We start from the raw sequence: 50,542 nt of genomic DNA on the forward strand, positions 1-50,542 counted from the left end.
GAGAAAAATCCTCGGGCAGTTGACCCAAGATGAACACCTGGGTTAAAAATCCGGACGGGTGATGCGTTAGGACATTAGGTGTTCACGTTCGCCCGGAATAGGTGTTCATCTTCGCCGGAATACGCACGATTACTACAATAATGAGCGCACCCATCAAGGCAAGCTATGTTGCGGTCGTACGCCGATGGAAACGCTCATTGATGGTAAAAAAATCTGGCAGGAAAAATTCGTGAACTGAATGTGACCTGACAGACACCTTCTGAAAAACCGGTAATTGTTAGGTCGGGTCTGAATTACTACACCTGAATCCGTGATTTCGTAACGTTATCGCTAAATTCTGCGTCAAAAAAGTTCTGATCTCAGCCTGCTTCTCGTGAAAAATATTTCCAGCGCAATCGAGCCCGCCCTTTTTTGTACCGTCCGCATTTTTGAGATGATTTTAAGACATTTACCCTTTCAGGCTCACCTATCAGCTTGGTCGATCAACGGATTGCTCGTTGTCACACTAAGCAAATGCTAAGACCTGATATAGCTCATCCAATATGCGCCGAGATCGGCAATCTCTGCCAAAACACAGCCGATAGGCGCGCGCACTTCGAACAAGCTTTGCCGCCACAAACATCAGCTCTTGCATAACTGTCTTTATCCGCCGGCGTTTCGCTTTCTGACGCCTCGGTGAGCGTGGCTTCAATAGCCCGTTTTGTCCTATCCAACGCAAGATATTGTAAACCAACATACTGCATCCTAACACCAACGCGTTGGTCGCGAACTTACCAGAGGGTAACCGCTCAATATCCAGATCCGTTTTAAACTCACTATGAAACTGTTCGGATAAACCGCGATCAGCGTAAAGCCGAATCACCTCTTTTTCTGCCAACGTTAAACTCGTCCACCAGCCATCAATATCGATCTCGGGTGTCAATAGGCGCTGACCTCGGTAATCTATGGTTCGCACTGTCACTTGCATGACTTGACGTATACTGTAATCATAACCTTTCCAGGGTCGCTCACTCTCGACACTAAATCGAGAGATTCGCTTGCCGTCCCGCTCTTCTTCCCAACAGCCATGCTGCTCGGCATAGTCTAACCACCACTCTTTATCTTGTTGGCGAGGATTCCACTTTATAATGAAATCGACCGGCTCAACATCAGGATGCTGCTCGTTAAAGGACAACACAACGTCCATATTTTCCAGCGAATCATTACCACCATCGAGTCTTAGCAACAGGGGGAGAGCAGTGATTTTGCGCGCATTAACTAACGCTCTGGAGAGCAAGGCGGGAGTTCCATTCTGAACATGTTGTTGACCCGCCCTCAACTCCAGTTCAAGACAATAGCCCTCTGCGCCCAAGTACGCCACCATCGGTGCATGACCTTCGAACCCCGCATACGTTCGCGACACCCCTTCTTTGTGACTGCCTGAGTTATCCATCATCGTCGCATCGGCGTCCAGTGGTATATGTCCACTGCTGAGGGGACGCATTTCCGGCTGGATATTCTCTAAAAAGTCCCAGCTGGCTTTCTCAACAACCGACAAAAAAACCTTCGCATGTTGATTCAGTCTTTGCCGAAAAGTCGGTTCAGAAGGCAGCTTTGCTATCCCTAATGCCGTCATATAAAATAGTTCGCTATCAATCGTATGAATAGCTTCGAAATCGTTCTTTCCCAAACACAGTAAACCAAGATAACTCTTGATCAAGTCAGAATGTTTGATCCCATGGCGAAGTGGGATCTGCTGATCGGCCTCCCTAGTAAGGTTGGTGTAACGATGAATCGCTTGGCCAACCAGAGCCAAGCCGGAATGCCCCGTTATTTCTGATCTAGATTGTGAGAATTTTAAACGCTGCATAATTCACCCTCTTAGTGAATTTTACATAACCACAATTTAATCAAAAACACCTGTTAATTATGCTTGTAGCTTTAAATCTAGGCAATCGAAATCACGGATTCAGGTTGTTAAGTTATCAGTGTCCCCTAGCGCCCAGTTGGGTTAAGTTGTTAAGTTATCAGTGTCCCCTAACGCCCAGTCTCGTATCGGCTGACGACCGGGCTATTTAGCGGCCACAACATTACTTAAATAACTTCCGTCTGGAGTAACCGTCCATTTGGTTGAGATGCCGAGAGAAGTAAAAAGGTAATTTCCCCGTCAGCTTATTCTTCTGAGGTATGGCAGTTTTAATAAGTCGAAAGTCTTGATGTCCAACTTGTCCGGATAGTAACGGCGTTGGACACAGGTGATCTTTTAGTGCGTTCAGAAAAAACTGGAGGTTTTTATGAAGCGTTTTATGTTGAGTGTAGTGCTATCGCTGTTCAGTTTTACATCATATTCCAATGTCGAATGTAAAGGCGAAGTAGCAGGTGTCACCTTGTCTCCCAGTGGCCAACTCCATGTGAAAAAATTTAAAAATTGGCGTTGGATAAAAATCTGCAGTGTTCATAACACTATCAACAATACGAGCCCGGAAGCCTGTAGGGCTATTTATTCTTTGCTGTTAGCAGCCCAGGTTTCAAAAAAGGAAGTCTCGTTCTGGTTTAATGAGGGGGATTGTCAAGTGAGCAGTCAAACCCCATGGACACTTCTAAATTCTTGGTATTTCGGGCCAATGCTAGTGGATTGATCCGACGTTAATAGGCGACACTGTCCCCTAGCGCACTAAATAAAAGCGTAAATTATCGATTTAGGCCGAGAATTCCAGATTCAATCGAACAGTGCGCACGGAGCCAGGTGAAAATTAACAACCTGCCAGGGACTTGACCACCACTGATATATCAGCCCCCTTAAATTCCGCATTCGCAGCCGAATCGGAGAGTGTTGTTGTAGCCAAATATAAATCGTTGATAACCAGACCAAATAGTAGCTCCACTAGCCTTGCACAGCGTCGTCCAAACTGGACGACACCAATCAATACAAATAGGTCGCCCCGGACCTGAACTGCTTATCGTTGTCCTGGGCGCCATTGACACCCGCGGAATTCCCAGCCTCTGTCAAGGCCGAGGCCGCCAGGATACGCCCGTCTGAGTCGAAGCTCACCGAACTGCCGAACGAATCACTCGCACCGGTATTACTGGCTTTGAGGTAGGCCCGCTGGCGCCAGGCGCCACCGCTGCGGTCGAATACATACACGGCGCCGGAATTTTCTGACTGTGCTGTATCATCGCTGTCGACCCCTCGACCACCGCCGTCTTCGCCAGTGGCACCGACGGCCAGCTTATTACCATCGGCAGTCAGGCTCAGACTAAAGCCAAACTGATCCTCTCTACCGGTGTTACCGGCTTTGAGATAAGCTTCTTGGCGCCAGTCAGTCTCGCCCCGGGTAAAGATATAAACGGCCCCGGCATCCAAAGCGCTATTGTCACTCTGATCGCCATCCAGCCCGGTTGCACTACTGTCCTCACCTGTAGCGGAAACCGCCAGGGTGCCGCCATCGGCGGATAAGGCCACGGCTGCTCCAAAACGATCCTCTCTCGCAGGGCTGCTGGCTTTTATATAGGCCTCCTGGCTCCACTCAGTCCCGTTGCGCATGAACATATACACAGCGCCGGACCGATAGGCCGCAACATCGGTTTGGTCGCCGTTGACACCGCTGGCACTGCTGTTTTCGAGCCAAGCGCTGGCCGCCAGTGTGTCGCCATCGGCTGACAAGCTGACAGCCCGGCCAAAATTTGTACCGCGCCTGGTATTGCTGGCCTTGATAAACGCTTGGCGACTCCAGACGGCATTTGTTCGAGAAAAGATGTACACTGCGCCTGAATTTGCAGCAGACATATCGCTCTCATCACCATTGATGCCTGTGGCGTTACTGTTATTGCGCTTTGCACCAACGGCGAGGGTGTTACCATCAGCCGACAGGCTGACGGCGCTGCCAAAATCTTCGTATCTTGTGGGATAGGCAGACTTTATATAGGCCTGTTGAACCCAGCCCTCCACACCGCGGAAAAAAATATAGGCAGCGCCCGAATCCGATACAGAATTGTCACTGTCATCGCCATTGACTCCTGTTCCCCCACCGTCTTCCCCAAAGGCGCCGACAGCAAGCGTCGTACCATCGGCAGACATATCCATCGAAGTACCAAACTGATCGTAGTCATCGCTTGTATTTGCTTTGATGTAAGCTTGTTGGCTCCACTGGTTGTCGGCACTGCGCTCAAAGATGTAAACGGCGCCCGCACGGTTGCTGGAGTTGTCACTTTCGTCGCTATCGATGCCTGTTGCCGGGCTGTCCTCACCCGCAGCGGCAATTGCCAATACCGAGCCATCGCCGGAGAGTTTTACTGCGCCACCGAAGTAGTCCTCGTAGCCGGGGTCGCCGGCCTTAATATATCCAATGGCCTCTGTCAGGGCATTATCCATTGTAATCACATCGGCACTGGTGCAACCGTGGCTATTACAGCTTTGTATCAGGTATTGGGCATTAACTCTTTCATACAATGGCACTACTTGAGTGGTACGGCCGACACCCTGGGGTATATCCTCGCCGACTTGGGTGAAACCGCTGTCACCGTCTGTATTTTGTTGTACTCGGTAAAAGTCGGCATTCTCGACGTCTGTCCAAGTGAACTGGATTTCTTTTGTCTGTTGAAAGCCCAATGTTAGTTCTGCCGCTGCGGGAGGTCGACTGGCGGCACCGCCATCATCGCGGTCATCAGGTGTGCGGGAGCCGCCGCTGGAGCCGCCACAGGCCTGCAGCAGCGACAAGATGATGACAGCCGGCAAAGTGCTGGCTGACCTCTTAAAACATGGCTTAAATAAATACATTAGATAACCTTATGACTTCTGTTAACGTTATTGTGAATATACTTTTGTAGACCCGTTCATAAACGACTAAACTTCGACAAGAATGGACGTAACCACGATGTTGATACCGGCTTGAGAGAACTGCACAAAACCACCTCCACGAATCCTTTCAACTAAAACAATCCATCACCGGGCAAGCGTCGGTACTGTACTCATTTGATTCAAATTAATCCCTATTGATTAATATCAGTTTACCGATGGCTCGCTCGCCATATGTTAAAAGATGTAAAATCTGGTATTTTCTATTGTGAGGAAGTTCACAAAACTCAAATTGGGCAATGGCTAGTAGGAACCGGATGCTGAACTAACCGGAGCGGGCTCAGTCTGGCCCCAGTTAACAGCTACGCAGCTCTGGCTACACTTTTTTACAGGTTAAGGTCCTATGTAAGCGATGGATAACTTGCGAGGGAAAACGTAGTGCCCTCAAATTATCCAGTATCTGAAATAGGGATATTTACAGCGCTTTACCAAAAAGTGTGTGTTTTAGCTGATTCGCAGTGTATGGCTTGCTCGGCGAAAAAAGTCTTTTGAGAGGAGTGCCCTGTCGCTTATCCGTATAGTTATTAATCCATATGGTTTAAGTCGATGATGCCGGCCTAACGATAAGCCTGCGCGCCGACGCCCGGCTGCACACAACTGCAACGAGTTCTGTCATATTCCATTTTCACTCTCCCGCCGAAGTGCTACCAAAGATAATAAGCTATTCTTACTGGCGGAGATGGTGACTTACCCCATTCGGTAGACACCTCTATCAATACGGCACTTGCTTTGGAGGGCAGGCTATGCGCACACCGACTATCCCCTTTCCCCTGATCATCGATGAATTGCAGACCGGCGATCTGTTTTTCTGTCGCGGCTTGATGTGGAGCAGCCGTTGGATCGAGTTTATTACCGGCAGTAAGTGGTCACATGTCGCCGTGGTGGTTAGGCCGCGGGATATCGGTATCGAAGGTGTTCCCGATGAGCCTTACCTGTGGGAGGCCACCAGTATCGAGGGTGCCGATATTCTCACCGGCAGGCGCAAAACCGGACCTATGTTAGTGCGGATGTGGATGCGCCTGCAGGAATACCTCGACAGCGGTAACTACCGTCTGTTCGGTGTCCGCTATCTGCAGGCGCCGCGCACCCCGGACCTGTTTGACGGCTTGGCCGGCATTATCAAAGACAACGCCGTGCAGGCGTCGCGCTATCCGCAAGAGCTACAGATGATGAAGGACTATCTACAACAGCGTTACTTTACCACCCGCCAGCAACGGACCTTTTTCTGCAGCGAACTGGTGGCGGAGACCTATACGGCCATGCAACTGATGCCGCAGCAACCTTCGGCGCAAAGCTACGGCCCGCGCGATTTTTCCCAGCGCGGTTACCTGCCGCTGCTGAAACGCGCGGCGCTGAGTCCGGAGGTCTATCTCGGTGCGGATACCCGGGAGGAGCTGCAGCGCCAGCTCAGTGCCGTCAAAGACCGCTTTGCCCCGCAATGACAGGCAAACCCAGCGCCTCGGCAACCTGCCGATAGCCGGGTTGATCACTGAGATGGCGAAACATGGGATCGCACAACCAGTGCAGTAACATCGGCGCGCGCTGCTGCAGGGCGCGCTCGATATAGCCCATGGCGGCGGCGTGGTCGCTGCCGGCCACCAGGCACATGGCGGGAAACAGCGGCGAGATAAACTCCGACTCGGTGCGCCGCTGCAATTCATCGAGCAGCGCCTGTTGCCGCCCGCTTTCACCCATGCGGCCATAAATATAACCGAGCACCGCCAGCAGATGCGGGTGGCGTCGACTCAGTTCAATGGCGCGCTGGATATACTTCTCGGCGATCGAAAACTGCCCCACTTCCGCATGGGTCGCCGCCAGCCAACCCAGGGCGCGGATATTCAGTGGCTCCATTTCGATGCAGCGCTCCAACTCGGCGATGGCCTGATCGTAGAGACCGCGCGAGCGATACACATGGCCGACGTGGATGTACAGTGGCGCCGACAGTGGGTCGAGGTCCTGAGCGCGCAGTACCAGTGCCAGGGCCTCGTCAAAGCGGCACTGCAACATACACAGATAGGAGTGCCAGGCGTAGCCCCAGCTGTAGTTTTCATCCAGGTCGAGAGCGCGGCGAAAGCCCTGCTCGGCGCGCTCGAAATCCCAGTCGAAGACCATATGGCTGTAGGCCAGCGAAGTCTGTGCCTGGGCTGACTGCTGATCCAGTTGCACAGCCGCCTGCGCAGCGTCTCTGGCCTTTTGAAAAATATCCGCCGTCGGCATACCGGTGTACATCCCAAGCTGGTGACAGGCATCGGCGATCCCCACATAGGCGAGAGTGAAATCGGCACTGGCGTTTATCGACTGCTGAAACAGTTCCAGGCTGCTGACAATATCTTCGGGTGTGCGCTTATTCCAGAAAAAACGGCCGCGCCAGAAAGCGTGCGCGGCTTCGGTATGGGCCGTTGAAGGACAGGCGCTGTCCTCTGCCGGCGCGGCTTTCAGACGGGCGGCAATGGCGGCGGCAATGGCCGCCTGGGTGGTAAATACCTGCTGCAGCGTACAGGGGTACTCCGATACCAGCAGTTCACTGTCATCGGCACAATCGTAGACGCTGATGCGAATACGCAGTTGCTCGCCGCTGAAAGTGATCAGTCCCTGGACAATATGGGTGGCCTGCAGTTGGCGGCCGATCGCCGCCCGCCGCAGCCCCATCTCCTGCAGCCGTCGCGGCGATTCCGGCGCCAGCACCTGCAGGCGGTGAGCGTTGGTCAGCACCTGAATAATAGCCTCCCCCAGCCCCTGGGCGACATAGCGCCGGCACGTCTCGGTGCCGGCGCTGCGAAACGGCAGTACTGCGATACGCGGTCCGTGTCGCCGGCTCGTTTGGCCGCCGTTTTTCGATTGCAACTCGGCCTGCAGGAACAGCGTCGAAGCCTCGGTGCGATTGCTGACCTCGAGCCGTTCGATAATGGTGGCGACATGGTTTTTGACCGTACCGCGGGCGATGCCCAACAGCTCGCCGATATCGACGTTGGTAAAGCCCTTGGCCACCAGGCTGAGAATTTCCCGCTGGCGTCCGGTCAGCGCAGCGGTCTGCAAACTCTGCAAAGCTGTATCCATCGCTCGTCCATAGGCCATGCGGCATATAGTGGAAAAGGGGGGCTTCCCACAGTATAGCCGACGACGGCAACCGTTGCGGCGCCGCCAAAAAATCAACCATACAGACACTTATCGAGTGTAAGGAGAATCACCGTGAACAGCAAAGTCTCTACTGCCGGCAATCAAATCGATTTTGAGCGCATCGCCCACGACGTGGTCCAGGAACTGGTCAATGACCCCGACTTCAAAGAACTGGATCACCACCACTGTGGCTGCTACGAGGGCCTGCTTGCCAATATGCTGGTGCAGACCAACCCCGACGACAGTGTCGACAAAACAGTAAGCGACTACCTGGCCGATATCGATCGGCGCTGGAACGACCTGCCGGTGCCGTCTGCCGAGCCCAGCGAGGCCGATATTTTCGCCATGGCCAGTCTGGTTTACCACATCTTTGGCTTTATTGCCGAGGTTGCCGGTTTGACGCTGCCGCCTACCCCCGGGAAGGGCACGCTGGAGAAGTTGGCGCGCCTGGTCCGTTCGAAGTACGAGCTGATTTTCAAGGCCATTGATGAGTTGAAGAAAATGATGGATGTTTCCGACGCCGCCAAGCGGGTGAAGTACTTCATCGGCGGTATGTACATTCTTTACAAAGGCGGGTTCAGTGCGCGTGAGGTCTATAAAATTATTTGGGCCGACCTGTCCTGGACCGAAAAAGCCTGGCGCATTACCGTGGTGTTGGCGCAATTGGTGCTGATGGTGGTGTCCGGCGGCGCCAGCGCCGTTGCCAAAGCGGTGGCGGCGGCGGCCTATCTGCTGTTGATTATCGACGATCTGCGCAAAATCCTGGGCAGTGAAGCAGCACTGGAAGCGGCCACAGCTTAGCCTCAGGCGCTAGGGGCAAAGGAGTGCCCCGGTCCCGGGCTATCGATAACATGAGACTTGTGGAGATATCTGCGGCATAGCAAGCGACGCCCAAAGGTCAAAAAGCAAATATTCACTGCTTGGTTTTATCGGACGTGGAAACCAATTTTCCGGTTTGCCGAAGTGGCCTTTGAACCCAGCGAATAATAAGAAAAATTATATAGGCGCCTATTGTAGCCATATATCCGTTGACTGCTCTGTGTACTTACTTTTACGCTGGACAACGTTGTCATCATGATTGGCAACGACAGTGGCTCTTCCTTAAATGCCTATCAACCCAAAAGTCTCAAACCTATTGATTTAGATATAAGGGGAAATGATGAAGAAAAAATATAAACACACGAAAATTGCCCTGATAGGGTTTGTGTTGGTATCCGGCCAGGTTTCAGCCGACTGTCCGGACTGGCTTGAGCTCAAGCCCGGTGCCGGTTCAGTTGTTGGCAGCTTGATCCACGACGGATGCGATGCCGTCGCAGATTTGGCACAGAATACGGCATTGGGGCTGCTGAACAGCATCGGCATTGCTTTGGGTATTCTTCAACCCAAACCGGATACACCCGCGCTGGTCGATCTCACCGAAGCTTCACTGCAAAAAATTGAAGACATTATAGAGCGCCAGATCAGCAGCCATCTGCGCGAATATGCTTACTCCGATTTCGAGGGCAGAGCCGCCGCAATTGAGCAGGGCACGATACACTATGATGCGATTGTCGATGAAGGGGTGAAGTTGAGCTATTTGATGAACCGTTTTCTGCCTGATGTTTTTGAGATCACCAACGACGGGGTGTTCTTCAATGACCTCAACGACGACACCTATGCCCTGTCCATACCTTACGCCGCCGTCGCAAATGCCTATCTCAATCTGGTAAACAGGGCGGTAAATAATGGTCAATACGACGTATACACTGCATTTACGATTGTCAGGGATATTCGCAACAGACTGTGGGCATTGAATCAATCGCTTTATAGCACATTGAGACGGCAAGTAACCACGGTCCAATCCTATGGCTGTTACAGCCTGCAACCCAATGATCCCCGTTATCACTGTCGTATCAGCGTCCGCTCCCCTGCGGGTAGCGCAGAATTCACTTCCGATGACTTTCCGCCGGGAACGCCCCCCATTGCCATAGAGGCGGCGGCCGGGAGTTTTGCCGTTGAAATGGCCCAGAAAATGTATGATGACGTGGATAAAGTTCATCTGATAAGAAACACGCTGAACTTATACGACCTGTATAAAGAGAAATGGGAGATTAGCAGTAACTGGTAGAGCCGGGGCTGGTCTGCCGTATGGCCGATATTTTATTGTTGAGTATCTGATCGCGTATAGTCGGTGCCATACTTATGCCGGTGTAAAACAACAGTATTGTACGCCCAGCCTATAGTATTATGGAGGTGCTGTATAATGCTCCATCAATTTAAGACGCTTGATGATCTGCGAAATATTATCAAGGAATTCGAGGGGTATTTAGCTCGACCCACTAGGCGTTTTAGTCACCCAACACTATATCGTAAACGCGATGTGCAAGATGGTGACACTCTTGTAAAAGGTGTAAGAAAGAAGGATTGGCTTTTCTCAGAGGATGGACAATGGATTCTGGCCCATGATCAAATGGGGTTGTCTTTCTCATCACGCTGGCAACACTTGAAGGGTGTTTACAAGATGAAGGAAAAGCACAATCAGGGCGCAGTCGTCGATGTCTATTGGATTTTGGAGGAGGCCGATTTACCGCCCAAGATGAAGTTTGTTCCTGATCGTGGTAAGAAAGGGCATTACCTTCTCACAGTCACCGAGAGAATTACCTTGCAGCAACTAGTTGATAAGTTAAAGTGGGTGGCCGATAGAATGTCCGTAATACGTAATGCGGAGAAAGCGCTATGATCGAATTTAGATACCAAGAAGAAAGAGCGGTAGCGTTGTACTTCGCTGAATTATTAGGTGATGCAAAAGCAAGCGATTTGCTGGAAACAGGTGTCGTTTCGACCAGCGAGGATGCAACCCATTTGAGCAAATTTTTTTGGGCAATGGTGAACAAGTCGGCAGCCGAAAAAGCCAAAGGTAAAAACATAAAACTGCCCTGCGAAGGAAGCTCTGAGTATTGGACGGAAAAGCTTTACAACTCTATAGGGGGCTATCTCGAAAGTGTCGGATTTGGAAAAGAATGGGACACTGAAGTTGACAATGCATAAGGGGTAATCAGCCTGGCAATTTGAACGGGATATCGACTTTCATGCTTTCCGAAAATCCCCGGGGAAAGGTCAAATTTTGCTGCTAGCTAAGGCCACTCTGGATAAAAAGCAAGCACTACGACCCCGGGCTTACGTTAATTGACTTATACGCGCCAATAACGCCGGTTTATGTGGCACAGTGCCTGCACGCACATGCCTAAAGTGGCACAGTTCAAGAGGTCGCTCGGTCTGTGTCAGACGACCGATAGCTTTTCTTCACGAATAATGCAGTGGTAGAGAAAGTTCCGCGACAAAAATCTCCAATATGCAGTAACACTTTTTCCTATTTTACAAGGCAGGGCGAATTTTTAGGTATCAGGTGTAACGCCTGGTGTGAAAAACAGCGCTGTGGCCACAGAGGATGGCGCCCAATGTCCTGGTGGTACTCTGGAGGAGGACCGTGTTCAGTGATCGCTTTTTTCAGCCAGGCAAAAACCTTTATAAAATTCAATCACAGACAGTGAGCCAAAATGTCATGAAATCGTTTAACCTGCACTTTACTGATAGTGTTTTTAACAATAAGCCAAGTTTACTTGTTGTCGCTTTGTGTGCGTTGTTGGGAATGGCGCCCAACGTGTTTTCCGCGCCAGACCTTATCTATGAACCTTATGCGGCCTGGAATGGAAAAAAGGTGTATCTGTCGCCAGCTCGCCACAGCGACGCGGGCAGTCGCGGCGAGTGTCAGGGTTCCAGCGGTATGGGTACGTTGAACGAAAATACCGCAGCTTACCGGTTTGCTTTCTATGCGGCATCGGGCAATTATGTCGGCAGTGCAATATCCACCAGTCCCAATAGAAACCTGAGGCGCAGGGGGTACAAGGTTCGCATCGGTCGGGGAACCGTTAGCTCGGCGATTCAAAATTCCAATGCCTGGGGCGCCACTGTCCATATCCCGATTCACAGCAATGCCAGATCAGAAAGCTGCGGTAACACGTTGGCCAATCGCCATGGTACGCACGTTATCTATAAGTCCTTTGGCAGCACCGGGGGTGAGGGTCTTTCAGGGCACATCAAGGAAACTGTCGGTGTTTCAAGTCCCGGTACCAACGATTTGATCTGCCATAACAGCAGTAGTTGCACGCTCTTTAACTGTCTGGGGGAGCTTTGCAATACCGTCGCAAAAGCTGCTTACCTGGAGCGCGAGTTCCACACCTGGAATAGAGGCGCAAAGTGGATGCAAACCGATGAATACAATTCCTGGCGCCTGGGTTGGGCGGTCGATCGTTTTCTGGGATATCCCCGCTAATCCTTTTGGTACGGAAAAGCGCCTCTCGAGTGGCGCTTTTTGAACTTTAATTTAAGAGAGGGTAAACGACGTCATGGGCAAAAAATATGTGCTGCTGGCTCTTTCCCTGGTAGTGACCACGGCAGTTGTTGCCATCGTGTTACAAGATGCGCATCGGGAAAGCTCCTTGGAAAGCCCCACGGCCAATGTGTCCAATGAAGAACCCCTTGCAGGTCAACAAACTGGTGAAAGTGCTCAACTATTGCAGCCACAAGAGGATATCGAGCAACTGATGCAGGCGACAGCCACCCCAGGCGTATCGGAGTTGGCGAAATATCCGGGCTTTAGTAACAGTGAAGAAGACGAAGCGCAGTTCTCCAGGGAGGAAATGGCGCGCGAGGAATTGATTGCCGGCTGCATGAGAGAGAACGGCTATGAATATACGCCGGCACCTTCTGTCGTTGTCGATGAGGCCGCCATGAGCAATCCAGAGGAATTCGAGCGTTTGTTGCAAGAGAGTCTGTCAGACCCCAACGAGGTCTATGTCAATTCACTGTCAGTGGATATGCGCAAAGCCTATTACCAGACACTGACCGGTATGGATAACCCCAATGATCCCGAGGGGCAGGCGCACGATCTCGCAGCGTTCAGCGACAGTTGCGTCAATCGGGCCTATCGGGAAATACCCGGCGTGTATGCAAAGCGCAATCAGCTCAGCGAGGCATTGGAGGCGATGGAATTACGCATTGAAGAAGATGAACGAATAGTGCGCGCAACGGAAGACTGGTCCGAGTGTATGGGGGATCGGGGATATACCTTCTCAACTCCCGCGGATGTGCTGCGGCAAGCGGATGCGAGGCTGACAGATATCGATCAAAGCACAGTCGGCGCCCAAGCGCTGAGGTTAATCGGGGAAGAACTGAATGAGTCCGCCAAGGTTGCGGAAGACTGCCAACAAAAGACAGGGCTTGACGACATCCGGCGGCAGGTGAGGGTCGAATACGAAAACCAGTTTGTACGCAATCATCGGGCGGAACTGGGTGGCCGTAAACCCGAGAATTAACGGTGTCGGTGCTGTGCGGCACTGCTGGCCGCACGATACCGCAACAGTTGGGGTCTTGTGTCAGAGATTGGGCAGGCCGGCGAACAGGTTGCCGTTTCTCTGCTGTGCTCCGCCTTGTTGCTGCGTGACGCCTACCCTGTTCTCGATCATCTGCTTTACGGAGTCTTCGATAGAGAAAGCATCGTACTCCATAGGGTGCGATGCATACATAGCGTAGATGTTATTGGGTCGAGCTGTATTGTTATTGTTCCTCGCGTTCGCCTGAACCATGGCGGTGGTCGGCTGGGCAGCCGTCCCGGTGGTACTATACTGTGCCTGCAGCCAGTCCTCGACTTCCTGGCGGATACTGGGCCGCTTAAACCACCCGGGTCTGGCCAAACGCGTGTAGGTGTCGAAGCTTGCCTGCGCATTATTGCTTGCTGCCTGGGCGATGTTGAGTGGGATATTCATCAGGTTCGCCACGCGTCCTGCTGTCAGGGTTCCCTGCCCGCCCCTTGCGATGGTGTCGAAATTGTCGATGGCATTGCGTACCGTGCCACGGCCCATTGCCTGCAGTGTTTTGTCTGCCGGCTGATCAGGGAACTCCAGGCGACCGCCGGCCAGCCCCTGGGCAATTCGGTAAAACTGCTCAGCGTGACGTATTTCATGATAAATGGTGCTGAATAACTTCAAGAATGCACCATAGGTGAGTGTGCCGTTGTTAAAATAAAACGAATTGAGCGTGCAGTTCCATGTTTGATGATTAAAATACGCGAGGGTGCTTACCGGTAGCGCTTGAAATACCAAGGGGGGAACAGGCATAAATTGTACGGTTACCCGAATCGCGTCGTTGAGAAATCTCCGGCGCAGTTGCGGGTTGACGTTCAACCCGGGAGGCAGCCCCGGAGGGGGCGCCGGTGCAGCCGCCGCAGGTTGGGCCGGTTGGGCTGGCGCATTTGCCACTGGTCCTGTGTAACCGGCAGTCGCGTTGTGCGCGCCAATGGCATTGTAATAATTGCCAATGTTGTTCCAGATGCACCAAAGTCTGTACATCCGATCTGCAAATGTAGCCATAGGCCCCTGGGCTTGTAACGACATTTGGTCTCTCCTTGTAGTTGAGTGATTTCTCCGCCCACGCCCGCTTTGGTACGTTGTATTGACGGCTAATAAGCTTTACGCTGGCGCCGCCTATAAAGTTGCACTTTGGAAATTGCGCTGGGAAAGAGTGCCTCGCGAAAACGGGTCTACCCCCAAACCCATTGCATTCACGCAACGCATTAGCGAGAATCCCGGTACCGGAGTGCGCCGCCCAGTGCCGTAAAACGGCCTTTACAAACGACAAGCTGTCAGAATAGCGACAACCAAGTTCTTACTAAGACCTAACCAAAAAGCAGGGAGTGTGACTTTGCACAGTTTTTGGCGTATCTCGATTGTGGCTGTTCTGTTATTCGTGCTGGCGGGTTGCACCGGATTGACGCCCTCTGAGCCGTTGCCGCTGGCCGTTTCCATCAGCTTTAAGGCGCCCGAACGCAGCCGCTTTAGCGGCAAAGGCGCCGGAGCGGGCATGATGCTGTCCTCCACCATGGGGGCCGCCGGCGTCGCTATCGGCATCGCCATCGATGAGGGCATCGGCAAGGATATCCAGGCGGCGGCAGATGCCGGCGGCATTGCCGTAAAACCGCTGCTGATGGCGACACTGCAAGGCCAGACACCTCTACCCCTTGAGGAAATTGACACCGCAGCTGCCGGGCCAGCGAACTTGTCTATCACGGTCAAGCGCTACGGTTTTGTACTGCAACCGGGTGCCGGCGGTGAAGATCCCACCGCTGCGCAGTTTATTCTCTCGCTGAGCCGCGCCGGTGCAGATACCGGCAATCCCCTGGAGTTAAATTTCCCGGCGGACTTTGAGTGGCCCGGCGCCGGTCACCCTCCCACGGTGCCGCTGGCACAGCTCAAGGTGAGCGCCGCCGATATCGAGCACCTGTGGCGCGATGCGCTGCAGAGGATTTTCACCGACAGCCGGGTTGCGACCCTGTTGCAGCAGTAGTCAATACGTCATCCGGCTGCCGGACAAAAGCGCTGCTATGGGGGGCAATCCACCACACCGCCATCACCGTATTGGTTTTCGCAGTCTACGATGCCGACACAGCTCTGCATATCCTCCCAACCCCAACCCGTATCCTGGTATCGACACAGGGGAAAAATGGTTCCGTACCAATTGCAACGCCTGGTATCGGATTGAGGGGGCGGCGTATCGGAGTAAACGCTGGCCGTGACCGAGGTTGCCCGAATGCCATTCTCGCTGTTAATCAACAGCGCACCCCAGGGGCTTAGATTGTTCGGATCAAAGTTGATAACGATGTCCAGCGCGGTGCAGCATCCGGAGTTACCGGACCACGACCAGCCAATATAGCCAATGCCATAGTGTTCTGACACGGCTAAGATCGATTCTGCATCGACATTTTGGCCTTGATGGTCCGCCCCGAACTCGCCCACGATAAGCGGCAAGCTGTGGGTGTTCAGGAACCTGGATATGTAGGATTCAATTTTACTGCGATTTTGGTACACCTCGTACATATGAACGCTGAACATGGTGTTGTTTAGGGCGTCGGCGCCGGCTACATCTGTTGCATTGTTCAGCATAATCTCTTGCCAGTCCTGCCCCCAGTTCGCCGCGTCGACCATCAGCGTGTGAGTGAGCCCGGCGGCGCGAAGCCTTTGGATGGCATTTTTATGCCCGTTAACCCAGGTGCTGGCTGGCAGGCCGTTGCCATAGGGCTCGTTGGCGATATTGATGATGACGTAGTCTTCTTGCCCGTTAAGTGCGCCCGCAATATCAATCCAATACTGAGTCGCGTTTTCCAGGGTTCCGGCACTGCTTGCTTCGCCGGAGCCGGTAACATCGTGGACTTCGAGGACGCACACCAGCCGGTTGTCTTTACACCTGCGAATCACTCGCGCTACGTCTTCCTGTGAATTTCTCACAAATTGCTGGCCATCGCTCAAGACGACGCGAATGGTGTTCGCGCCTGTGGCGGCAATGTCGGCAAAAGAGGAGGTGCGATAGTTGTACCAGGCGTGGGGGTGATTGATACCTCGCATAATAAAAGGGTTCCCATTCCCGTCGAGCAATTGAGTACCGGAAATGCTAAACCCCGCTACAACGCTTTGGCTGAGAAAAGCCAGGCACAGGGCTGCAACCGCAGCGACAGTTTTTTTAGGTCTTAAGCGCGCGATGGAAAGCCTGGGAATAAAGCGGAGGTTTGGAAGCGTAAAGTCGAGCATGATAGTTTCCTTGCTATTCATGGAAATAGCGCAAGTTGGTTAACGCGAATATGGACGCAAATCACTACTGATGCCCGCTTATGATAGTCGGTAATCGTAACGTTACAAGTCTGCCGGGTCTATATTCGCCGCGACGCGGCAGTGTCGGTGTCGCCGCTATCGAAGTTCAACTGACGAATTAGCTGCCACGCCCTGGACTCCGCGTTGCCAAGAGGTGTCAAAATGCCTAAATATAATATATAAATCAATGACTTATACAATTTTTGGGGGCGCTGGCGGTTGTTTACCTGAGTCCGGCGATGTGCTGGCGATAGTGCCGTAATGACTCCGGAATCTATCGTCCAGCTTGCTGACAAGACTGATATTTTCCAGAAAAAATAGAAACGTTACAAATTAGGGTTTATCGATGCTGTTGGCGTCCGCTTTTGAAAAAGTTAGTAAATACAAGAATTTACTATATTTTATTTACGGCTGACTAATCCTGGATGCCTAAAAACCAGAAAAAGCTTGCAAATATCATATCGAAACGTTTTCATTGTTGTCGAAATGACGGCCCATCAAACCAGAATGTCTATGTCTATCAAGAAGTTGCAATATGGTTGGACGCTTAGCTGTACAGGCGAGGCCATGGGCGACCTGCTGGGAATTGATGGCGGTATTTCTGTGGAAATGCCGGTCGAAGTTCACCAAACGTTGTTGGCGCAGGGGCTGATTGAGCACCCTTATGTCGGGCTTAATGAGGCCGATGTGCAGTGGGTTGCTGCGCAGACCTGGGTGTTGGAAAAAGCTTTCGAGCTCAGTGTTGCGCAGGTACATGCCCCTTGCCTGGAGCTGCAGATCGATGAGTTGGATACCCTGGCCGAGATCTGTCTCAATGGCGTTTTGCTCTACCGGGCGGACAATATGTTTCTGCGGCACCGGATTGATCTCAAGCCCGCTGCCCGCCAGGGTGAGAACCGGCTCTGCATCAAGCTGCTGTCCGCACCGGCTGCCGCTGTGGACAGAGCCAAAAAACTCCCGTTCCCGATACCCTACAATGCCAACAATAATCGCGTGCCTCATATGAATCTCCTGCGCAAGGCTCAGTGTCACGCAGGTTGGGATTGGGGTATCTGCTTGATGGTTACGGGCGTCTATCAAGTGCCGAAACTGATTGTGAGGCAGAGAGCGCAACTACACTATCTGCTGGTCGAACAGCGCCACACAGAAAATACTGTGGAGCTGACACTGAGGCTGGAAGCGGAGGTTTATAGCAATGGTGAACTGCCGCTGGAGATTGTGCTCAATGGTGAGCCGGTCATCGCGGAAACCCTATCGGTGCAGGTGGGGGCGTTGTGTCTGGCGCGCAGCTTCACTGTAAAAAACCCTGCACTCTGGTGGCCGGCCGGCCAGGGTGAGCAGCCGCTGTATGAGTTGGGTGTAATTTTGGCCGATGCCAGCCTGTGCAAGACTATCGGTCTGCGGGAGCTGGAGGTTGTGACTCAGGCCGATGACATCGGTTTGGGGTTAAAAGTTCGAGTTAACGGGCGGGATGTTTTTTGCAAGGGGGCCAACTGGATTCCCGCCGATGCGCTAACCCTGGACAGCGACGGGGATCGCTATCGGGACCTGCTCACCGCCGCCGTCCTCGCCAATATGAATTGCCTGCGCTTGTGGGGTGGCGGTTTTTACGAGCGGGATATCTTCTATCAACTGTGTGATGAGTTGGGTCTGCTGATCTGGCACGACCTGATGTTTGCCTGCTCCCTTTACCCTTCCACCAGGGAGTTTGTCGCCTCAGCAGCAGCGGAGGTGAAGCACCAGATAAAGCGTCTTGCTCACCATCCGAGTATCGCCCTGTGGTGTGGTGACAATGAAGTGATGGGTGCTATTGACTGGTACGAACAATCGCGCCGTCATCGTGAGAAATATATCGTCAACTACGACAGGCTCAACCGTGCGCTGGCCCGGGTGGTGGGAGAGGGCGATCCGACACGGCGCTTTTGGCCCAGTTCGCCCTGTAATGGCGAGTTGGATTTTGGTGATGCCTGGCACATCGATCACAGCGGCGATATGCACTACTGGGACGTTTGGCACTCGGGCAGTTCTTTTGAGGCCTACTACACGGTAAGGCCGCGCTTTTGTTCGGAATTCGGTTTTCAGTCATTGCCGTCGCTGCCTGCCGTGGCCCGTTTTGCGGAACCGAGCCAGTGGAATGTCTCATCGCCCGTCATGGAATCCCATCAAAAAAGTCCGGCGGGCAATGCTATCATCATGGAGATGTTTACCCGCTACTTTCGCTTTCCTGAAAGCTTTGTCTCCATTCTCTATTTAAGCCAGGTGCAGCAGGCCGTTGCCATTAAGACCGCCGTTGAATACTGGCGTTCTCTGCAGCCCCATTGTATGGGCACTTTGTTTTGGCAATTAAATGACAACTGGCCGGTAGCGTCCTGGTCGAGTATCGAACACGGCGGGCGCTGGAAGCAATTGCACTACCATGCTCGACGCTTTTTCAATCCGATCCTGGTGGCTCTGGTTCCTGAAGCGCGGAGTGTCGAAGAAAGTACCGTCGGAGGGCCGGCAGGGCCGATTAAAGAGGATGTTGCGAAAGCCGCAGGCAATTGGGTGCTAAAGGCCGTCAGTGATGCCCCGGGGGTCAGGAACCTTGAAGTCGAATTCAGACAAATTACCCTGGGCGGCAAGGTTGTTCGCCGCTGGCCTCTGGCGCAACAGTTGCGGCCCGGTGATAGTGCCACGCTGCTGACATTGAATCAGGCCGAACTCGCAGGCGCTCGCGAAGACAGTTTTTTTGCTGTTGTCAGTGACGATCCTGATATAAACAACACATTTTATCTGGCGCCCTGGAAAGCGATGACGCTTCCGCAGGTGTGTATCGAGCAGGAAGTTGTCACCCTGGCCGAGCGGGTGCAGCTCACTCTCAAAGCCGATGCGCCGGCCCACTTCCTGACGCTGGAGCACCCGGCCTCGGGGCGTTGGAGCGACAACAGCTTTACCTTGTTGCCAGGGGAGGATAGAACTGTCGACTGGCTGCCGTCGGCAGGCTCGGCCGTGCCCGAAAACTTTGCAGAGCACCTGGTAATCACACACTTGAGATCAACTTATCAATAAGTAAGGTGCTTGGATGGAGCGAGCGACACTGAAAACCATTGCCGACCATACGGGGCTCTCAGTGACTACCGTATCGCGGGCATTGAAAAATGGCGCTGAAGTCAAACCCGACACTATCGCGAAAGTGAAACAGGCTGCCAAAACTCTGGGCTATCGACCCAATGCTTCGGGTATTAGTCTGAAAACCGGCAAGACCTTTATGCTGGCTCTGATTATGCCGGTGCTCAAGCCCGGTGATACTGTCGGTGACCTGGGTATCTTGCCGCTGATCGAGGGATTGACGGCCGGCTTGAATAACACACCGTATCATCTGGCGGTCATTCCGCAGGTGGCCGGCGAGCCGGCTTTTGCGCCGGTCGAATATGTGGTGGAGCATGGTCTGGCCGATGGGGTCATCCTGACGTCGACGCTGGCCGATGATGATCGGGTCAGGTATCTCAATGAGAAGCGCTTTCCCTTTGTCACCTTTGGTCGCACGGAGTTGGCCACGCCGCACCCCTGGTACGATGTCGATAATGCTGACTTTACCTATCGCGCCGCTAAATGGCTTTACGAGCGCGGTAGAAGACAGTTGGTTCTGGTGGCATCCGACGCTAAGTATTCCTTCGCCTGGCACCGCCGTATCGGATTTAATCGTGCCGCTCAGGAGCAGGGGCTCACGATTGACGAAAAACTGCAAATTTTGCCGGAGGGGCCGGCACACACTTATGCGCAATTTGTCGCTGACGCCTGCAGCTTGCCCGCCCCGCCGGACGGTTATATATGTGGTACCGAGGTCGCTGCTATAGGTGTGGCCTCGAGCCTGCAGTTGGCCGGGCAGGTGGTGGGTAAGCAGGTGGATATTGTTTCGCTGGAGTCGACGAGTTTAGCCACTTTTTTCCATGTGCCGCTGGCGGGGTTTCGCCAGGACTTACGACATGCGGGCGCAGTCCTGTCGGGCTTGTTGCTGCGGCGAATTGACGGTGAAGATGCAGAGAAGTTGCAGGTGTTGGAAACCGCGACGTTTGTTGAGCACAATTCAATGGAGTTTACCCTTTAGCGCGTCTCGGTTGAGTCTGATGCCTATCGATGGTCGCAGCGATTCGAGTGGCGGTTGCTGGCAATCGAACTCTCCCTATCGTCGGACCTGAAGGCGACCGGTATGATGATGAAAACACTAAGGCAAGAATTCCGGGCTGAAATGGCGGAGATCGGATGTTGGTGGGCGGACAACGCTCTCGACGTCAGGCGCGGCGGTTTTGTCGGTGCAATCACTCACCGGAACGACAAGCTTTACGAGGCTAACAAAGGAGTCGTTCAAAACGCGCGTATACTGTGGTTTTTTAGTGAGTTGGCCCGCGTTACCGGCGATGGCCCGAACGCCGGTGATTGCACCACCGGGGAGCGGCGGTATAGCGGACTCGCCGAGCGTGCTTACGATTATTTCATCCGGTATTTTTGTGATCCGGTGTATGGCGGTGTGTACTGGGAGCTGAACTGTCGGGGCGAGGTGGTCGGCAATCGGAAACAGATTTACGCCCAGGCTTTTGCGATTTACGGACTGACCAGCTACTACAGGTTGACTGCCTGCCCGTCGGCGTTGAGCCTGGCCGAAGAGCTGTTTGGTTTGGTTGAGCGGTATGGCCGTGATCCTCGACACGGTGGTTATCTGGAGGCCTTTAGCCGGCGTTGGGCGTCTATAGATGATATGCGTCTAAGTGAAAAGGACATGAATGCGCCCAAAACCATGAACACGCATCTGCACGTTCTGGAGGCTTACACAAGTTTATATCGTGTTGCGCCCTCGGCCGCGCTCCTCGCGGCCATCGAAAACTGTTTGGAGTGTTTTCGCAATCATATCCTCAGCGGCGGCGAGCTTTATCTGCGCATGTATATGGACCTCGAGTGGAATGACCTGTCCGACCTGCGGTCGTTTGGTCACGATATCGAGGCGAGCTGGCTTATCTGGGAGGCGCTGGAGGTCATGCAAAGTGAGACGCTTAAAGGCGGCTGGAAAGACAAGGTCGTCGGCATGGCCCGGCAGTGTCTGGATCGGGCTGTCGGTGACAATGGTGAGATTTTCGACGCTATGATCTTGGAGAGCGGCAAAAGAATCGAGCAGCGGGTCTGGTGGGTCCAGGCTGAAGCGCTGGTAGGTTTTCTGGCGGCATTTCGTTTGACGGGGGATGGTCAGTTTCTCCATGCGGCGGTAGAGGTTTGGCGCTTTATACGTCGTTACCAGAAGGACCCCCGCCACGGCGAATGGTTATGGTTTTCCCGACTCGATCGGTCAAGCACTGCCTGCAAGATGGGTCCCTGGAAAGGGCCCTATCACAATGGCAGGGCGATGATGGAAGCTTTCAGGATTTTGCAAGACTGCGATGGATAAATACAGCGGTAGCCGGACGGCGTTCAGGTTGTCAGAAAGCCTTCCGGCTGGCATGGTGCGGGCTGTAATAGGTGGTGCAGTGGTTTTGAGTGTCAATGTCAATGATAGATTCGAAACGATACGATTTTTGTAAAGCAAACTTTTCACAATCTTCCAGAGCTTACCCGCTTCTTTCTAATAGTAAAATGATATAAGTTCTATACTATTGATTAGTATAGTTTTTTGTTGGTGTGAACTGAATGTTGGTTTTTCGGTCATCAAATCTGTTGACCGTCTAAAAATCGTAACGTTATTATTTTGGGTAACGGATATCCCTGGCAAGCGGATACGAAGCGAGAAAAATAATAAGTAGATGCAGACGACCAATAAAACGCTGACAAATCAAAGGTGACGACCGATGGCCAAGCTACTTCCATTCCAGCAGCGCCTGTTTTTACCGCTGATCGCAATCTGCTCACTCGGCCCGCCGGCTCCGCCCGCCAAGGCCCAACGTGACGAGGCGCTGGCCATCGAGGAGGTTGTCGTTACAGGGATTCGGCAGGCCCAGGAAACCTCCATCGGTATCAAGCGCGCCGCCCGGTCAATAGTTGATTCGATCTCTTCGGAGGATATCGGCAAGTTGCCGGATATCACCATTACCGATTCGCTGGCCCGGATTACCGGTGTACAGGTGAGGCGGTCGGCCGGTGAGGGTGGCGGTATCAGTATTCGAGGTCTGCCCCAGGTGCTCGCCACTCTCAATGGGGAATCGTATTTGGGGTCGGGTTCAGTTACCACCGTACAACCGGATTTTAATGATATTCCCTCACAACTGTTTTCCGGTGCGGATGTTATCAAGTCTGCCACGGCCGGTACCAACGCCGGTGGCATCACCGGGGTGGTCGACCTCAAGACCTTTCGACCTTTTGCTTTTGGCGCAGGCTTCACGCTATCGGGCGCCACTGAAATACAATCCGGGCGGGAAAGCGATGAAACCGATCCCTCGGTCAACGGTTTGGTGAGTTGGCACAATGAAAAAGTCGGTGCCATGGCTTCGGTATCCTACCAGGAAAAAAACCTCGCCAATTACTACAGCGGTATGACAAACGGCGGTGAAAACGCCGGCTGGTCTCAAATAGCCGGGGAGGACTGGGCCTGGGGCGCCGATATCAATAACGATGGTGATACCAACGATGCGTTTCTGGCCTATCAGGGACATCTGGCATCCAATCGTTTTACCGAACGTGAGCGCCTGGGGTATAACGTCGCGTTTCAATTCGACCTGGGAGAGGGCTTTGAGTTGGTGGCCGAACTGTTTCACACGGAAATGGAGGAATACCAACGCTCCGCCGGTCTGTTTCATTCGGACAAGTGGAACCGCTGGGGCTGGTTCCGGCCACAAAATGCCGATGGCTCCAGTGCCTTTAGAGACACGGGTATCACTATCGACGGGCGGGATTTTTTTACCACTCAAACCTATACCGGTAACGGTCGTCGTATCAAAAGTTTCTCCAGCCTGCAGTTTGAAGACAGTAGTTCTCAAAACATCAACATAGAGCTGAATTACGATAAAGGTGGTCCCCTGGTAGCCAGTGCCCGTGCGGTGGTTGGTGAGGCGCAGCGCACGCGCCTGTTCAGCAGCGCCGATATTGACTTGGCCATCGGTAATCAATGGGGGGTGGCATTTCAAAACTATACTGATGGTTTAAACCAGGCTGTCAATCCCGGCGGCTATGCCGGCTTTCCAACCTTAACCGTGGATTACGGTGGTGACGGCGCTGCCTGGAGCGGGTTTGATAACAACGCCAATCTCGATGCCGAGGGTAACGCCGCCGGCGCGGCGCGCACGATCGGCGATTATCTCGCCGACATCGACAGTTACGGTGTCGGGGCACTTATTTCCGAAAACAACTTCGACCGCGAAGCAGAGTTGAATGTGGTGCGCTTTGATGGGCGCTACGGATTTCAAAATGACGGTTTTATCACCTCTGTTGATGCCGGTGTTCGCTTTAGCGCCCGCAAGGTAAAAAACAGAGAATTTGATATAGCCGCCCCATTTGGAGAAAACGATTGTCTGGTTAAGTGGAAGGCCACCGACGTTACGCTCAACCAGTCCAGTTGTAATTCAGGCCAAAACCTGAACGATGGAAACCCGGACAATGACATTTTCTTTACCTCCGGCCGACCGCTTGGCCTGCGCGACTTAGGTGATGTAATCAGGGTGACCGATGTCGGTCCGGTTCGTGGTATACCGGGTTTCTTTGCGCTTGATCCGGCCGCCATGGACAATGTGTGGGCGTTCCACAATGCTTTCTATCCCGGCAATGTGCGCGTCAGTAATCCGGGTAAATCCTACCGTGTCGATCTCGATGAGCTGAGCTATTACCTGCAGGTGAACTTTGCTTACGGCCAACTGGCGGGTAATCTGGGGCTGCGCCAGTTGGAGACGACCCTGACAGTGGTGCAAAATGTGGTGGGCGATTCCCAGCCTTATGGTTTGTCGGCCATTGACGCCGGCGACCTGGTTACCGAGCGCGAGTTGACCGATACCCTGCCGGCGCTCAATTTGTCCTACGATCTTTCGGACAAGCTGAAATTAAGGGCAGCTTATGCGAAAACCGTAACGCCTTTGGACCTGGCGCAATGGGGCGGGGCGTTCGATCCGGATTTTACGCTGGACGGGGATGCCGGCAGTCCGACGTTTGGAACCTTCATTGCCGTCAGCGCCACCGAAACCGGTAACCCCAATCTCGATCCCTGGCGTGCCGACAACGTCGACCTGTCACTGGAGTATTATCTCGGTGATGCCAGTCTGTTAAACCTGGGTTTATTCAGGGTGGAGGTGGACAGCTTTACCCAGGGCGGGGAGGAGTTGCGGGCGCTGCCGGATGCGGATGGCGTGGTGCGTCGATCGGTGCCGGTAAGCACCATCACCCAGGGCGACGGCGGTACCCTGGAAGGTGTGGAAATGGGGGCAAAGCTGGCGTTGGTCGATTTTCCGGGGCTTGCCGGCAGTTGGTTGGGTCACTTCGGCGCGGATGTAAATTACACCTATTCACCGGGTGATTCGGGGCAAAAGGATGTGGAGGGCAATGAGCTGGGTTTTCCGGAAAACTCCGAAGATGTTTACAATATTGTACTGTGGTACGAGACGGATAAATGGCAGGCACGCATCGGCTATAACTATCGCAGTGAGCGTGTGGTATTGCTCAACCAGGCCGGCAGTTTGACCTTGATGCAGGAGGCGACGGCTTATCTGGATGCATCGGTAAGCTACCATATCAGCGATCGTATCAGCGTGTTTCTCAATGGTTCAAATCTGACAGATGAATCAGAGCGTTTTTATCTCCAGCGCAGCGACCAGGAAGCTTGGGAAAATACCCTCGAGCCTCGTTACACCATGGGCGTGCGCGGCACTTTTTGATCGGCGAGCTGCATCCACTTGCCTGACTTGTTGACTAATCATTGTCGACTGCGGGTTTTCGATCTGCCGCTCAGGTTGTTGCCGGTCACCCTCCCACTGTGCCGCCGGCGCGGCTCGAGGTGAACGCAGCCGAGATTGGGCGCCGGTGGCGCGATGCGCTGCAGAGGACTTTCGCCGACAGCCGGGTTGCGGTCCCGTTGCGGCGATAGTCGACACACTGTCTGTCTACCGGGTCGGCGAAAAACCACAGGCCGCTACCCGTACCCCCGCACGACTGTTAAAATGCCCGCCTTTTTACGCTGAGTTTTCCCTGTGCGAGCGAAGGTCGTAGATACAGCCCATTCTTTTGAACGTCGTGCCGTGGCTTCGCTGGCAGCGCTCTACGCCTTTCGCATGTTGGGGCTGTTTATGGTGTTGCCGGTACTGGCGCTGTACGGAACGGATTACGCCGGCAGTACACCCTTGCTGTTGGGGTTGGCTCTCGGCGCCTACGGTTTTAGCCAGGCACTGCTGCAGATTCCCTTCGGCATGCTTTCCGACCGGCTGGGACGCAAACCCATGATCGCCCTGGGGCTGCTGTTGTTCGCCCTCGGCAGTGTCGTGGCCGCCACCGCCGAGTCGGTCTACGGCCTGATTATCGGCCGCTGCCTGCAGGGCGGCGGTGCCATTGCCAGTGTGATTATGGCGCTGGTGGCGGATTTGACCTCGGAGCAAAACCGCACCAAAGCCATGGCTGCCATAGGGGCCTCCATCGGCCTGTCGTTCTCCGTGGCGCTGGTACTGGGTCCGGTCATTACCGGTATTGCCGGTCTGTCGGGCATCTTCTGGTTCACCGCGGTCTTTGCCCTGCTGGGGCTGGTGGTGTTGTTCAAACTGATTCCCGACCCCGGTAGCGCCGAGACTGCGCAGCGCGAGGCCGGGGCAGTGGCGGCGCTGCTCGGCCAGACGCTGAAACACCGGGACCTGCTGCGGCTCGACTGGGGTATTTTTTGCCTGCACTTCGTCTTGATGGCCAGTTTTGTGGTGGTGCCCGTTATGTTGGAAGCCGACCTGGGGTTGGCGCGTGAGCGGCACTGGCAGGTGTATCTGCCGTTGCTGACGCTGGCCTTTGTGGCCATGGTGCCGTTTATGCTGCTGGCGGAGCGGCACCGCAAGATCAAAACCGTATTCCTGGGCGCGATCGCCCTGCTGGCGGCCATGCTGGTGGCGCTGATCTGGTGGCAGCGTGATCTGGTACTGGCGTTGACCGCGCTGTTTCTGTTTTTTATGGCGTTTAACCTGCTGGAGGCGACTCTGCCCTCCCTGATGAGCAAGGTGGCTCCGGCCGGCACCAAGGGTACCGCTGCCGGTATCTATTCGACCAGCCAGTTTCTCGGTGCTTTTGCCGGTGGCGCGGGCGGTGGCGCCCTGATGCAATTCGGCGGACCGCACTGGGTGTTCGGCTGCGGTGCGGCGGTAGTGGTCAGTTGGCTGGCGGTGGCCGCCTTTATGCGCCCGCCGCGCTTTTTGACCAGCGTCTGGGTGCCCCTGGGAGATGCCGACCTGACCGCCATGAAGTCGAGAATGCTGGGTCTGTCGGGCGTCGAAGAGGTGGTGATCATCGAAGATGAGCGGGCGGCTTACCTGAAAGTGGACAACCGGTTATTCGACCGCTCGAGCGTCGATCAGTTACAGCAATAGTGGTTGTCACGGCCGGCGTGGTGTAAGCTGTCGCATTGGATTTAAAGAACGCTCGCCGTTTTTGCCGACCGGGGATGGTGTTGGGGAAAACTGGCGTTAACTGAGATATTGCAACTGTTAATAATCGTGCAGCGCACTCAACAGTGAAACTGACTAAGTGTGAGACGAACTACAGCTAATGTAAGAGTGCAGCTAATTAATAGTGCAACACCATTGGGAGACACAGGAGAAAATCATGGCAAGGGGAGTTAACAAAGTCATTCTGATCGGCAATTGCGGCCAGGACCCGGAAACCAAGTACATGCCTTCGGGCGGTGCGGTGACCAATATCAGCCTGGCCACGTCCGAGACCTGGAAGGACAAGCAAACCGGCCAGCCGCAGGAGCGCACCGAATGGCATCGTATCGTTTTTTTCAACCGGCTGGCGGAAATTGCCGGCGAGTACCTGCGCAAGGGCGGCAAGGTGTATATCGAAGGCTCGCTGCGCACACGTAAATGGCAGGACCAAAGCGGGCAGGACCGTTACACCACGGAAATTGTGGCCAACGAAATGCAGATGCTGGACAGCCGCAATGCCGCCGGGGACAACCAGGGCATGGGTATGAACCAGGGTTACGGCGGCCAGCCGCAACAGGGCAGGCAACAGCAGCCCATGGCGGCACCGCAGGCACCCCAGCAACATGCGCAACCCCATACACAACAGGCCCCCCAGCAGCCCGCCCCCAACGCGCCGCAGCAGGCACCGGCCGGCCAGCCTCAAACGGCTTCGGGATTTGATAATTTCGACGACGATATTCCTTTCTAATCAATACCCGGGGTCATTTCCTTTTGTATAGTGTTTAAGCAAGAGGCCCCGCGCGCTGCGGCGGGCGGGGAGACCGGTGGCTAACTGCGATGGATGTAACCCGTGGCCTATAAGCTGCTACTGACCGATGCCCACTCCCCCCTTGGCATGGCGCTCAGTCACGTCCTGGAACAGGAGACTTTCACCCTGGTGCAGCCGCAGCCGGGAGACCTGGTATGGAACGACGCCAAGGCGGTCGATGCTTACCTGCGCGAGCAGCAACCGGACATTGTGATCAATTCCCTGGCCTGGAGTCCGGCCCCGGCCCGGCAGCGACAGACGCTGACGGTCAGCGCGGCCAAGTCTTTGGCGCAGGCCTGCGCGGCGCTCGAGGTGTGCGCGATTCATCTGTCCAGTCACCAGGTATTCGGCGGCGAGAACAAAACTGCCTACGACGAGTCCGACCAGCCGGCGCCGGTGGATGTGGGCGGCAGAGCGTTATGGCGGGCGGAGAAAGCGGTTGCCCAGTTTTTACCCCGACATATTATCCTGCGTTTGAGTTGGCTGATCGGTGCTCGGGGGGATAATCTGCTGACGGCGCTGGTGGGTCAGTTATCCGGCGGCCAGCGGGTGAGTGTAGCACCCAATAAGCGCGGCGCCCCCACGTTTATGACTGACGTCGGTCGAGTGCTGGTGGCTATGGTCAAGCAGATACTGTGCGGGGCGGACAACTGGGGGGTGATGCACTATACCAGTGGCGATCCCTGCAGTGAGGCGGACTTTGCCCGACACCTGGCCAAGCTGCTGGAGCAGCGGGGGCAGTTATACGGTGACATCGAAGAGGTCGATGCAGTCGAGCCGGTGACCAGCGCGGTCCTCAGTGGCCGGCGCTGTCTTGAAAATTTCGGTATTCAGTCGCGTACCTGGCGCCAGGGACTGGCCAGCGCGGTCGGTGCGTATCTGGCGGAGCGCGAAACCCTTTCTTCCAACGGCTAGGTTCTCCAGTCGAGGCTCCAATCCGGGCTCCGGCCAAGGCGCAGGGCCGCAGGGTACTGGCTGCAAACGCCTGCAGGCCGCGGGCCTGCTCCGTGGGGGGCGAGATGCATTGGGATCAGAGTCCTATCACCGTTGTACGTGATATCTGCCGGGAATGCCGACGCCAAGCCCGGCGGCTGGCCGCTTGTCCGGAGATATCAATCGCTGAAGCGCTGAAACACCAGGCAGGAATTGGTACCGCCGAACCCGAAGCTGTTCGACATCACCCGCTCCAGCCTGACATCGTCGCGTCGCTGCGTGGCAATCGGCAGGCCCTCGGCTTCCGGGTCGAGGGTCTCGATATTGGCCGAGGCGGCGACAAAGTTGTGTTGTTGCATAAGCAGGCTGTAAATCGCTTCCTGCACCCCGGCAGCCCCGAGCGAGTGGCCGGTCAGCGACTTGGTGGAGCTGATGGCCGGCATGTCCGTGACAAACACTTCCCGCAGGGCGGTGAGTTCAGCCACATCGCCTACCGGTGTGCTGGTGCCGTGTGTGTTTATATAGTCGATAGTACCGTCGACGGTTGCCATGGCCTGGCGCATACAGCGCACCGCGCCCTCGCCCGAGGGGGCGACCATATCGTAGCCATCGGAATTGGCGCCATAGCCGACCAGTTCGGCATAGATTTTGGCGCCGCGGGCCCGGGCGTGCTCCAGCTCTTCGAGGACCACACAACCGCCGCCGCCGGCGATTACGAAGCCGTCGCGGTTGGCATCGTAGGGGCGAGAGGCCTGCTCCGGGGTGTCGTTGTACTTGGCGGAGAGCGCACCCATGGCGTCAAACAGGGAGCTCATGGTCCAGTGCTCTTCCTCGCCGCCGCCGGCGAAGACCAGGTCCTGTTTGCCCAGCTGAATCTGTTCCATGGCGTTGCCGATGCAGTGAGCACTGGTGGCGCAGGCTGAGGAAATGGAATAGTTAACACCTTTTATCTTAAACGGTGTGGCCAGGCAGGCAGAGGTGGTGCTGCCCATGGTCTGGGTCACCCGGTAGGGACCTACCCGGCGAATGCCGCGGGCACGCAGTATATCGGCAGATTCAACCAGGTTTTGCGAGGAGGCGCCGCCGGAGCCCATAATCAGTCCGGTGCGCTCGTTGGATACCTGGTCATCCTCAAGGCCCGCATCGGCGATGGCCTGCTGCATGGAGATATAGGCATAGCCGGCCGCGTCCCCCATAAAGCGCAGAGTTTTGCGATCGATATACTCCGCAAAATCGATATCGACACTACCGGCGATCAGGCTGCGAAAGCCCAGTTCCTCGTAGTCTTCCTTATAGCGAATACCTGAGCGACCCGCACGCAGGGCGTCTAAGACCGAGGCGACATCTTTACCCAAGCAGGAAACTATGCCGATACCGGTCACAACAACGCGTTTCATAGACTACCTCTTGAATACTGGGAGCAGGTGGGGTGGCACCTTATACCCCCGACATTTAACCGCTGAATCGAGCGAATTATGGCACAGGCAGAGGGCTGCCCCCAAGTGGGGACTATACCCCTCTCGGGACGGTCTGCCGCTAAAAGGTGGTGGCGGTGTCGCTGAACAGTCCAACCCTCAAATCCTTGGCGAAGTAGATATCTGTGCCGTCCACGGCCACTACGCCATCGGCAATACCCATAATCAGTTTGCGTTCGATGACGCGCTTCAGATGGAGGTGATAGGTCACCTTCTTGGCGCTTGGCAGAATCTGGCCGGCGAACTTCACCTCGCCTGAGCCAACCGCCCGGCCGCGACCCTCGTTGCCTTTCCAGGCCAGGAAAAAACCGACTAACTGCCACATGGCGTCCAGTCCCAGACAGCCGGGCATCACCGGGTCGCCGGGGAAGTGGCAGGCGAAAAACCAGAGGTCGGGATGAATATCCAATTCGGCAATGATCTCGCCTTTGCCGTAGTTACCGCCTTCGGCACTGATATGGGAGATACGGTCGAGCATCAGCATATTCGGCACCGGCAACTGGGCATTGCCGGGGCCAAACAAGCGGCCATAGCCGCACTCCAGCAGGGCGTCGCGGTCGTAGGCGCTTTTTCTTCCAGTACAATCCATAGTCTAACTCTGATGTTTCAAAGAAGCCCCGGGGTGATGCCCGGAGCAGCAAAGGGGGCCCATTCTACCGGCTGGTTACGGCTTGTCCAGTATTCGTGATGTCGCCGGGACCCCTCTTGAGGCAGCGGTACGCGCGGTGCGTGTGTCCGGGGGGGCTTTCGCCGCCCGGCGTGTCTACTCAATCAGGGTAACTATGGTATATTCGGCGCCTCGGCGACCATCGAGTTCCCGGCCTCGCACTCAGGCGGCGGGCGACGGCGACAATATGTAACGGCGACCTGGCGCCGACAATGTATAAAGGACACTTCCCCCATGATACGAAAATGCTTATTTCCCGTGGCCGGGTACGGCACGCGGTTTTTACCCGCCACCAAGGCAATGCCCAAGGAGATGCTGCCGGTAGTCAACAAGCCACTGGTGCAATACGGGGTCGAGGAGGCGCTGGAAGCCGGCCTGGATGAAATCGGTTTTGTCACCGGGCGCGGCAAGCGCTCCATTGCCGATCATTTCGATGTCAGTTACGAGTTGGAGCACCAGATCGCGGGTACCTCCAAGGAGCGCTACCTGGCCTCCATTCGCAACGTGATGGACAAGGCGCTGGTGTCCTATACGCGGCAGACGGAAATGCGCGGCCTCGGGGATGCGATTCTCAACGGCCGCCGCCTGATTGGCGATCAGCCTTTCGGCGTGGTGCTGTCCGACGATCTCTGCCTGCCGGATGGCGAGGGTGGGGAGGGCGTGCTGGCGCAAATGGTCAAGCTCTATCGCCAGTTTCGGTGCAGTGTTGTCGCCATCCAGGAGGTGGCGGATGAAGACATCCACAAGTTCGGTGTCATCAAGGGCGAGCAAATCAAAGACAGTCTGTATCAGGTCACCGATATGGTGGAAAAACCGTCTCTCGAGAATGCACCCAGCAATCTGGCGATTATCGGCCGCTATATCCTTACTCCCGATATCTTTGAGATTATCGAAAACACGCCGCCGGGCAAAAATGGTGAGGTGCAAATCACGGATGCCCTGCTGACCCAGGCGAAAAACGGCTGCGTCATGGCCTACAAATTCAGTGGTCGCCGCTTTGACTGCGGCAGCGTCGGGGGCTTTGTGGAAGCGACCAATTACGTCTATGAGCATATCTACAAGGACGACTAAAGGCGGCTGGTTGCGCCTTTGAGCTTGTCTTTAAGGTCGTATTTTTCAGCGAGAATGTTGCAGCCGGTAAAATGTTGCAGCCAGTCGATCAGTTCGGGATGTCACAGTGACTCAAGCAATTACCTGTTTTAAGGCCTACGATATACGCGGGCGAGTACCGGATCAGTTAAATGAAGACGTCGCCTATCGGGTGGGCTGCGCTTTTGTGGTTTACCTCAAGGCAGCAAAAGTGGTGGTGGGCCATGATATCCGGCTTACCAGTGCGGGTCTGACCGAGGCGTTGGTGCGCGGTATCACCGATATGGGGGCCGACGTGCTGCATATCGGTCAGTGCGGCACTGAGGAAGTCTATTTCGGTACCTTTGACCAGGGGGCCGATGGCGGCATTTGCGTGACTGCCAGCCACAACCCCATGGACTACAACGGTATGAAGCTGGTGCGCGAAGGCGCCCGGCCCATCAGCGGCGATACCGGACTCAAGGATATCCGGCGACTGGCCGAAGCCGGTGGTTTCGAGCCGGCGGCCGGCAAAGGCCGGGTGATCCCCCTGGCGGGCCGCGAGGCTTATGTTAGACACCTGCTGACTTACGTGGATGTGCCTGCCTTGCCGCCGCTCAAAGTCGTCGTCAATGCCGGCAATGGCGGGGCCGGGGTGGTGGTGGATGCACTGGAGAGTGCGTTACCGTTCGACTTTATCAAGGTGCACCACCAGCCCGACGGTAATTTCCCCAACGGTATTCCCAATCCGCTGCTGCCGGAAAATCGCGGCGCCACCGCCGAGGCGGTCAAGGCTGCGGGCGCCGATCTGGGGATCGCCTGGGACGGCGATTTTGATCGCTGTTTCTTCTTCGATGAAAGCGGCCGCTTTATCGAGGGCTATTATCTGGTGGGGTTGCTGGCGGCGGCCTTTCTGGCGAAACACCCGGGCGGCAAGATAGTGCACGATCCGCGCCTGACCTGGAATACCATTGCCGTGGTGGAAAAGATGGATGGCACAGCGGTGATGAGTAAGACCGGCCACGCGTTTATCAAAGAGCGCATGCGCGCGGAGGATGCGGTTTACGGCGGTGAAATGAGCGCCCACCACTATTTCAAAGACTTCGCCTACTGCGACAGCGGTATGATTCCCTGGTTGTTGGTGGTGGAGCTGATGGGGCGCAGCGGCAAGTCGCTGTCGCAGTTGATTGGCGATCGCATGGCGGCTTTCCCCTGCAGTGGGGAAATCAATAGTCGGGTGGACGACCCCGCTGTGCTGCTGGCGCGCATCGAAAGTCTCTATCGTGATCGGGCCGAGGCGGTGGATCACACCGACGGCGTCTCCATGAGCTTTGGCGACTGGCGTTTTAACCTGCGCATGTCCAATACCGAGCCGGTAGTGCGGTTAAATGTGGAGTCCCGCGGTGATCGGGCGTTGATGGAAGCCAAGCGGGACGAGCTGTTGGGGTTGATTGGTTGAAGCGGTTAAACGGGGCGGGGTAGGCGCGTTGTTGTGAGTATTGCTGCCTCTTACTGTTTTTAACCCTTCACAGATAATATTTGTTAGGTGGTGGTTTTGTTAGAGGTCGTGGCGAATCGACTGCGGGAGATGCCTGCAGAGATCCGCCGTAAACCCCGCCAGCGGTCCAGCCCAAAATCATAGATTTTGGGCTGGACCGCGGGGCGAAGCAGTGCTTCGCTATTTCCCGCTCCACCCATGGGGGCTCGCGCACGGCATCCTTGAGGGACGCCTGCAACTTAGCAACTTTTGAAAACTTTCCGCGTTGTGTTAGCCCTGCGTATAGGCTTAAGTTGCGCAGTTGCAGGCGTCCCTCCGCGCCTAAGTTGCTAAGTTGCAGGCGTCCCTCCGCGCTTCTCCGCGCTTCGTAAGGTTATCTCAACCTGTTGACTAGCTGGCGGGTGGATGCGTCCCAGTTGTCCGGGCACTCACCGCTGGCCATGGCCTGATGAATCGCCGTGCCCAACTGCTTGCCTAACTCCACCCCCCACTGATCGAACGCGTTGATGCCCCAGAGTACGCTCAGGCAATAGACTTTGTGTTCGTAGAGAGCAATCAAGGCGCCGAGACTGGTGGGGGATAAATCCTCCAGTACCAGTGTATTGCTCGGCCGATTGCCGGGAATCACCTTGTGGGGGGCCAGTTCATCGACCCGCGCCGCGGGCAACCCCTGGGCGCGTAACTCTTCCCGCGCCGCCGCCAGCGGTTTGCCGGCCAGCAACGCCTGGCTCTGGCTGATGCAGCAGGCCAGCAGATGGGTGTGCTGGTCGTGCAGGTGGCTCATGGACTTGGCGCTGGCGATAAAATCCACCGGCACCAGGCGCGTGCCCTGGTGTAGCAATTGATGGAAGGAATGCTGGCCGTTGGTGCCCTCGGTGCCCCAGAGTATCAACCCCGTCGGGTAATCGACCGCCACGCCGTCGCGGGTGACGCTTTTGCCGAGACTCTCCATATCCAATTGCTGCAGATAGGCCGGCAGTTGGCCCAGACGCTGGGCATAGGGCAGCACCGCCTGGCTCTGAGCCTGCCAGAACTCGCTGTACCAGAAGGTAATCAGTGCCAGCAGCACCGGCATATTTTCCGCCAGCGGCGCCGTGCTGAAATGGTGGTCCATAGTGTGGGCGCCGCTGCGCAGGGCATTGAAGTGGTCCATGCCGACGGCCAGGGCGATGGGCAGGCCGATCGCCGACCACAGTGAGTAGCGCCCGCCCACCCAGTCCCACATGGGGAAGATATTGTCCGGCGCTATGCCAAATGCCTCGGCTGCGGCGACGTTGCTGCTGACGGCAACATAGTGTTTGTGCAGATCGCCCTCGGCACAGCCGCCATCCAGGGTCCACTGGCGCGCGGAGAAGGCGTTTTCCCGGGTCTCCAGGGTGCTGAAGGATTTGGAGGCGACGATAAACAGGGTAGTGGCCGGATGTAAATCCGCCAGCGTATCGGCCAGATCGGCGCCGTCGATATTGGCGGTGAAGTGTACGGTTACCTTACCAGTGTGATAGGCGCCGAGGGCGCGGGTAACCATGCGCGGTCCCAGGTCCGAGCCGCCGATGCCGATATTGACCACGTCGGTGATCGGCTGGTCGCGGTGCCCGCGCCAGTTACCGCTGTGCACCGCGGTCACGAATGTCGCCATTTTCTCCAGGGTGGCGGCCACCTCCCGCTGGCGCGCATCCGCCGCCTGGCCCTGAAAGCGCAGGGCGGTGTGCAGAGCAGGTCGCCCCTCGGTATTGTTGACCGGCTCACCCTGCAGCAGTTGGCCGATAGCGGTGCCGAGGCCGGCTTCATCGGCGAGCGCCAGCAACGGCGCCAGCGTCTCCTGATCGATGTGATTTTTCGAGTAGTCCAGAAACAGGCCGGCCGCCGTCAGGGAATAGTGTCGGGCCCGGTCCGGGTCTTGCCGAAACGCATCCAGCAGTGTCGTTTGATCCCAGAAGTGTTTTCTCGCTTGCAGTGCAGACCAACTGTTGTAGCGTTTGGCCAGTGCGTGTTCAGACATTGTTATCCCTTTGCATAATGTTATCTAAAATGTACGTTGCTGGAGCGCCCTTTACACCTGCGGTGATCCGCCCCGGACCGTCGATAAGACGCTCCGTCCCGCGAGCGGCAGGACAGCTTCGGCATCGTCAAAATTGTTATTGGGGTAATAGTAAAACTGCTAGTAGAGGCGACTGATCGCAAACTTCGCCAAGTCTACCATAGCCCGACTGTGGATGTTGTCAGGCAACTGTGACAATTCGGCGATGGCCCGATCCGCCTCGCGCCTGGCGCGCGCCTGAGTGTAGGCCAGGCCGCCGCTGTTTTTGACGATATCGACAATGGCGGGCAATTGCTCCACGGCCCCCTCGCGAATGGCCCCGGCGATCAGTTGTGCCTCGGCGCGGTCGGCGTGCTGCATCGCGTGGATCAGCGGCAGGGTGGGTTTGCCCTCGGCCAGATCGTCGCCGACATTCTTGCCCAGTGCCTCGGCATCGCCCTGGTAGTCGAGCACGTCGTCAATCAGTTGAAACGCCATGCCGAGATGATAGCCGTAGCGGCGCAACACCGCCCGCAGGGCGCGGTCGGTGTTGTTCGCATCGGCCTGCACCAGCACTGCGGCGGTCTCGCAGGCGGCCTCGAACAGGGCCGCGGTTTTTTTGTGGATAACACTCAGATAGCGGTCCTCCGTTACCGTCGGGTCCTTGGCGTTCACCAGTTGCTGGACTTCTCCCTCGGAAATGGTGTTGGTCGTATCGGCGAGAATGGTCATAATGTCCATATTCCCGATCGCCACCATCATTTGAAACGCCCGCGAATAGAGGAAGTCTCCCACCAGCACGCTCGGGGCGTTGCCCCATTTGGCGTTGGCGGTGGGGCGGCCGCGGCGCAGCGCGGAAATATCCACCACATCGTCGTGCAACAGGGTGGCCGTGTGGATAAACTCGATGACGGCCGCCAACTCCAGATGCCGGCGCCGCCCGTAGCCGAGCGCGTTGGCCGTCAGCAACACCAGCAGCGGCCGCAGCCGCTTGCCGCCGGCTTCCACCAGGTAGTGGCCGATATTTTCCACCAGATCCACATTGGAGTGGAGTTGATCGATAATCAGTTGGTTTACAGCCTGGAAGTCGTTTTCTACTACTTTGTGAAACGGCAGCATAGGAAGCATCGGGGCCTGAATCTGTGCGCGAAGACTAGGGATGCTAGGGGTGGTGGAGACCCCCTGTCAAGGTATTGGATGCCAAAGCGGGCCGCCATTGCGATCCCGACCGGCCCCAAAACTTGCGTCGGCCGGCAGTTTACCGTATGATCTGCGCCCCTTAAACGACGCAAGCTTTGTGGTGGGTCAGGTACCCGTATTAAACGCTTGAAAGCTGGTTGTAACGGTAACTGGGTATAACGGTAACTGAGTATAACGGTAAGTAGCGGTAGCTACGAAGGCCGTCCATAGCGGAATGGTTATGGCGGCAGATGCCGGTTTACCGGGTTTTCGGCTGCTTCGTGTCGTCCAAGTCTAACGCGCAACGCGCGAGTCTGAAGCACTGAAACAGAATAGATGTTGGAGCAAGAGTCTATGTACGCAGTATTTGTCAGCGGTGGCAAGCAGCACCGTGTGGTCGAGGGTGAAACCCTCAAATTGGAAAAGCTTGAAGTGGCGACCGGTGAAACCGTCGATTTCGACAATGTGTTACTGGTAGCCGATGGCGACGATATCAAGATCGGCGCTCCCCAGGTTGCCGGCGCCAAGGTCAGCGCCGAGGTGGTCAGCCACGGCCGCGGCGACAAGGTCAAAATCATCAAGTTCCGTCGCCGCAAGCACTCGATGAAGCGCCAGGGTCATCGCCAGTGGTACACCGAAGTCAAAATTACCGGTATCAGCGCGTAGTCGAAGCGCTGGTGGTCACAGGTAAGTAGTCACAGGTAAAAAGCGTCAGTAGTCGCGTCAGTAGTCAAAAAGGTAAATTAGGAGTTTGAGTTATGGCCCATAAAAAAGCTGGCGGTAGTACCCGCAACGGTCGCGATTCCGAAAGTAAACGCCTCGGCGTAAAGCGCTATGGTGGCCAGCAGGTCATTGCCGGCAATATTATTGTCCGCCAGCGCGGCACCAAGTTTCACGCCGGCGTCAACGTTGGTATCGGCAAGGATCACACCTTGTTTGCCAAAGCTGACGGTGTGGTGAAGTTTGAAGTGAAGGGTCCGAAAAACCGCAAGTTCGTGAGCATCGTTGCCGCGTAAACGCCTGGTTTTTCGGCCGGGGTGGGCCGGGCCGCTGGCGGTTCACCTCACCCTGACCGACTTTTGGAAAAGCCCCGTCACTGCGATGGGGCTTTTTTGTGTCTAACTGCCGGAGGCTCCTGTGAAATTTGTCGATGAAGCGCCCATCTCCGTCGTGGCCGGCCGGGGCGGCAACGGTTGTCTCAGCTTTCGGCGCGAGAAATATATCGCCAAGGGCGGCCCGGACGGTGGCGACGGCGGCGATGGCGGCAGCGTCTACCTGGAGGCCGATGACAGCCTCAACACCCTGGTGGATTATCGCTATCAGCCCCGTTACCGGGCCGCCAGCGGTCAGTCCGGCAGCGGCAGTAATTGCACCGGCGCCAAGGGGGAAGACCTGGTGCTGAAAGTGCCGGTCGGCACCACCGTGATCGACGTCGACACCGGGGAGGTGATGGGCGACATTACCGCCGCCGGCCAGCGCCTGCTGGTGGCCAAGGGCGGTTACCACGGGCTTGGCAATACCCGCTTCAAATCCAGCACCAACCGCGCACCACGCCAGACCACAGCGGGCAAAGAGGGCGAGACCCGGCAGTTGAAACTGGAGCTGAAAGTGCTGGCCGACGTCGGCCTGTTGGGCCTGCCCAACGCCGGTAAGTCAACCTTTATCCGCGCCGTGTCGGCGGCCAGGCCCAAGGTCGCCGATTACCCCTTTACTACATTGGTGCCCAACCTGGGCGTGGTGCAGGTACAAAAGCACCGCAGCTTTGTGGTGGCGGATATACCGGGCCTGATCGAGGGTGCCGCTGAGGGCGCGGGCCTGGGCATTCGGTTTTTGAAACACCTGACCCGCTGTCGGGTTCTGTTGCACCTGGTGGACATGTGCCCCTACGACGGCACCGATCCGGCCCACAATGCCGCCGCCATCGCGCGGGAACTGGAGTGCTTCAGCCCCACGCTGGCGCAGCGCGACCGCTGGTTGCTGCTGAACAAAATCGATCTGTTGCCTGCGGACGAGGTGGAGCAGCGCTGCCGGGACCTGGTCGAGGCACTCGACTGGCACGGCCCGGTGTTTCGCATTGCCGCGATCAACCAAACCGGTACCGCCGAGTTGTGTGGCGCGGTACTGACGCACCTGGAAGCCTGTTGGGAGCGCGATGCCGGCGACCCCGAGGCGGCGCGCGAGGAGGCCGACAAACAGGCACAGATGCAGCGTGAAGCCCGCGACCGTATCGAGCACCTGCGCGCCCGGCACCGGGCGCAAAAAGCCGCGGCTAAAGACGGCGATTCCGGTGATGACTTCCAAGACGACAGCGGTGACGGCGACGTCGACGTGGAATACGCGCCTTAATATATTTCCCCTATACCACTGGCTGACTGGCGATGGCGTTGGGCAAAATTACCGAAATCAAGCAGACACTGCTTGGCGCCCGCCACGAATTCGAGTGTGATCTGTTGGAGTGTTGCGACGGCGGTGCGGCGGTGCTGTATCGACTGCCGAAAGACAACCTGTTACACGGAGTGGCGCTGTCGAAAGGCGATCTGAGCATCGGCTATTTTTGGGAGGCGCGTGCCTACAACGTTTACCATTTTCTCTCTGTCGATGGTCAAACCCGCGCGTTTTACATTAATATCAGCGATCGCACCCGGATTTCCGCACGGTGCATAGTGTGGCGGGACCTGGTGGTGGATATTCTGATTGACGCCGAGGGCAACTGCCGGGTGCTCGATGAAGACGAACTGCCCTGCGATCCGCAGCCGCAGATTGCCGCCACCATTGCCGCTGCCCGCGCTGATATCGTGAACAACCGCGGCGCCCTGCAACAGCAGTGGCGACAACGCTCAGCTCGCTTGGTAAAGCAGTATTCGTTGAGAGAGAGACTATGAGCATACGGCAATCCCTGCAGCAGGCGCGCCGCTGGGTCGTAAAAATCGGCAGCTCTCTGCTCACCAATAACGGCAAGGCCCTCGATCATCGGGCCATTGCCGGTTGGGTCGAGCAGATGGCGCGGCTGCGTCACGACGGCATCGAACTGGTGCTGGTGTCTTCGGGCGCCGTCGCCGCCGGCATGTCGCGACTCGGCTGGCACGAGCGCCCCGACAGCATTCATCGCCTGCAGGCCGCTGCCGCGGTCGGGCAGATGGGGCTGGTGCAGACCTACGAGCAGGCGTTTCAGCGCTTTGATCTGCACACGGCGCAGGTGCTGGTCGATCACGATGACCTGTCCAATCGCCAGCGCTACCTGAACGCCCGCTCCACCCTGCGCACCCTGGTCGGGCTCGGCGTTGTTCCCATCGTCAATGAAAACGACACCGTGGTTACCGATGAAATCCGCTTTGGCGACAACGATACCCTGGGCGCCCTGATCGCCAACCTGATGGAGGCTGAACTCCTGGTGATTCTCACCGACCGGGACGGTATGTACGATGCCGATCCGCGCCGCCATGCCGATGCCCGGATTTTAAGTGAGGCATCCGCACTCGATCGCCGGCTCGATGCCATGGCCGGTGACGGCGGCAGCCTGGGGCGCGGCGGTATGCTGACCAAGGTGCGCGCCGCGCGTTTGGCGGCGCGCTCCGGTGCCCACACCCTGATTGCCGGCGGTCACACCGAGGATGTGTTGCTGCGCATTCGCGCCGGCGACAACCTGGGCACCCTGCTGGTGGCCGAACAGCAGCCGCAGGCGGCGCGCAAACGCTGGCTGGCCGGGCAGTTGCAGATGCGCGGCACCCTGGTGCTGGATGCCGGCGCGGTCGAGGTGCTGCGGGCGCAGGGGCGCAGCCTGCTGCCGGTGGGGGTGAAGCGGGTGGAGGGGCGTTTCTCCCGTGGCGATATGGTGATTTGCCGCGACGAACAGGGCCGCGAAATTGCCCGCGGGCTGGTCAACTACAGCAGTGAAGAAGCGTGTAAAATTATCGGTCAACCCAGTGAGCGCATCGATAAACTGCTGGGCTATAAAGACGACGACGAATTAATCCACCGGGATAACCTGGTGCTGGTTTAGGTGTCCATTCAACGAGCGCGGCAACGGCAGATGAGCGACAGATGAGCAGTATTTTCAAGCCCCATATTACCCGTATGAGCGCCTATGCGCCGCCGCTGGAGGGGCGCAATCCGCAGCAGTTTACCCTGCTGGATTTTAACGAGCGCACCATTCCCGTCAGCGAGCCGATCAAGCAGGCGCTGGTGGATTTTATCCGCGGCGACCGCCTGCAGATGTACCCCTCCTACGGCGATATCACCGAGCGGCTGGCGGACTACTGCGGCGTTGACGCCGGGCAGGTGATGATCACCAACGGCTCGGACCAGGGTATCGACCTGATTGTCCGCGCCGCCGCCGCTGCGGGTGACCACGCGATTATTCCCGGCCCCAGTTTTGCCATGTACACGCAGTGCGCGGCGGTTGAAAATCTGCGCGTGAGCGAACCGGGCTATACCCGCAGCGGCGGTTTTCCCACGGCGGCAGTGCTGGCGTCAATTACCGAGGCGACCCGCCTGATCGTTATCGCCAACCCCAACAATCCCAGCGGCACCCTGGTGGCGCGGGAGGATATCCTGGCGGTCGCGGCGGCGGCACCGCAGGCGGCGGTGCTGGTGGATGAATGTTATTTCGAATACACCCAGGCCACTGTTGCCGACCAACTGGCGGCGCACGAGAATCTCGTGATTACCCGCACCTTTTCCAAAACCTGGGGGCTGCCTTCGGTGCGCTTCGGCTATGTTTTGTCGGCTGCTGACAATATCCGCGCGCTGTTGAATGTGCGCGGCCCTTACGATGTCAACCAACTCGCGATAGTGGCGGCGCAGGCGGCGTTGGACAACCCGGCCTATACCCGGGAGTATGTGCGGGAAGTCATGGAGCAGGCCAAGCCGCTGTTGGAGCAGTACCTCGATACGGCTGGTATCGACTATTGGCCGAGCGGCGCCAATTATTTATGGTTGTTTCCGCAGGATGTAACTGTGTTGAGCGAGCGGCTCAAGGAAGCGGGTATCCTGGTGCGACCCAAAGCCGATGCCGACGGGCGACCGGGTCTGCGGGTCACCATTGGCACGCTTGACCAGACCCGGCAGCTTGTCGAAGTGATGAAGTCCACCGGCTGAATGTCGGGTCCGGAAAGCGGGTGCCGGGAGAGTCGGTTGTTGATCGGGTGATGTGGTAGGGAGAGGACCTTATGTACAGGGTTTATGGCGATATACTGTCCGGCAACTGCTATAAAATCAAGTTGCTGTTGGAGTTGCTGCAGTTGCCCCACGAGTGGGTTCACGTCAGTGTACTGGCGGGCGAAACCCGCACCCCGGACTTTATAAAGATGAACCGCAACGCCAAGATTCCCGTATTGGAAATCGCCGGCCCGGATTACTTGTGCGAGTCCAACGCCATTCTCAATTACCTCGCCGAGGGCACCGACTACCTGCCGGCGCAGGGGCTGGCGCGGGCGCGGGTGTTGCAGTGGCAGTTCTTCGAACAGTACAGCCATGAGCCCTATATCGCCGTCGCGCGTTTTATCAACAGGTTTTTGGGCCTGCCCCCGGAGCGGGCTGAGGAATACGCTGCCAAGCAGGAAGGCGGCCACAAGGCACTGGCAGTGATGGAGCAGCAACTTGGCGAAGCGCCTTATCTGGTGGGCGCCACACCGACCATTGCCGATATCAGTCTGTATGCCTACACCCACGTGGCGCCCGATGGCGGTTTCAGTCTCGACGCCTATCCGCAGATTCGCGCCTGGTTGCAGCGTATTGAGGCGTTGCCCCACTATGTGGGCATAGAATGACTTCTAACCTTCTTATAAATACTGCGGCGGTTTTGCGTAAGTGCTGAAAGCAATGCATTGCGGGGGCCTTTCATGTTTACCGGCGAATAACAATTCGGATGCCGGTTTTGCCATCGTGCCACAACGCCGGCCCGGCAGAGACCCGGTAGCCACCTGAGCCCGCCCGCCGGGCCGTGGTGTGGCAGGCAAAGTGTTTAGAACGGTGAACTATTCGGTAAGGAACAGGTGCGGACTACTGAATAACTTGCGCCCAAAAAATTTACTTGTGGTAACTTCGATGAAAACAGAATAGATCAAGTTATTATGTTACCAGTGTCGCTTACGCCACTCACAACAACCCGGCGCGTTTAATTTCGAGATAACTGTTGGCCAACCGCACCGCCAGTTGCTCGGGCGTGCAGTCGATACTGTAAATACCCCGCGAGACGATTTGCCGCTGGGTCTGGCGGCGGCTTTCGAGGTAGTGTTGCACACCGCTGTAGCGCAATGCGTCCTCGAACGTGTCGACCGGTTCGATACAGGCCCGGTCAAGTGCCTTTTCGCGGATGTTCGCCAACAGCACCAGGTGGCGACTGCGCAACAGGTTCAGTGCCGCCACCAGCTCATCCACATCCTCGTCGCGGGTATTGGTCACCACTATGGCCAGCGACCGCTTGCGCTGGGCGCCCATCATATAAGTGGCGGCAGTAACATAGTCAGAGGCACTGACCCCGGGTTGCAGATCGTAGAGACCGTTGAGTATGGTGTTGACGTGACCGACACCTTTTTGACCGGGAATCCAGCGCAGGTTTTCGCCGAAGCTCAGCACCCCGACACTGTCACCCTGGCGCAGGGCGATATAACTGACCAGTAAAGTGGCATTTAGAGAGTGGTCGAAATGGCTGAGACTGTCGTCCTTGGCACGCATGCGCCGGCCGCTGTCAACCAGCAACAATACCTGTTGATCCCGCTCGTCCTGGTACTCCTTGGAAATCAGGTGGTGGCGCCGCGAGGTGGCTTTCCAGTCCACCTGGCGCAGGCTGTCGCCCTTGCGGTACTCGCGCAACTGATGAAACTCCATGCCCTCGCCGCGGCGGGGTTTCTTTTTTATGCCCAGTTGGCTGGTGTGATTGTCCGTCGCCAATAAGGTGTAAGCGGCAATCGCGGCGAAGTCGGGAAAGACCTTGATCTCGCTCTGGGCCTGCCGGTCACTGCTGCAGATTGTCTGCCATAAACCCCACGGACTCTGCAGCCGCAGCTGCGCCGCACCCAGGCGATCGGGGCCGCGCTCCAGGGCTCGCAACTGATAGTGAGCGCGACTCAGATGCCCGGGCCGCAAGGCGACCGTGCAGGGCAGCGGGGTGGCCTCCATGGTGGTGGTGATGCCGTCGAAAATCTCGATCACCTGCGGTCGCAACGGCCCCTCATGACTGACTGTCAGCTCCACCCGGGTGCTTTTGCCGACCGGCAGGTTGCCCGGCAGTTTGCGCGTTACCGACAGCCGCGGTGGCCGGCGCGCGCGCCAGTAGTCGGCGCCGGCCAGCACGCCGAGCAGTACCAGTGCCGCCAGCCACACTTGCGACTGCTGCTCGAGCCAGTGTGCGGCGGGAAACCAGGCGCCGGCCAGCGCCGATCCGAACGCCAGCACCGCCAGTCCTGACACGAGTGCGAGCAACCGCCGGGCCGGGTAAACGTGGCGCAGTGTCATTGTCGCGGCGCTTCCACCTGCTCGAGTAACTCCGCCAGCGCGCGGTCAGCGCTCACACCTTCGATCTCCAGCTCCGCCGCCAGCAGGATACGGTGGCGCAACACCGGCAACGCCACCGCTTTGATATGATCCGGTGTAACAAAAGCATTGGCTTCCATCAGCGCTTTAGCTTTGGCGGCCGCAACCAGCGCAATGCTGGCGCGCGGGCCGGCGCCGCGGGCGATACCGTTCCAGTCGCGGGTAGCGCGGGCCAGGCGCACGGCGTAACTCAATACCGCCGCATCCACCGTCACAGTGTGCACCAGCTTTTGGATCGCCAGCACCGCCTCGGGTTCGATCAGCCTGCGTACCTGGCCGAGGTTAAAGCCGTCGCTGTCGGCGGCGTCGCAGATTTGCTGCACCAGTATTTCCTCGTCGGCTGCATCCGGGTAGTCGATAAAGATTTTCAACATAAAGCGGTCCAGCTCCGCTTCCGGTAACGGATAGGTGCCCTCCTGTTCAACCGGGTTTTGGGTGGCGAGCACCATAAACGGCTCGCCGGTGGTGAACGATTCGCCCTCAATGGTGATCTGCCGCTCCTGCATCACTTCCAGCAGCGCGGCCTGGGTTTTAGCCGGCGCACGGTTGATTTCATCGGCCAGCAACAGGTGGGTAAATGCCGGTCCCCGCCGCACTTCGAATTGCTGACTTTGCATGTCGAAGATGGCATGTCCGGTGATGTCCGAGGGCATCAGATCGGGCGTAAACTGCACGCGGGAAAAGTCGCCGCCAAAACAGCGGGCCAGGCTGCGCACCAACAGCGTCTTGCCCAGTCCCGGCACACCCTCGACCAGCACATGGCCACCGGCCAGTAGCGCCACCAGCACCTGATCGATGACCGGGTCCTGCCCGACCAGCGCTTTTTTGATCTCCTGGCGCAGGGTGTCGACGGTTTGCGCGCTGCGTTGAATGGGGTCCTCTGTCAGACCGGTGTCAGTCATAGTGGTTACCTGTTGCCATGTCTTGAAGAAATGTCTTGAAGAAATGTCTTGACGAATTAAGTTGAAGAAATGCGTTCATAGACAGTTCCTGATTTTTTGCAGTTGCGCCACCAACTGCTGAAATTCTTGTTCGCCGGTGCCGACCGCTCCCAGCATGGCCCGCTCCAGCAGCGGCAGCGGCAGTGATGTGACCCGCTGCAGGGTCTCCAATTGCGCGCCGGCGGAGAGCTGGGCGTAGCCGCGGTGGCGCCTGCGCAGTTGCTGGTTGATGGTATTGCGCAGGTTTTCAATCAACGTGTGCTGCTGGCGGTGGCGCCACAGAAACGCCGCATTGGCCTGGCTGTGTTCGATAAAGCGCCGGCGATCGAGTTGTGTCTGCACCCTTATCGGGCCAAATCGCACCGGCTGTTTCCACAGCCACAACAACAGGGCGAGGGTGGCAAACAGCATACCGTAGGGTGCCGCCCGCCAGAGCGTCGACCACAGGGAGGGTGCATCCTGATTGATGATAAACCAGGTTTTACTCGTGTCGCCGGCGAACAGCCACAACATATATGCGTGGTCGTGGCAATCGATGTCGGTATTGGTCCAGATGCCGTTGTCGGTGGTAACGGTAATCATGCCTTGTTCCAATTCGAACTGAAGCAACTTAACGCCGAACTGGCTGTTGATCCAGCCGGTGGCCCGATCGCCGCCGTCGACAAATGAATGCCCTCCGTACCAATCCGCCTGCAGGGGCTGCTGCTCGCCGTCGAAAATCACTTCTACCGTTTGGGGGAAACAGCCTGGCTCCGCATCCGGTGTTGCCGCCGGAGCGGGCAGGTCGGTTTCCGCGGCGCTGCGGCCGCGCGCCCGACCCGGATCATTCGGGCGTTGCTCCTGGGGTTCGTCGGCAAGCGCTTCGCGCATGGCGGCCTCGTCTACCAGCGTGATACCCAGGCGTGCCAGTAGCAGGTCCTGCTCGGGGTTGCTGTTGCCGAGGAATTGGTTGCGGGTGGAGACGATCAGGTGGCCGCCGTTTTGCACCCACTGCCAGAGTGTCTCGAGGCGCTCTTCGCCGAGAGTACGATGCGCGTTGATCAGGATCAGGTTGTCAGTGGCGGCGATGGGCGAGGTGTCGGTATGAATCTGATCGAGCAGGGCAAACCCCCGCCTCGATTCCGCCGCCAGCCCGAGGGAGCGGAGAAAGCGCTCGGCCGCCAGCATCGGGTTTTGCCGTGCCGCCTCGGACAAACCCCGGTCGACCTCCTCCTCCTTCCACTCGATGGACCGCCACAGCCAAAAGGCCAGCCCAGCCAGCACGGCGACGGTAACGGTGGCAATTATCCGCCTCACCGGGGCCTGGCCTCGACCGGCGTCTGGGGGATGCATTCGCGCCACTGTTCGCACAGCCGCAGTATCTGTTGGTCGGTAGGTTGCTGGTGACCGTAAGCCAGGGATTGCCAGAGTTGGGTCAGCGCCGCAAAGTAGGCGGCGGTGGCGGCCGGCTCCCGGGCCTGCACCTGCCTGACACATTCGGCCTCGGTGTTGCCGTCTTGAACCGCCAGGCCACGGGCCGTCAGTTGTATCAGTGCGGTCCGATACAGCAATGCCACCGCCTCGCGCGCGCGACCCTGCTGCCACAGCGACAGGGCGGCCGCGGCGGCGTCTGCCGGCGGGTTTGCAGCGCTTGCCGCCGGGTCGAACAGGGTGTCGGGGGCGGCGCCTGATACCGGCGGGGCTGGGCCGCGGTAGCTGAGCTGTGCCAGCCAGCGGCGATAGCGGTAGGCCAGCAGCAGTGCCAGGGCGACCACCAGAGCCCAGATAATGGTTTCGATGCTGTTCGCCAGCCAGGACAGCAGCGCCCTGGCCCAGTCCGGTGCTGTGCCGGTCTCCGCCTGTGGATCGGTGCCGTCGCCGAAGACCGGTGTGTAGACGGTTTCTTTTCGGTGAAAGTCCTCTCCCGCCAGGATTTCTCCGATGCGCTGTTTGGCTGTGGTGCGGTCGAAGACAACGGGTTCACCGTCCGCCTCCGGTTGCGCTTGTGCGACCGGAGGCAGCAGCGCCAAGGCCAGGCTCAATGTGAGGGCGGCTGCAATCGCCAGATGCGGACCGGGGTGTTTACCGGCACTCTGCTCATCACCTTGACTGGCGCTGTGGTCGTTACTTTGTTTGCTATCTTGACCGGTGCTTTGGCCGGTAGTCTGTTCGTTACTTGGCGAGGCGTTTTGCGGGATGCCTTGGCCGGCGCCGGTTTGCAGCGGTTTGGCAGCGGTGCGTTTTTGCAGGATACGGCGAAACGCAATTTCGATATCCCAGCCTTCCAGCTTGATACGGCGGTTGAGGTACAGGGCGAAACCACAGGCGACATAGAACGGCGCCACCAGGGTGATGGCACAGAAGTAAATGGTATTTTGCAGAGCCAGCCACCAGAAGGCTTCCTGCTGCAGTAGCCGGCTGTAGTTGATATCGAACTCGTCCGGTATAAAAAAGTAGATCAACAGGTAGGCCGAGAACGCCAGTATGGTTTCCAGGTGGATGCCGATCACCGTCAGCCAGCCGGCCGGAGCGGCGTCTTCCCGGCGCAGCACCAGGACCCGATGGCGTCGCTCGGCGCCGCTCAATTGTTCCAGTTGCGATACCGGCAGGTCCATAGAGCGCATCGGCGACAAGCGCAGCCAGGTCAGCGGTGCCAGCCAGTGGCGGCGCATGAGTTCGGGACAGGCGCGCAGTGTTTCCAAGGTGCCCGGCAGGTGGCCGAACAAGGCCTGGCTGAGGATATACAGCAGCGGCCGTTCCCACAGGGGTTTCAGCCACCACATAAACAGGGTCGACCACCACAGGTAGATCGGCGGCAGCAGATGCAACAACAGCGTCGGCGGCAGCGCCACCAGCACCCACGCCCTGGTTAACGGCCACCACCAGCGGCGGGCCATCAGGATGCCCAGGTCCACGGCCTCCCAGGGGCTGCGCGGCCGAATTTCCGCCGCCACGCGACTCAGTTTCAAATTTCAGGTTCCACTATCAGGTTCTAATGTCAGGTTCCAACTTCAGTTTCCATAACCACCCCCGCGGCGGGGGCGTCCGGATCGGGTCAGCCAGAGAATCACCAGCAACCACAGCCCGGTGCCGATGGTGTACTTGATCCACACCGGCAGGCTGGCGTCGGCCGACCAGAATGCTTCTATAAACGCGGCTATCACCAGCATAAACACCACGCCATAGATCAGCCTCACTGCCACCTGGCCGGCGCGTTTGAGAGATTCGATACGGCTGAGGTTGCCCGGTGCCAGCAGACTGTAGCCGAGCTTCAGACCGGCGGCGCCGGCGATGACAATGGCGGTGAGTTCAAAGCTGCCATGGCCGATAACGAACGGGAAAAAAGTGTGGTAGTAACCGACGTTGCTCAGGTGGCCGGCGACGCCACCGAGCAACAATCCATTGAACAGCAGAATGACCATCGAGCCCACACCCAGTAGCAGGCCGAAACCGAAGGTGCGAAAAGCGACGCTGATATTGTTCTCGATATAGTAGCCGAACATATAGAGGTTGGTGGCCGCTTCGCGAGCGGCGCCGAATACGGCGTTGTCCGGGTTGTACATTCTTTCGAACCGGTCCACCTGTGCCGGCGGCAGCAGTGAATAGAGCAGGTCCGGCTGCCAGATGACCGCCGCGAAAAACAGCAGCGCCGGGCCGTACAGCAACAGGCTCGACAGCCAGAAGTAGCGCTGTTGCTCGCGTACCAGCCTGGGAAATTCGATCAGCAGAAAGCGCAGCATGCCAAAGCGCATACCGCGCCGGTGCTGGTAAAGCTGGCGGTGCCCGCGCAGTACCAGTTGTTCGAGGCGGTCGACCAGATGGCTGCTGTAACGGCGCTCCCGGGCCAGGGACTGAAAGTGACAAATGCGGCGGTAGAGGCGGCCGAACTGTTCATAGTCGCGCCCCTGCAGGGGCGTTGCGGGTTGCTCCAGTGCCTCGAGCAACTGCTGGAATGCTTGCCAGTCGGCGCTGTAGCGCTGCTCGAACTGTTGCTGTTTCATCGCTGGCCCACCAGTGAGTTGGCCATTTGCCTGATTGCCAGCACCGGGTCCGGGGTGTTGAGCAGCGGCTGCAATACGCCGGCCAGTTCCCGCTGGCGATCCTCGGAGAGCTGGTCGCTGCGCTCGGCGAAGGCGAGCAGCGCTTTCTGTTCATCGGTGCTGAAGTCCGCCGGCACCGGCCGCTTGCCGGTGCAGTTTAGTGCCGGCGCCGGCGGCGCCGGCAATTCGTAGATCACCAGGGTGCCGGCCACCAGGTCGCCGAGTCGTTTGAATTCGCGGTTACAGGTGGCGGCGACCACACCCGCGGCGTAGCCGACGGGCAGAAAATCGGCGGCGCGCAACAGGTTGCGCAGTAGCGAGCCGCCGAGGCTGACCGGCGTGCCGTCGTCGTGTACGACCCGCAGGCCGAGAAGTTTTTTACCCGGTGTCATGCCGTCCCGGCGGACTTCAAAATAGACCGGATAGAACCATTCCAGCATAAAATAGGTGATCAACAGCAGTCCCCAGCCCATCTCACCGGTCCATCGCAAGCCCAGGTAGGAAAGAAAAAAGATCAGTGCGCGGATCAGGAAGTCGACCGTAAATGCCATGATACGCGGCAGGATACTGGCGGGGCGCAGGGGCAGGGCGACGCTTTCCGGTGTTTCAACGGTGTAGAGGGTGTCCAGGGGCGGGGCGGTCAAGGTTGTGTCGGTTGCTTCTGATGCGGCAGGGGGTTTTCCTGCGGGTGCCGTCTTGTGGAATGTCTTGGGTGGCGTTATTGGCGGCATTGTCGGCTCAGGTCTTCCCTGTTGTGCCCGCTGGCACCGGTGAGAACAGTGGGGGTTATATCGGTGGTAACTTCGGGTCATTGTGCCTGAAACCGCCTCGAAATCAACGGCCTGGTATTGGTGGTGGGTGGTTGTGGGTGATGGGTCTGCCGATCTGGTGGGGCGGATCTTTGTGGTGCTTCCGATTGATGGGTTGTTGTGTCCGGCAAGGTAAACAGGGTCAAAAGCGAACTGTTTGTATAGTAACGTCTGCGGCGACACGTTGCGCGATCACGTCGCCACGTTGCGGGGTCCACGTTGTGGGGTCCACGTTGCGGGGTCACGTTGCGGGGTCACGTTGCGGGGTCACGTTGCGGGGTCACGTTGCGGGGTCACGTTGCGGGGTCACGTTGCGGGGTCACGTTGCGGGGTCACGTTGCGGGGTCGCACGTTGCGGGGTCGGGGTGCTTGAATTTTGACCAGGCTTTTTCTGGTCAAAATTCAAGCAC

At 57.0% G+C, this 50,542-nt stretch carries 40 protein-coding genes and 1 pseudogene; 26 read left to right on the forward strand and 15 right to left on the reverse strand.

Going from position 1 to position 50,542, the window contains the following annotated elements:
- Positions 1-130: 130 nt before the first annotated feature.
- A pseudogene (locus FKG94_RS19615) lies at positions 131-238 on the forward strand (IS481 family transposase); the annotation flags it as partial.
- Positions 239-505: 267 nt separating this feature from the next.
- On the opposite strand, the gene FKG94_RS19620 reads toward FKG94_RS19615, so the two are convergent.
- Positions 506-1,849 (reverse strand): IS1380 family transposase, encoded by a 1,344-nt coding sequence (locus FKG94_RS19620; RefSeq protein WP_142928642.1) that lies wholly within the window; start codon positions 1,847-1,849, stop codon positions 506-508.
- A gap of 424 nt (positions 1,850-2,273) precedes the next feature.
- Between FKG94_RS19620 and FKG94_RS19625 the strand changes: the two genes are divergently transcribed.
- Complete coding sequence (locus FKG94_RS19625) at positions 2,274-2,618, forward strand: hypothetical protein (protein ID WP_142928643.1); 345 nt, start codon at positions 2,274-2,276, stop codon at positions 2,616-2,618.
- A gap of 284 nt (positions 2,619-2,902) precedes the next feature.
- Here FKG94_RS19625 and FKG94_RS19630 read toward each other — a convergent pair whose 3' ends face one another.
- A complete protein-coding gene (locus tag FKG94_RS19630; protein WP_179957728.1) occupies positions 2,903-4,714 on the reverse strand; it encodes an integrin in 1,812 nt (603 codons plus the stop codon).
- A gap of 863 nt (positions 4,715-5,577) precedes the next feature.
- On the opposite strand from FKG94_RS19630, the gene FKG94_RS19635 reads away from it, so the two are divergent.
- Positions 5,578-6,276, forward strand: a complete 699-nt coding sequence (locus FKG94_RS19635) for a C40 family peptidase (RefSeq protein WP_142928645.1) — start codon at positions 5,578-5,580, stop codon at positions 6,274-6,276.
- Here the strand turns inward: FKG94_RS19635 and FKG94_RS19640 are convergent.
- The gene (locus tag FKG94_RS19640; RefSeq protein WP_179957729.1) at positions 6,251-7,891 is read right to left on the reverse strand and encodes a LuxR C-terminal-related transcriptional regulator; all 1,641 of its coding nucleotides are present in this window, start codon (positions 7,889-7,891) and stop codon (positions 6,251-6,253) included. The genes FKG94_RS19635 and FKG94_RS19640 overlap by 26 nt on opposite strands.
- 132 nt (positions 7,892-8,023) lie before the next feature.
- Between FKG94_RS19640 and FKG94_RS19645 the strand changes: the two genes are divergently transcribed.
- The 6 genes from FKG94_RS19645 (at position 8,024) to FKG94_RS19670 (ending at position 13,305) form a co-directional block, all read left to right on the forward strand.
- Positions 8,024-8,752 (forward strand): hypothetical protein, encoded by a 729-nt coding sequence (locus FKG94_RS19645; protein WP_142928647.1) that lies wholly within the window; start codon positions 8,024-8,026, stop codon positions 8,750-8,752.
- Between the two features lie 355 nt (positions 8,753-9,107).
- On the forward strand, positions 9,108-10,058 hold the full coding sequence (locus FKG94_RS19650; RefSeq protein WP_142928648.1) for a hypothetical protein: 951 nt from the start codon (positions 9,108-9,110) through the stop codon (positions 10,056-10,058).
- A gap of 135 nt (positions 10,059-10,193) precedes the next feature.
- Complete coding sequence (locus tag FKG94_RS19655) at positions 10,194-10,670, forward strand: hypothetical protein (protein WP_142928649.1); 477 nt, start codon at positions 10,194-10,196, stop codon at positions 10,668-10,670.
- Positions 10,667-10,978: a hypothetical protein gene (locus tag FKG94_RS19660; RefSeq protein WP_142928650.1), complete on the forward strand. Its 312-nt coding sequence runs from the start codon at positions 10,667-10,669 to the stop codon at positions 10,976-10,978. Before FKG94_RS19655 ends, FKG94_RS19660 begins: the two co-directional genes overlap by 4 nt.
- Before the next feature lie 514 nt (positions 10,979-11,492).
- On the forward strand, positions 11,493-12,263 hold the full coding sequence (locus tag FKG94_RS19665; RefSeq protein ID WP_142928651.1) for a hypothetical protein: 771 nt from the start codon (positions 11,493-11,495) through the stop codon (positions 12,261-12,263).
- 73 nt (positions 12,264-12,336) lie between these two features.
- Positions 12,337-13,305: a hypothetical protein gene (locus FKG94_RS19670; protein ID WP_142928652.1), complete on the forward strand. Its 969-nt coding sequence runs from the start codon at positions 12,337-12,339 to the stop codon at positions 13,303-13,305.
- Between the two features lie 60 nt (positions 13,306-13,365).
- On the opposite strand, the gene FKG94_RS19675 is transcribed toward FKG94_RS19670, so the two are convergent.
- Positions 13,366-14,382: a hypothetical protein gene (locus FKG94_RS19675; protein WP_142928653.1), complete on the reverse strand. Its 1,017-nt coding sequence runs from the start codon at positions 14,380-14,382 to the stop codon at positions 13,366-13,368.
- 307 nt (positions 14,383-14,689) lie between these two features.
- Between FKG94_RS19675 and FKG94_RS19680 the strand changes: the two genes are divergently transcribed.
- Positions 14,690-15,331 (forward strand): hypothetical protein, encoded by a 642-nt coding sequence (locus FKG94_RS19680; protein ID WP_142928654.1) that lies wholly within the window; start codon positions 14,690-14,692, stop codon positions 15,329-15,331.
- Between the two features lie 35 nt (positions 15,332-15,366).
- On the opposite strand, the gene FKG94_RS19685 is transcribed toward FKG94_RS19680, so the two are convergent.
- Positions 15,367-16,569, reverse strand: a complete 1,203-nt coding sequence (locus tag FKG94_RS19685) for a cellulase family glycosylhydrolase (protein WP_142928655.1) — start codon at positions 16,567-16,569, stop codon at positions 15,367-15,369.
- 573 nt (positions 16,570-17,142) lie between these two features.
- Here FKG94_RS19685 and FKG94_RS19690 point away from each other — a divergent pair.
- The 7 genes from FKG94_RS19690 to FKG94_RS19720 all read left to right on the forward strand — a co-directional run bounded on the left by FKG94_RS19690 (position 17,143) and on the right by FKG94_RS19720 (position 28,908).
- Entirely contained in the window at positions 17,143-19,677 is a 2,535-nt protein-coding gene (locus FKG94_RS19690; protein ID WP_179957730.1) for a beta-mannosidase, read from the forward strand.
- Positions 19,678-19,690: 13 nt separating this feature from the next.
- Positions 19,691-20,716 carry a LacI family transcriptional regulator gene (locus FKG94_RS19695; RefSeq protein ID WP_142928657.1) on the forward strand — a complete coding sequence of 342 codons (1,026 nt, stop codon included), beginning with the start codon at positions 19,691-19,693 and terminating at the stop codon, positions 20,714-20,716.
- Positions 20,717-20,818: 102 nt separating this feature from the next.
- Positions 20,819-22,045 carry an AGE family epimerase/isomerase gene (locus tag FKG94_RS19700; RefSeq protein ID WP_142928658.1) on the forward strand — a complete coding sequence of 409 codons (1,227 nt, stop codon included), beginning with the start codon at positions 20,819-20,821 and terminating at the stop codon, positions 22,043-22,045.
- 397 nt (positions 22,046-22,442) lie between these two features.
- A complete protein-coding gene (locus FKG94_RS19705) occupies positions 22,443-25,448 on the forward strand; it encodes a TonB-dependent receptor (protein WP_142928659.1) in 3,006 nt (1,001 codons plus the stop codon).
- A 312-nt stretch (positions 25,449-25,760) separates the two neighbouring features.
- Complete coding sequence (locus tag FKG94_RS19710) at positions 25,761-27,128, forward strand: MFS transporter (protein ID WP_246125271.1); 1,368 nt, start codon at positions 25,761-25,763, stop codon at positions 27,126-27,128.
- Between the two features lie 235 nt (positions 27,129-27,363).
- Entirely contained in the window at positions 27,364-27,933 is a 570-nt protein-coding gene (gene ssb / locus FKG94_RS19715; RefSeq protein ID WP_425460057.1) for a single-stranded DNA-binding protein, read from the forward strand.
- Between the two features lie 102 nt (positions 27,934-28,035).
- Positions 28,036-28,908: an SDR family oxidoreductase gene (locus FKG94_RS19720; protein ID WP_142928660.1), complete on the forward strand. Its 873-nt coding sequence runs from the start codon at positions 28,036-28,038 to the stop codon at positions 28,906-28,908.
- 197 nt (positions 28,909-29,105) lie between these two features.
- Here the strand turns inward: FKG94_RS19720 and fabB are convergent, their stop codons facing one another.
- Both fabB and fabA read right to left on the reverse strand, forming a co-directional pair.
- On the reverse strand, positions 29,106-30,323 hold the full coding sequence (fabB, locus tag FKG94_RS19725; protein ID WP_142928661.1) for a beta-ketoacyl-ACP synthase I: 1,218 nt from the start codon (positions 30,321-30,323) through the stop codon (positions 29,106-29,108).
- 139 nt (positions 30,324-30,462) lie between these two features.
- On the reverse strand, positions 30,463-30,990 hold the full coding sequence (gene fabA / locus FKG94_RS19730) for a 3-hydroxyacyl-[acyl-carrier-protein] dehydratase FabA (RefSeq protein ID WP_142928662.1): 528 nt from the start codon (positions 30,988-30,990) through the stop codon (positions 30,463-30,465).
- 312 nt (positions 30,991-31,302) lie between these two features.
- Here fabA and galU point away from each other — a divergent pair, with 312 nt between their 5' ends.
- A complete protein-coding gene (gene galU / locus FKG94_RS19735; protein WP_142928663.1) occupies positions 31,303-32,139 on the forward strand; it encodes a UTP--glucose-1-phosphate uridylyltransferase GalU in 837 nt (278 codons plus the stop codon).
- A gap of 106 nt (positions 32,140-32,245) precedes the next feature.
- Positions 32,246-33,595 carry a phosphohexomutase domain-containing protein gene (locus FKG94_RS19740; protein WP_142928664.1) on the forward strand — a complete coding sequence of 450 codons (1,350 nt, stop codon included), beginning with the start codon at positions 32,246-32,248 and terminating at the stop codon, positions 33,593-33,595.
- Between the two features lie 412 nt (positions 33,596-34,007).
- Here FKG94_RS19740 and pgi read toward each other — a convergent pair whose 3' ends face one another.
- Both pgi and FKG94_RS19750 read right to left on the reverse strand, forming a co-directional pair.
- The gene (gene pgi, locus FKG94_RS19745; RefSeq protein ID WP_142928665.1) at positions 34,008-35,633 is read right to left on the reverse strand and encodes a glucose-6-phosphate isomerase; all 1,626 of its coding nucleotides are present in this window, start codon (positions 35,631-35,633) and stop codon (positions 34,008-34,010) included.
- Positions 35,634-35,792: 159 nt separating this feature from the next.
- Positions 35,793-36,770 carry a polyprenyl synthetase family protein gene (locus FKG94_RS19750; RefSeq protein ID WP_142928759.1) on the reverse strand — a complete coding sequence of 326 codons (978 nt, stop codon included), beginning with the start codon at positions 36,768-36,770 and terminating at the stop codon, positions 35,793-35,795.
- 414 nt (positions 36,771-37,184) lie between these two features.
- Between FKG94_RS19750 and rplU the strand changes: the two genes are divergently transcribed.
- The 7 genes from rplU (at position 37,185) to FKG94_RS19785 (ending at position 42,598) form a co-directional block, all read left to right on the forward strand.
- The gene (rplU, locus tag FKG94_RS19755; protein WP_142928666.1) at positions 37,185-37,496 is read left to right on the forward strand and encodes a 50S ribosomal protein L21; all 312 of its coding nucleotides are present in this window, start codon (positions 37,185-37,187) and stop codon (positions 37,494-37,496) included.
- Between the two features lie 92 nt (positions 37,497-37,588).
- On the forward strand, positions 37,589-37,846 hold the full coding sequence (rpmA, locus tag FKG94_RS19760) for a 50S ribosomal protein L27 (protein WP_142928667.1): 258 nt from the start codon (positions 37,589-37,591) through the stop codon (positions 37,844-37,846).
- A gap of 121 nt (positions 37,847-37,967) precedes the next feature.
- Positions 37,968-39,176: an Obg family GTPase CgtA gene (cgtA, locus tag FKG94_RS19765; protein ID WP_142928668.1), complete on the forward strand. Its 1,209-nt coding sequence runs from the start codon at positions 37,968-37,970 to the stop codon at positions 39,174-39,176.
- A 32-nt stretch (positions 39,177-39,208) separates the two neighbouring features.
- On the forward strand, positions 39,209-39,712 hold the full coding sequence (locus FKG94_RS19770) for a ribonuclease FAU-1 family protein (RefSeq protein WP_142928669.1): 504 nt from the start codon (positions 39,209-39,211) through the stop codon (positions 39,710-39,712).
- A complete protein-coding gene (gene proB / locus FKG94_RS19775; protein WP_142928670.1) occupies positions 39,709-40,830 on the forward strand; it encodes a glutamate 5-kinase in 1,122 nt (373 codons plus the stop codon). Before FKG94_RS19770 ends, proB begins: the two co-directional genes overlap by 4 nt.
- Before the next feature lie 41 nt (positions 40,831-40,871).
- Positions 40,872-41,927 (forward strand): pyridoxal phosphate-dependent aminotransferase, encoded by a 1,056-nt coding sequence (locus FKG94_RS19780; RefSeq protein ID WP_142928671.1) that lies wholly within the window; start codon positions 40,872-40,874, stop codon positions 41,925-41,927.
- Positions 41,928-41,998: 71 nt separating this feature from the next.
- A complete protein-coding gene (locus FKG94_RS19785; RefSeq protein WP_142928672.1) occupies positions 41,999-42,598 on the forward strand; it encodes a glutathione S-transferase family protein in 600 nt (199 codons plus the stop codon).
- A 328-nt stretch (positions 42,599-42,926) separates the two neighbouring features.
- Here FKG94_RS19785 and FKG94_RS19790 read toward each other — a convergent pair whose 3' ends face one another.
- From FKG94_RS19790 to FKG94_RS19815, 6 genes are all read right to left on the reverse strand, one after another.
- A complete protein-coding gene (locus FKG94_RS19790; RefSeq protein ID WP_142928673.1) occupies positions 42,927-44,285 on the reverse strand; it encodes a DUF58 domain-containing protein in 1,359 nt (452 codons plus the stop codon).
- Entirely contained in the window at positions 44,282-45,265 is a 984-nt protein-coding gene (locus FKG94_RS19795) for an AAA family ATPase (RefSeq protein WP_142928674.1), read from the reverse strand. Before FKG94_RS19795 ends, FKG94_RS19790 begins: the two co-directional genes overlap by 4 nt.
- 75 nt (positions 45,266-45,340) lie before the next feature.
- A complete protein-coding gene (locus tag FKG94_RS19800) occupies positions 45,341-46,636 on the reverse strand; it encodes a DUF4350 domain-containing protein (protein WP_142928675.1) in 1,296 nt (431 codons plus the stop codon).
- Complete coding sequence (locus tag FKG94_RS19805) at positions 46,597-48,252, reverse strand: DUF4129 domain-containing protein (protein WP_142928676.1); 1,656 nt, start codon at positions 48,250-48,252, stop codon at positions 46,597-46,599. Before FKG94_RS19805 ends, FKG94_RS19800 begins: the two co-directional genes overlap by 40 nt.
- A gap of 42 nt (positions 48,253-48,294) precedes the next feature.
- Entirely contained in the window at positions 48,295-49,284 is a 990-nt protein-coding gene (locus FKG94_RS19810) for a stage II sporulation protein M (RefSeq protein WP_142928677.1), read from the reverse strand.
- Positions 49,281-49,967 (reverse strand): RDD family protein, encoded by a 687-nt coding sequence (locus FKG94_RS19815; protein ID WP_246125273.1) that lies wholly within the window; start codon positions 49,965-49,967, stop codon positions 49,281-49,283. The genes FKG94_RS19810 and FKG94_RS19815 overlap by 4 nt, the downstream gene beginning before the upstream one ends.
- Between the last annotated feature and the right edge of the window lie 575 nt (positions 49,968-50,542).

The organism is Exilibacterium tricleocarpae, from assembly GCF_007004655.1.
Taxonomy (GTDB): domain Bacteria; phylum Pseudomonadota; class Gammaproteobacteria; order Pseudomonadales; family Cellvibrionaceae; genus Exilibacterium; species Exilibacterium tricleocarpae.

What these genes read in the sequence shown, in the direction of transcription:
- FKG94_RS19620 (WP_142928642.1), bottom strand. Translation starts at nt 1,849, where the DNA reads ATGCAGCGTTTAAAATTCTCACAATCTAGATCAGAAATAACGGGGCAT.
- FKG94_RS19625 (WP_142928643.1), top strand. Translation starts at nt 2,274, where the DNA reads ATGAAGCGTTTTATGTTGAGTGTAGTGCTATCGCTGTTCAGTTTTACA.
- FKG94_RS19635 (WP_142928645.1), top strand. Translation starts at nt 5,578, where the DNA reads ATGCGCACACCGACTATCCCCTTTCCCCTGATCATCGATGAATTGCAG.
- FKG94_RS19640 (WP_179957729.1), bottom strand. Translation starts at nt 7,891, where the DNA reads ATGGATACAGCTTTGCAGAGTTTGCAGACCGCTGCGCTGACCGGACGC.
- FKG94_RS19650 (WP_142928648.1), top strand. Translation starts at nt 9,108, where the DNA reads ATGATGAAGAAAAAATATAAACACACGAAAATTGCCCTGATAGGGTTT.
- FKG94_RS19655 (WP_142928649.1), top strand. Translation starts at nt 10,194, where the DNA reads ATGCTCCATCAATTTAAGACGCTTGATGATCTGCGAAATATTATCAAG.
- FKG94_RS19660 (WP_142928650.1), top strand. Translation starts at nt 10,667, where the DNA reads ATGATCGAATTTAGATACCAAGAAGAAAGAGCGGTAGCGTTGTACTTC.
- FKG94_RS19665 (WP_142928651.1), top strand. Translation starts at nt 11,493, where the DNA reads ATGAAATCGTTTAACCTGCACTTTACTGATAGTGTTTTTAACAATAAG.
- FKG94_RS19670 (WP_142928652.1), top strand. Translation starts at nt 12,337, where the DNA reads ATGGGCAAAAAATATGTGCTGCTGGCTCTTTCCCTGGTAGTGACCACG.
- FKG94_RS19675 (WP_142928653.1), bottom strand. Translation starts at nt 14,382, where the DNA reads ATGTCGTTACAAGCCCAGGGGCCTATGGCTACATTTGCAGATCGGATG.
- FKG94_RS19685 (WP_142928655.1), bottom strand. Translation starts at nt 16,569, where the DNA reads ATGCTCGACTTTACGCTTCCAAACCTCCGCTTTATTCCCAGGCTTTCC.
- FKG94_RS19690 (WP_179957730.1), top strand. Translation starts at nt 17,143, where the DNA reads ATGTCTATCAAGAAGTTGCAATATGGTTGGACGCTTAGCTGTACAGGC.
- FKG94_RS19695 (WP_142928657.1), top strand. Translation starts at nt 19,691, where the DNA reads ATGGAGCGAGCGACACTGAAAACCATTGCCGACCATACGGGGCTCTCA.
- FKG94_RS19700 (WP_142928658.1), top strand. Translation starts at nt 20,819, where the DNA reads ATGATGATGAAAACACTAAGGCAAGAATTCCGGGCTGAAATGGCGGAG.
- FKG94_RS19705 (WP_142928659.1), top strand. Translation starts at nt 22,443, where the DNA reads ATGGCCAAGCTACTTCCATTCCAGCAGCGCCTGTTTTTACCGCTGATC.
- ssb (WP_425460057.1), top strand. Translation starts at nt 27,364, where the DNA reads ATGGCAAGGGGAGTTAACAAAGTCATTCTGATCGGCAATTGCGGCCAG.
- fabB (WP_142928661.1), bottom strand. Translation starts at nt 30,323, where the DNA reads ATGAAACGCGTTGTTGTGACCGGTATCGGCATAGTTTCCTGCTTGGGT.
- fabA (WP_142928662.1), bottom strand. Translation starts at nt 30,990, where the DNA reads ATGGATTGTACTGGAAGAAAAAGCGCCTACGACCGCGACGCCCTGCTG.
- galU (WP_142928663.1), top strand. Translation starts at nt 31,303, where the DNA reads ATGATACGAAAATGCTTATTTCCCGTGGCCGGGTACGGCACGCGGTTT.
- pgi (WP_142928665.1), bottom strand. Translation starts at nt 35,633, where the DNA reads ATGTCTGAACACGCACTGGCCAAACGCTACAACAGTTGGTCTGCACTG.
- FKG94_RS19750 (WP_142928759.1), bottom strand. Translation starts at nt 36,770, where the DNA reads ATGCTGCCGTTTCACAAAGTAGTAGAAAACGACTTCCAGGCTGTAAAC.
- rplU (WP_142928666.1), top strand. Translation starts at nt 37,185, where the DNA reads ATGTACGCAGTATTTGTCAGCGGTGGCAAGCAGCACCGTGTGGTCGAG.
- rpmA (WP_142928667.1), top strand. Translation starts at nt 37,589, where the DNA reads ATGGCCCATAAAAAAGCTGGCGGTAGTACCCGCAACGGTCGCGATTCC.
- FKG94_RS19770 (WP_142928669.1), top strand. Translation starts at nt 39,209, where the DNA reads ATGGCGTTGGGCAAAATTACCGAAATCAAGCAGACACTGCTTGGCGCC.
- proB (WP_142928670.1), top strand. Translation starts at nt 39,709, where the DNA reads ATGAGCATACGGCAATCCCTGCAGCAGGCGCGCCGCTGGGTCGTAAAA.
- FKG94_RS19780 (WP_142928671.1), top strand. Translation starts at nt 40,872, where the DNA reads ATGAGCAGTATTTTCAAGCCCCATATTACCCGTATGAGCGCCTATGCG.
- FKG94_RS19785 (WP_142928672.1), top strand. Translation starts at nt 41,999, where the DNA reads ATGTACAGGGTTTATGGCGATATACTGTCCGGCAACTGCTATAAAATC.
- FKG94_RS19790 (WP_142928673.1), bottom strand. Translation starts at nt 44,285, where the DNA reads ATGACACTGCGCCACGTTTACCCGGCCCGGCGGTTGCTCGCACTCGTG.
- FKG94_RS19795 (WP_142928674.1), bottom strand. Translation starts at nt 45,265, where the DNA reads ATGACTGACACCGGTCTGACAGAGGACCCCATTCAACGCAGCGCGCAA.
- FKG94_RS19800 (WP_142928675.1), bottom strand. Translation starts at nt 46,636, where the DNA reads ATGCATCCCCCAGACGCCGGTCGAGGCCAGGCCCCGGTGAGGCGGATA.
- FKG94_RS19810 (WP_142928677.1), bottom strand. Translation starts at nt 49,284, where the DNA reads ATGAAACAGCAACAGTTCGAGCAGCGCTACAGCGCCGACTGGCAAGCA.